The 57671-nt window shown below is 61.4% G+C and carries 47 protein-coding genes and 1 tRNA gene (2 of these 48 cut by a window edge); 32 read left to right on the top strand and 16 right to left on the bottom strand.

Annotation, left to right across the window (positions count from 1 at the left end; genetic code table 11):
* Window positions 1-263: the 5' portion of an AraC family transcriptional regulator gene (locus tag K8B33_RS06485; RefSeq protein WP_223424731.1), read on the bottom strand. It extends 721 nt beyond the left edge of the window; the window shows 263 of its 984 coding nt (coding positions 1-263); its start codon is at window positions 261-263; its stop codon lies off the left edge, out of view.
* Between the two features lie 160 nt (window positions 264-423).
* Here K8B33_RS06485 and K8B33_RS06480 point away from each other — a divergent pair, with 160 nt between their 5' ends.
* The 7 genes from K8B33_RS06480 to K8B33_RS06450 all read left to right on the top strand — a co-directional run bounded on the left by K8B33_RS06480 (window position 424) and on the right by K8B33_RS06450 (window position 6632).
* Window positions 424-1752, top strand: coding sequence for a flavin-containing monooxygenase (locus tag K8B33_RS06480; RefSeq protein WP_223424729.1), 1329 nt, complete (start codon window positions 424-426; stop codon window positions 1750-1752).
* A gap of 40 nt (window positions 1753-1792) precedes the next feature.
* Entirely contained in the window at window positions 1793-2743 is a 951-nt protein-coding gene (locus tag K8B33_RS06475) for a bile acid:sodium symporter family protein (RefSeq protein ID WP_223424727.1), read from the top strand.
* Window positions 2740-3681: an SDR family oxidoreductase gene (locus K8B33_RS06470; protein ID WP_223424725.1), complete on the top strand. Its 942-nt coding sequence runs from the start codon at window positions 2740-2742 to the stop codon at window positions 3679-3681. Before K8B33_RS06475 ends, K8B33_RS06470 begins: the two co-directional genes overlap by 4 nt.
* On the top strand, window positions 3678-4478 hold the full coding sequence (locus K8B33_RS06465) for an SDR family NAD(P)-dependent oxidoreductase (RefSeq protein ID WP_223424722.1): 801 nt from the start codon (window positions 3678-3680) through the stop codon (window positions 4476-4478). The genes K8B33_RS06470 and K8B33_RS06465 overlap by 4 nt, the downstream gene beginning before the upstream one ends.
* Window positions 4478-5200 carry a sulfite exporter TauE/SafE family protein gene (locus K8B33_RS06460; RefSeq protein ID WP_223424719.1) on the top strand — a complete coding sequence of 241 codons (723 nt, stop codon included), beginning with the start codon at window positions 4478-4480 and terminating at the stop codon, window positions 5198-5200. The genes K8B33_RS06465 and K8B33_RS06460 overlap by 1 nt, the downstream gene beginning before the upstream one ends.
* A 182-nt stretch (window positions 5201-5382) precedes the next feature.
* Window positions 5383-5982 carry a GNAT family N-acetyltransferase gene (locus tag K8B33_RS06455; RefSeq protein ID WP_223424716.1) on the top strand — a complete coding sequence of 200 codons (600 nt, stop codon included), beginning with the start codon at window positions 5383-5385 and terminating at the stop codon, window positions 5980-5982.
* A 62-nt stretch (window positions 5983-6044) separates the two neighbouring features.
* On the top strand, window positions 6045-6632 hold the full coding sequence (locus K8B33_RS06450) for a glutathione peroxidase (protein WP_223424714.1): 588 nt from the start codon (window positions 6045-6047) through the stop codon (window positions 6630-6632).
* Window positions 6633-6670: 38 nt separating this feature from the next.
* Here K8B33_RS06450 and K8B33_RS06445 read toward each other — a convergent pair whose 3' ends face one another.
* The gene (locus K8B33_RS06445; protein ID WP_223424711.1) at window positions 6671-7096 is read right to left on the bottom strand and encodes a DUF3617 domain-containing protein; all 426 of its coding nucleotides are present in this window, start codon (window positions 7094-7096) and stop codon (window positions 6671-6673) included.
* A 412-nt stretch (window positions 7097-7508) separates the two neighbouring features.
* On the opposite strand from K8B33_RS06445, the gene K8B33_RS06440 reads away from it, so the two are divergent.
* The 3 genes from K8B33_RS06440 (at window position 7509) to K8B33_RS06430 (ending at window position 12664) form a co-directional block, all read left to right on the top strand.
* Window positions 7509-8159: a response regulator gene (locus K8B33_RS06440; protein ID WP_223424708.1), complete on the top strand. Its 651-nt coding sequence runs from the start codon at window positions 7509-7511 to the stop codon at window positions 8157-8159.
* A gap of 5 nt (window positions 8160-8164) precedes the next feature.
* Entirely contained in the window at window positions 8165-10393 is a 2229-nt protein-coding gene (locus tag K8B33_RS06435; RefSeq protein ID WP_223424706.1) for an ATP-binding protein, read from the top strand.
* Window positions 10394-10465: 72 nt separating this feature from the next.
* Window positions 10466-12664, top strand: coding sequence for a sensor histidine kinase (locus tag K8B33_RS06430; protein ID WP_223424703.1), 2199 nt, complete (start codon window positions 10466-10468; stop codon window positions 12662-12664).
* A 15-nt stretch (window positions 12665-12679) separates the two neighbouring features.
* On the opposite strand, the gene K8B33_RS06425 is transcribed toward K8B33_RS06430, so the two are convergent.
* The gene (locus tag K8B33_RS06425) at window positions 12680-12916 is read right to left on the bottom strand and encodes a hypothetical protein (RefSeq protein WP_223424701.1); all 237 of its coding nucleotides are present in this window, start codon (window positions 12914-12916) and stop codon (window positions 12680-12682) included.
* Between the two features lie 201 nt (window positions 12917-13117).
* On the opposite strand from K8B33_RS06425, the gene K8B33_RS06420 reads away from it, so the two are divergent.
* Window positions 13118-13963: an ion transporter gene (locus tag K8B33_RS06420; protein WP_223424699.1), complete on the top strand. Its 846-nt coding sequence runs from the start codon at window positions 13118-13120 to the stop codon at window positions 13961-13963.
* A gap of 22 nt (window positions 13964-13985) precedes the next feature.
* On the opposite strand, the gene K8B33_RS06415 is transcribed toward K8B33_RS06420, so the two are convergent.
* Entirely contained in the window at window positions 13986-14387 is a 402-nt protein-coding gene (locus tag K8B33_RS06415; protein WP_223424697.1) for a hypothetical protein, read from the bottom strand.
* Window positions 14388-14611: 224 nt separating this feature from the next.
* Entirely contained in the window at window positions 14612-16000 is a 1389-nt protein-coding gene (gene mltF, locus K8B33_RS06410; protein ID WP_223424695.1) for a membrane-bound lytic murein transglycosylase MltF, read from the bottom strand.
* A gap of 225 nt (window positions 16001-16225) precedes the next feature.
* Between mltF and K8B33_RS06405 the strand changes: the two genes are divergently transcribed.
* Window positions 16226-16576 (top strand): Kazal-type serine protease inhibitor family protein, encoded by a 351-nt coding sequence (locus tag K8B33_RS06405; RefSeq protein WP_223424692.1) that lies wholly within the window; start codon window positions 16226-16228, stop codon window positions 16574-16576.
* Between the two features lie 18 nt (window positions 16577-16594).
* On the opposite strand, the gene K8B33_RS06400 is transcribed toward K8B33_RS06405, so the two are convergent.
* The 3 genes from K8B33_RS06400 to K8B33_RS06390 all read right to left on the bottom strand — a co-directional run bounded on the left by K8B33_RS06400 (window position 16595) and on the right by K8B33_RS06390 (window position 24644).
* Window positions 16595-17815: a PQQ-dependent sugar dehydrogenase gene (locus tag K8B33_RS06400; RefSeq protein WP_223424690.1), complete on the bottom strand. Its 1221-nt coding sequence runs from the start codon at window positions 17813-17815 to the stop codon at window positions 16595-16597.
* A gap of 143 nt (window positions 17816-17958) precedes the next feature.
* Window positions 17959-21090: a penicillin acylase family protein gene (locus tag K8B33_RS06395; RefSeq protein WP_223424688.1), complete on the bottom strand. Its 3132-nt coding sequence runs from the start codon at window positions 21088-21090 to the stop codon at window positions 17959-17961.
* A gap of 224 nt (window positions 21091-21314) precedes the next feature.
* Entirely contained in the window at window positions 21315-24644 is a 3330-nt protein-coding gene (locus K8B33_RS06390) for a carboxyl transferase domain-containing protein (RefSeq protein WP_223424686.1), read from the bottom strand.
* Window positions 24645-25022: 378 nt separating this feature from the next.
* On the opposite strand from K8B33_RS06390, the gene K8B33_RS06385 reads away from it, so the two are divergent.
* The 3 genes from K8B33_RS06385 to K8B33_RS06375 all read left to right on the top strand — a co-directional run bounded on the left by K8B33_RS06385 (window position 25023) and on the right by K8B33_RS06375 (window position 29157).
* Window positions 25023-26906 (top strand): S8 family serine peptidase, encoded by a 1884-nt coding sequence (locus K8B33_RS06385; protein WP_223424684.1) that lies wholly within the window; start codon window positions 25023-25025, stop codon window positions 26904-26906.
* A gap of 153 nt (window positions 26907-27059) precedes the next feature.
* On the top strand, window positions 27060-28088 hold the full coding sequence (locus tag K8B33_RS06380) for an AraC family transcriptional regulator (protein ID WP_223424681.1): 1029 nt from the start codon (window positions 27060-27062) through the stop codon (window positions 28086-28088).
* A 133-nt stretch (window positions 28089-28221) separates the two neighbouring features.
* Window positions 28222-29157, top strand: a complete 936-nt coding sequence (locus K8B33_RS06375; protein ID WP_223424678.1) for a fatty acid desaturase — start codon at window positions 28222-28224, stop codon at window positions 29155-29157.
* Between the two features lie 158 nt (window positions 29158-29315).
* Here the strand turns inward: K8B33_RS06375 and pyk are convergent, their stop codons facing one another.
* Window positions 29316-30767: a pyruvate kinase gene (gene pyk, locus K8B33_RS06370; protein WP_223424675.1), complete on the bottom strand. Its 1452-nt coding sequence runs from the start codon at window positions 30765-30767 to the stop codon at window positions 29316-29318.
* 233 nt (window positions 30768-31000) lie between these two features.
* On the opposite strand from pyk, the gene K8B33_RS06365 reads away from it, so the two are divergent.
* The 4 genes from K8B33_RS06365 to K8B33_RS06350 all read left to right on the top strand — a co-directional run bounded on the left by K8B33_RS06365 (window position 31001) and on the right by K8B33_RS06350 (window position 34211).
* On the top strand, window positions 31001-31897 hold the full coding sequence (locus K8B33_RS06365) for a glycosyltransferase family A protein (protein WP_223424673.1): 897 nt from the start codon (window positions 31001-31003) through the stop codon (window positions 31895-31897).
* 17 nt (window positions 31898-31914) lie between these two features.
* Window positions 31915-32820: a glycosyltransferase gene (locus tag K8B33_RS06360; protein WP_223424671.1), complete on the top strand. Its 906-nt coding sequence runs from the start codon at window positions 31915-31917 to the stop codon at window positions 32818-32820.
* Between the two features lie 67 nt (window positions 32821-32887).
* Window positions 32888-33493 (top strand): hypothetical protein, encoded by a 606-nt coding sequence (locus tag K8B33_RS06355; protein WP_223424668.1) that lies wholly within the window; start codon window positions 32888-32890, stop codon window positions 33491-33493.
* Between the two features lie 16 nt (window positions 33494-33509).
* The gene (locus tag K8B33_RS06350) at window positions 33510-34211 is read left to right on the top strand and encodes a sulfotransferase family 2 domain-containing protein (protein ID WP_223424666.1); all 702 of its coding nucleotides are present in this window, start codon (window positions 33510-33512) and stop codon (window positions 34209-34211) included.
* On the opposite strand, the gene K8B33_RS06345 is transcribed toward K8B33_RS06350, so the two are convergent.
* Window positions 34199-35023 (bottom strand): glycosyltransferase family 2 protein, encoded by an 825-nt coding sequence (locus K8B33_RS06345; RefSeq protein WP_223424664.1) that lies wholly within the window; start codon window positions 35021-35023, stop codon window positions 34199-34201. The two genes, K8B33_RS06350 and K8B33_RS06345, sit on opposite strands and share 13 nt — an antisense overlap.
* A gap of 217 nt (window positions 35024-35240) precedes the next feature.
* On the opposite strand from K8B33_RS06345, the gene K8B33_RS06340 reads away from it, so the two are divergent.
* The 7 genes from K8B33_RS06340 to K8B33_RS06310 all read left to right on the top strand — a co-directional run bounded on the left by K8B33_RS06340 (window position 35241) and on the right by K8B33_RS06310 (window position 41091).
* Window positions 35241-35317: transfer RNA gene (locus K8B33_RS06340), tRNA-Arg, on the top strand.
* Window positions 35318-35420: 103 nt separating this feature from the next.
* A complete protein-coding gene (locus K8B33_RS06335; RefSeq protein WP_223424661.1) occupies window positions 35421-36212 on the top strand; it encodes an SDR family oxidoreductase in 792 nt (263 codons plus the stop codon).
* Window positions 36213-36253: 41 nt separating this feature from the next.
* Entirely contained in the window at window positions 36254-36580 is a 327-nt protein-coding gene (locus K8B33_RS06330) for a DMT family transporter (RefSeq protein ID WP_223424659.1), read from the top strand.
* 229 nt (window positions 36581-36809) lie between these two features.
* Entirely contained in the window at window positions 36810-37505 is a 696-nt protein-coding gene (locus tag K8B33_RS06325; protein ID WP_223424657.1) for a response regulator transcription factor, read from the top strand.
* A gap of 184 nt (window positions 37506-37689) precedes the next feature.
* Window positions 37690-40284, top strand: coding sequence for a CHASE2 domain-containing protein (locus tag K8B33_RS06320; RefSeq protein ID WP_223424654.1), 2595 nt, complete (start codon window positions 37690-37692; stop codon window positions 40282-40284).
* 137 nt (window positions 40285-40421) lie between these two features.
* Window positions 40422-40886, top strand: coding sequence for a c-type cytochrome (locus K8B33_RS06315; protein WP_223424652.1), 465 nt, complete (start codon window positions 40422-40424; stop codon window positions 40884-40886).
* Between the two features lie 43 nt (window positions 40887-40929).
* Complete coding sequence (locus K8B33_RS06310; protein ID WP_223424650.1) at window positions 40930-41091, top strand: hypothetical protein; 162 nt, start codon at window positions 40930-40932, stop codon at window positions 41089-41091.
* A 92-nt stretch (window positions 41092-41183) separates the two neighbouring features.
* On the opposite strand, the gene rep is transcribed toward K8B33_RS06310, so the two are convergent.
* Together rep and K8B33_RS06300 are read right to left on the bottom strand one after the other, a co-directional pair.
* On the bottom strand, window positions 41184-43196 hold the full coding sequence (rep, locus tag K8B33_RS06305) for a DNA helicase Rep (RefSeq protein WP_223424648.1): 2013 nt from the start codon (window positions 43194-43196) through the stop codon (window positions 41184-41186).
* Between the two features lie 27 nt (window positions 43197-43223).
* The gene (locus tag K8B33_RS06300) at window positions 43224-45404 is read right to left on the bottom strand and encodes a molybdopterin-containing oxidoreductase family protein (RefSeq protein ID WP_223424645.1); all 2181 of its coding nucleotides are present in this window, start codon (window positions 45402-45404) and stop codon (window positions 43224-43226) included.
* A 183-nt stretch (window positions 45405-45587) separates the two neighbouring features.
* On the opposite strand from K8B33_RS06300, the gene K8B33_RS06295 reads away from it, so the two are divergent.
* From K8B33_RS06295 to K8B33_RS06270, 6 genes are all read left to right on the top strand, one after another.
* Entirely contained in the window at window positions 45588-46217 is a 630-nt protein-coding gene (locus K8B33_RS06295) for a TetR/AcrR family transcriptional regulator (protein WP_223424643.1), read from the top strand.
* 171 nt (window positions 46218-46388) lie between these two features.
* On the top strand, window positions 46389-47300 hold the full coding sequence (locus K8B33_RS06290; RefSeq protein WP_223424641.1) for an oxygenase MpaB family protein: 912 nt from the start codon (window positions 46389-46391) through the stop codon (window positions 47298-47300).
* The gene (locus K8B33_RS06285) at window positions 47297-49009 is read left to right on the top strand and encodes an AMP-binding protein (RefSeq protein ID WP_223424639.1); all 1713 of its coding nucleotides are present in this window, start codon (window positions 47297-47299) and stop codon (window positions 49007-49009) included. Before K8B33_RS06290 ends, K8B33_RS06285 begins: the two co-directional genes overlap by 4 nt.
* 71 nt (window positions 49010-49080) lie before the next feature.
* Window positions 49081-50733 (top strand): lipoprotein insertase outer membrane protein LolB, encoded by a 1653-nt coding sequence (locus tag K8B33_RS06280; RefSeq protein WP_223424636.1) that lies wholly within the window; start codon window positions 49081-49083, stop codon window positions 50731-50733.
* 11 nt (window positions 50734-50744) lie between these two features.
* Window positions 50745-51302 (top strand): FMN-binding protein, encoded by a 558-nt coding sequence (locus K8B33_RS06275; protein WP_223424634.1) that lies wholly within the window; start codon window positions 50745-50747, stop codon window positions 51300-51302.
* On the top strand, window positions 51302-52033 hold the full coding sequence (locus tag K8B33_RS06270) for a PepSY domain-containing protein (protein ID WP_223424631.1): 732 nt from the start codon (window positions 51302-51304) through the stop codon (window positions 52031-52033). The genes K8B33_RS06275 and K8B33_RS06270 overlap by 1 nt, the downstream gene beginning before the upstream one ends.
* 1 nt (window position 52034) lies before the next feature.
* Here K8B33_RS06270 and K8B33_RS06265 read toward each other — a convergent pair whose 3' ends face one another.
* The 4 genes in view from K8B33_RS06265 to K8B33_RS06250 are tightly spaced (at most 11 nt apart) and all read right to left on the bottom strand, a layout consistent with a single transcriptional unit that may run on beyond the window.
* Window positions 52035-54164, bottom strand: a complete 2130-nt coding sequence (locus K8B33_RS06265; RefSeq protein WP_223424628.1) for a DUF6160 family protein — start codon at window positions 54162-54164, stop codon at window positions 52035-52037.
* Window positions 54154-54798, bottom strand: a complete 645-nt coding sequence (locus K8B33_RS06260) for a hypothetical protein (RefSeq protein ID WP_223424625.1) — start codon at window positions 54796-54798, stop codon at window positions 54154-54156. Before K8B33_RS06260 ends, K8B33_RS06265 begins: the two co-directional genes overlap by 11 nt.
* A gap of 9 nt (window positions 54799-54807) precedes the next feature.
* A complete protein-coding gene (locus K8B33_RS06255; RefSeq protein ID WP_223424622.1) occupies window positions 54808-56103 on the bottom strand; it encodes a hypothetical protein in 1296 nt (431 codons plus the stop codon).
* An 11-nt stretch (window positions 56104-56114) separates the two neighbouring features.
* Window positions 56115-57671, bottom strand: partial view of a hypothetical protein gene (locus K8B33_RS06250; protein WP_223424619.1) — the 3' portion only. It continues 198 nt past the right edge of the window; the window shows 1557 of its 1755 coding nt (coding positions 199-1755); its start codon lies beyond the right edge, outside the window; the stop codon is at window positions 56115-56117.

Here is a 57671-nt window from a genome sequence, read left to right as displayed (position 1 = left end):
CTCATCACCATGAGGCCGGCGCTGTCCAGGTGGCCCACCTGGATTTCAAGTCCCAGCCGCAGACCGATCAGGGGATCATCCGTGCTCTGGCAGATGCTTTCCCAGAGGGCATCCTGGGCTGTCAGGGGTACCCGGTCCTGGCTCGGATCCAGACGTGAGAGCGCCTCTGCGGGCAGCCGCACGCCCAGCCGTTCGGCCGCTTGCACCACGGCCTGGCTGAAACGCAGGGTCACGGTGGGGTTGCTCGATGTGCTCTCCGGCATAGTGTCCCGCTTGCGGTGAGGTCTGTCTGTCTCTGTGTTTATTGGTCCGTGCTGCTGCCCGGGGGGTCCCGAATTAACCGGTCCGGGTCCCGATCGGGCCGGTACAGCATCGGCTTGATCACTTACGCTGGTGTGAAGAGCATAACAAGAAGGAGGCCCCATGTACGCTGTCATTGGCGCCGGGCCCATGGGCCTGGCAACTGCCCGGAATCTGGACAAATACGGTATCCCGTTCGTCGGCTTCGATCTGAACGCCGATGTCGGCGGCCTGTGGGATATTGATAACCCCCACAGCACCATGTACGAGACCGCGCATCTCATTTCATCCAAACGCATGACGGAATTTGCCGAATTCCCGATGAAGGATGAGGTGGCGCCCTATCCCCACCATGCCGAGCTGCGCGAGTATTTTCGCGACTATGCGAAGCACTTCGATCTGTACCGGCATTACGAATTCAACACCCGAGTGCTGGCGGTGGAGCGTGATGGCGCCGGGTGGCTGATCAGCACGCGCCAGGGGGATGAGGTCAGCACCCGCCGCTTTGATGGCCTGCTGATTGCCAATGGCACTTTGCATCACCCGAATATGCCGACCTTGCCGGGCGACTTCGCCGGCCGTCTGATGCATGCCAGTGAATACCGCTCACCGTCCGTATTTGATGGCAAGCGTGTGCTGGTGGTGGGTTGTGGCAATTCCGGTGCGGATATCGCGGTGGACGCGGTGCATCATGCCAGGAAGGTGGATCTGTCCGTGCGTCGGGGCTATTACTTTTTGCCGAAGTTTCTGTTGGGCAAACCCACGGACACCCTGGGCGGCAAGTTCAAGTTACCGCGTCGCGTCAAACAATGGCTGGACGGGCTGATGATCCGCGCCGTTATGGGAAAACCTTCCCAGTACGGCTTGCCTGATCCGGATTACCGCATGTACGAATCGCATCCGGTGATGAACTCCCTGATTCTCCATCATCTGGGCCATGGCGATATTCAGGCACGCCGGGATATCGCCGATATTCAGGGCCACACGGTGACCTTCACCGACGGCGAGCAGGCGGATTACGATCTGATCCTGATGGCCACGGGCTACAAGCTGCACTATCCCTTTATCGATCGGGAAGAACTGAACTGGCCCCGCGACGCTGGTGCGCCGCAGCTGTACCTGAACGTGTTTCATCCCGAACATGACAATCTGTTCATGATGGGCATGATCGAGGCGGCGGGCCTGGGCTGGGAAGGGCGCAACGAACAGGCGGAGCTGGTGGCGCTGTATATCCGGCAGCTGGCGGCGGGCGCGCCGTCGGCGCTCAAGCTCAAGGAAATCAAGCGCCGTGAGGCCGGCAATATTCTGGATGGGGGCTACGCCTATCTGAAGCTGGACCGCATGGCCTACTACGTGCACAAGGACTCCTATCGCAGCGCGGTGCACAAGCACATCAGTAGTCTGCAGGGAGATCTTGCTCCGGCGCCGACGCCGGCTGCCGGCGCGGCGTGAACGCTGCTCTGTTTCATCTACTTTAAAGCGAGCAGCCGCCATGTCCGGAGCTTTGCCGATACAGTTTGATCCCGCCAGCCTGGTGATGCTCAACGTCATCATGGCGCTGATGATGTTCGGGGTGTCCCTGACGCTGCGCGTTGAGGACTTCCGCCGTGTGCTGGTGGCGCCTGTGGCGCCGGTGGCCGGTTTGATCGCCCAGTTCCTGTTGTTGCCGGCCATTACCTGCCTGGCCACCTGGTGGTTCCGGGTAGAGCCGGAGCTGGCGCTGGGCATGATTCTGGTGGCGTCCTGCCCCGGTGGCACCTTCTCCAACATCATGACCTGGCTGGGCCGCGCCAATGTGGCGGTGTCTGTCAGCATGACGGCAGTCTCGAGCCTTGCCGCTACCGTGATGACGCCCTTCAACTTTGCCCTGTACGGCTACCTCAATCCCCACACCCGGGAAATCTTCACCAGCATCGCCATAGATCCCTTCAGCATCCTGTTGTTGGTGCTGCTGGTGCTTGCCGTGCCCATGTGCATTGGCATGTGGGTGGCGCGCCGTTTTCCCGGTCTTGCCGCGCGTAGTGAGAAGCCATTTCGCATCGCGGCGCTGGGGGTCTTTCTGGGGTTTGTTGCCATCGCCTTCAGCAACAATTTCGAACTTTTTGTGGCGCGCTTCCACACCTTTTTCTGGCTGGTGGTGGCGCACAACATGATGGCGCTGACACTGGGCAATCTTATGGGACGGGCCTGCCGCATGCCGGTGGGAGATCGTCGTGCCGTGACCATGGAGGTCGGCATCCAGAACTCCGGGCTGGGCCTGGTGATTCTGTTTACCTTTTTCCCGGAAGCCGGGGGCATGATGCTGATTACCGCCTTCTGGGGCGTGTGGCATCTGGTTTCCGGTTTGACGCTGGCAATGCTGTGGGCGCGCTCGAAAGACGGGCGTGCCGCACACGCCCTCGCTGAAGAACAGTCACACAAGTCACACAAGGGGGCGGCATGACAAACAAGGTAATTCTGATCACCGGCGCAGCCGGTTATGTGGGCAGCCTGCTTGGCGCCCGGCTTGCAGCGCATTATTCGGTGCTCGGCACGGACATTCGTCGCGGCGACGATGTGGGCTTCCCGATCCACGAGATGGACATTCGCGACCCGTCCCTGAAAGACCTGCTGGTGCGTGAGCATGTGACCCATGTCGTGCATCTGGCTTCGGTGCTGGACACCACCGGTAGCCGGGAAAAGGACTACGACATCGATGTCAACGGCACGCGCAATGTGCTGGACTGTTGTGTGCGTGCCGGCGTGCGCCATGTGACCGTGACCAGTTCCGGCGCGGCCTATGGGTACCATGCGGACAACCCGGACTGGCTGGATGAACAGGATGCCCTGCGCGGCAATCCGGAATTTCCCTATGCCGATCACAAGCGCCGCATCGAGAAAATGCTGAGTGAATACCGCGCGCGCTATCCCGGGCTGAAGCAGCTGATCTTTCGCCCTGGCACCATTCTCGGTGCCAACACGAAAAACCTGATCACCAATCTGTTTACGGCAAAAAAACTGCTGGCCATTCGCGGCAGTGATTCTCCTTTCGTATTCATCTGGGATCAGGATGTGATCGGCGCCATGGAATTCGGTTTGCGCGAAGACAAGACCGGCATCTTCAATATGGCGGGGGACGGCGCGCTGACCATTCATGAGATCGCCGCCTTGCTGGACAAGCCGGTGCGCGAGTTGCCCGCCGGATTGATCAAGGCAGTGCTGTGGATTGGCCGCTTCTTGCGTGTCGGCCGCTATGGTCCTGAGCAGATCAACTTTCTGCGTTATCGCCCGGTACTCAGCAATCGTCGCCTGAAGGAAGAGTTTGGCTACCTTCCGGAGAAATCCTCGGAAGATACCTTCCGTTTTTATATCGAACATGCCAGGGCAAGGGGGGATCTGTGAGCATTGTATCCGGCTGTGTGTTGATTACCGGTGCCGCCGGGGGACTGGGCTGGGAGATGGCGCGCGCGTTTCATCGCCGTGGTCATGCACTGGTGCTGGCGGACATCAACGGCGCGCAGCTCGATGGTCGCGCTGCCGAACTGGGCACACCGGAGCGCGTGGCCGTGCTGGCGGGTGATATCACCGATGCGGTGCACCAGCAGGCGCTGCTGGATCTGGCGCAGGCGCGCTTCAGTGGTGTGGCGGTGCTGGTGAATAACGCGGGCATCACACACCGCTCGCTGGCCGAGAAAACCGACCCTGCAGTGCTGCGCAAAGTCATGCAGATCGACTGGCAGGCACCGCTGGAACTGGCGCTGCGCGCCATGCCGCAGATCAGGCAGCATCGAGGCGCGTTGATCAATATCGGTTCCATGGCGGGCTGGATGCCGGTGCTGGGCCGCACGGCCTATTGCGCTGCCAAGGCCGCCCTGTCGCAGTCCTTTGAGGTGATGCGTTGTGAGCACCAGCGCCACGGCGTGCATGTGCTGATGGTCTACCCCAGCTTTATCGATACGCCAATCGAGCAGCATGCCCTGGGGCACGACGGCAAACCGGCACGGCATGCCCGTTCCATGGTGGGCAAGATGAAAAGCGCCGAGTGGATGGCGGAACGTATCGTCGTGGCCTGGGAAAAGCGCAAGAAGCGGGTCTACTCGGACAATCTTGCCGTGTTCGGTGCGCTGCTGTGGCGTGTGGCGCCGGATCTGTACCAGCGCATCATGATGAAGAAATTTGCCGTCGAGCTGGAGCAGTAATGGACCCCTGGCTCTGGCTTGCCTTGTTCATTCTGATTGCCTACACCATTGAAACCGTGACCGGGTTCGGCAGCATTGTCATCGCGCTGTCGCTGGGGGCAATTCTGTTGCCGATTCCGGCGCTGCTGCCGGTGCTGGTGCCGCTGAATATTCTCATGAGTGGCTACCTGAGCGTGCGCCATCGGCATGCCATTCACTGGCCAACACTGCTGCGTCTGATCTTGCCGTTGATGGCTGTCGGTACGCTGGCGGGTTATCTGTTGCGCCCCTACCTGGGTGCCGATCTGTTGCAGGGCCTGTTTGGCGTGCTGATCATCTGGTTTGCGGGCCGGGAGCTCTGGCGCATGGCCAACAACCATACGCCGCGCGCCCATCCGACGGGCCTCACTCGGGGATTGATGGTTGCTGCCGGTGTCACGCACGGTCTGTTCGCCTCCGGTGGCCCATTGCTGGTCTACGCGCTGACCGGGGTCCAGCTGGACAAGGCCCGCTTTCGGGCGACCCTGATTGCGGTCTGGTTTTCCCTCAACAGTTTGCTGACGCTGATCTTTCTTGTGGACGGCAGTCTGCTGGCGGCAGGCCCGCGGCTGCTGATGTACCTGCCGGTGCTGGTGGTGGGCGTGTGCCTGGGTGAGTGGCTGCATCATCGCGTCAACGAACAGCGTTTCCGGCAGTTGGTGTTTGTCATGTTGCTGGTGACGGGCGGGGCTTTGTTGTTCTGAGATTGTTGTTCTGAGATTGCTGCTCTGAGACGGTTCAGACCGGGGGCATGGGTTCACAGGGCCGATTGCCATGCTAATCTTGCGCCATTGCAACGTGATGCCGAGAGACGTGCCCGGGGACATGACCATGCCGCCGCAGACTTGCCTGCCGATAACCGCCACACACATGCCGGGCTGGCCCGATGCCCGCTGATGCGCCTGCAACGCTGCGTTGCGTGTCCGGTGATGCCATCCTGCCCTGGCTGGATGCACTGGCGCGGCTGCGCTTGCAGGTATTTCGTGAGTGGCCCTACCTGTATGACGGCGATGAAACCTACGAGCGCCGCTATCTGCAAACCTATGCGGATGCCTCCCGCAGCCTGATGGTGCTCGCTTTGAATGAGGGGCGTGTGGTCGGCGCTTCCAGTGGTCTGCCCATGGCCGAGGCCGAGCCCGCCTTTCAGGCGCCGTTTCGTGCGCGGGGCATTGATGTGGCGCAGGTGTTTTACTTCGGTGAATCCGTGCTCGACGCCGGTTTCCGTGGCCAGGGACTGGGGCACCGTTTTTTCGATGAGCGGGAGGCGTTTGCCCGACAGTCCGGATATGCCATTACCACCTTCTGTGCAGTGCAACGCCCTGCAGATCATCCGGCCCGGCCAGCGCACTATCGCCCGCTGGATGCCTTCTGGCAGGGGCGGGGGTATCGGCGGCAGGACGGCATGCTGACCCGTTTCAGCTGGCAGGATATCGGCGACGATGTTGAAACAGCCAAGCCCATGCAATTCTGGACACGCGGCCTGTAAGGGCATTCACGCTGCGCTGGCAGGCCTCGATGGATGCTTTGCGGTAATCAACGGAGGCGGACATGTTGCAGCGGTTAATCCTGTTATGCATCGCGCTGGCGGGCCTGGGGCCGACATGGCTGCTGGCCGGGCCTGAGCGTGCGGCCACAGCAGGGGAATGTCCGGCGGTGCTGCAGCATCAGTTCCAGCAACTCGATTCAGATCAGCGCATTGATCTGTGCGAATTTGCAGGGCGACCGGTGCTGGTGGTGAATACGGCCAGTTTCTGCGGTTATACCGGGCAGTTCTCGGGGCTGGAAGCGCTTTTCCAGCGTTACGGCGGCCAGCGCTACGGGGACGCCGGTCTGGCCATCGTCGGTGTGCCCTCCAACGACTTCAATCAGGAAGCCCGGGATGAGGCGGAAACAGCAGACATCTGCTACGCCAATTACGGTGTCACCTTTACCATGACAGCGCCGCAATCGGTGCGCGGCGCCGCTGCCCACCCATTATTCCGCGCGTTGGCACGGGAAAGCGGTGCGCCACCGCGCTGGAATTTCCACAAATACCTGATTGCGCCGGATGGTGCGGTGGTCGGCCAGTTTCCCAGCCAGATTCCACCGCAGGACGAGCGGATCACAGGGTTGATCGAAGCGCACATGCCGAAATAAACAGCCGTATTGCACCGGCGCTCGCCAGTTCGGTGCGTTCAGCAATCGCCCAGACGTTTGCCTTCGACGGTGGTCTGCACGGTCATTTCCCCCATGGGGGTCATCATCTTGCCATCTACGGTGCCTTCTACCCGGTTGCCCATGAATTTCATGCTGGCGTCCATGGTGGAGTGCATGCCCTCTTCGGCGGTACAGCGCATGCTGTAACGCATGCCGGAGCGGCTGATGGTCTTGTCGGTGATCTCGCATTCACCCATGTCTTCCGAGAACAGCTCTTTATTGGTGATGTCTTCCTGTGTGACGCACTCACGGTGGCTGTCCCGCTGTGACGGCATGGTCTGGCCGCCGGTACTGATGCGGGTGACATTGGTGTATTCCCACTCTCCCGGCTGCACGTTCGGCGTCTCTGCCGAGCTGGTGGCGCTCAATGCGAGCAGGCCGGACGCGAGGAGCGCCGCCGCCATAGTGGCCGCTAACCTGCGGGCCGCCGGAATTTCAGAGCATTGCGTGCTAACTGCGGATATTTCCTTCATCGGGCTGGGCTCCTGTTTCTTTCTCTGGTTAGACGGTCAGGTCTGACGATAGCGCTGGCGTGTCTGATCGGGAATGCCCCAAACGGGCTAGCCCGTCGGGCCGCATCGCTGCGGGTGTTCTGCGCCTGGGCTGCCTTCGCGCAGACTACAGAGGTTACCCCGTTTGGGGCATGGGGTAACCTGCAGCAAAACGTCATGATGTGAAGATGCTGATCCATTGAAAGCGAAAGCCCTTTCCGGGGGCGCACTTGAGGCATGGCGCTCAGGCGGCAACAATGGCACCGGGGGCCACGTTTGTTCAGGGCCTGATTAAAAAAATGATCATCACGCAGGGAATCTGCCCATGCAGAATGTATTGATCGTGGAAGATCATGAGGAAACACGCCAATGGCTGGCCGGTATCGTGAAGGATGCGTTTGCATCGCCGGGTATCCATGAGGCGGGCACGCTGGAGCAAGCGCGGGCGCTGTTGCAGCACAACCCGGTGGCGCTGGCGCTGGTGGATCTGAGTCTGCCGGACGGCAGTGGCATGCAATTGCTGCAACACCTGCAGGAGTGCAGCCCGGAAACCTATCTGGTGGTGACCACCATTTTTGATGACGACCGGCATCTGTTTGATGCGCTGCAGGCCGGCGCCAATGGGTACCTGCTCAAGGACCAGCCGCGCCAGGTGATGATCGACAGCCTGGCGGGCATTGCGACCGGCAAGCCGCCGCTGAGCCCGGCCATTTCCCGGCGCATCCTGCGGCATTTCCAGCAGGCACCCACCCGGACGGTGGAAAATCCGTTATCGGAGCGAGAGGTTGAAGTGCTGATGCTGCTGGCCAAAGGGATGGGACGCAGTGATATCGCCGAGTTGTTGAATGTGTCCGTCAATACCGCAGCCAGCCACATCAAATCCATCTATCGCAAACTCAATGTATCGGGCAGGGCGGAAGCGACACTTGAGGCGGTGAATATGGGTATTGTGCCGCAATCTCAGCCGCGGCGCTGACGGGTATGGCGCTTCCGACCACCGGTGAGCCGGGCGACAGCGTCCGGGCGGAATTCAGTCACGAAGGAGGTATGGCGGCGGGCGCGAACATTGCGCCGTTGCCAGCCATGCTGATCGGCGCGGCGCTGGCCCTGCTGCTGATACTGATGGCCTTGATGGCGGTGCTGAATCAGCCCTGGATGGGGGTCACGCTCGACGCTGATCCGGACAGTGGTTACTTGCATGTTGTCGCACTGCGTCCGGACAGCGCTGCAGAGGGCCTGCTGAAGCCGGGGGCGCGGATAACCGCACTGGAGAATCCCGTCTCCGGAGAACGTACCGACCTGCACGGCTTTGTGCCGGGAATCGAGCCGCCCAGCCTGCCGACCTATGCCGCGCACAATGCGTTACTTGCGCGCGAGGGGCGATTGGCCGCTGCACTGGAGGGTACCGCGGTGATCCTGGTGCAGGCGGATGGTAGCGCCGTCAGCATTCCCGTGGACAATGATCGGCCGTTGAGTGCCGTGCCGCTGGATTTCTGGCTGTTCAACCTGTTTGGCACAATAGCCTGGACTGTGAGCCTGGCGGTGTGGGCGGCCCGTCCCCGGCAGCTTCCGGCACGCCTGTTGGCCATGTCCGGTGCGGGGTTCTTTTTTGCCACCTTGTTCAACAGCGTCTACCTGTCGCGCGAACTGGCGCTGCCGGAGAGCGCCTTTCTGTTTCTCTCGCGCATGAACCATCTCGCCCTGGCGGTCATGCTGGTCTCCCTGCTGGCTCTGATGGCCTATTACCCGCGCCGGCTGACCCGGATTTCGCCTGCGGTGCCAATTGTATTCGGGCTGGTGTTCTATCAGCTCAACGAACAGATGCAGTGGGTCGAATGGCCGCTGCATGCCTATTACATGCCGATCATGGCGCTTTATCTGGTTGGCATTCTGGTCGCCATGCGGCAGTGGCATCTGTCCCGGGATCAACCGCTGGACCGTGCAGCGCTGAAGTGGCTGTTCCTGTCGATATTCGTCGTCATGGGGATGGGGCTGGCGATCTATTTTGTCCCTATCGCGTTCACCGGCGCTGCGTTCTTTCCGCAATCCGCCATGGTCGGGGTCGCCTCCATGTTGTACATCGGTTTTGCTTTCGGTGTGCTGCGTTACCGGCTGTTTGATCTGGAGCGATGGTGGTTCCGTATCTGGGTCTGGTTTTTCGGCGGCCTGGCGGTGGTCGCGTTTGATCTGTTGCTGATCGCCATGTTGGGCATGCAGCCTGTGGTGGCGTTGGGCGTCGCGGTGATTGCTGTCGGCTGGCTGTACTTTCCGCTACGCCAATGGGCCTGGCAGGCCATGTCCGGCCGCGCCAGCGCCTCGCCGGAGAACAGTCTGGTCGAAATGGTCGAATTGATTTCCAGCGCGGTGCCCACCGGTTCGACCGACCTGCACTGGCGCCAGTTGTTGCAACGGCTTTATGAGCCGGCGGGTGTGTTGATCACGCCGGAATTTCTGCCTGCGCCGCGCATCCTTGATAACGGCGCCGTCATGGAGGTGCCGTTGCTGAGTGGCAAGGGGGCGGTGGCGTTGACGTTTGCCGATCGCGGGCGGCGTTTGTTCGCGCCGGGTGATGTGGAGCATGCCGCGGGGTTGCTGACAGTGTCGCGGCGCGTAATGCGTGTGCGTCTTGCGGAAATCGAGGCGGCCCGGGCCGAGCGCGACCGGATCATGCGGGATCTGCATGATGACGTGGGCGGGCGTATTCTGAGCCTGTTGCGTAATGCGCCTGATGAAAAATATGAGGCGCTGGCGCGCAATGCGCTGCAGTCATTGCGCGAGACCATGCACGCACTGGACGAAAACGTCGTGTGTCGCCTGGATGACTGCATTGATGACTGGCATGCGGACTGTCTGGCCCGTTGTCGCGAAATGAATGTGCCCATGCAATGGCGACAGGTGGCAAAAATTGATGACATGACGGTCAGTATCCGGCATCACATCAATGTGCGGCGGATTCTTTCTGAAGCCCTTACCAACGCCTTCCGGCATGCGCGCCCCGATACGATAAGCGTGGAAATATCCGGTGATGAGGCGGTGCTCAGTATCGAAGTGATCAATAACGGACTGGGTGAGCACGAGGCAGAAAATAACGTGCTGGCCGGCCGCGGCCTGAATCATATGCGCACCCGCGCCGAGGAACTGGGTGGCCTGTTTTCCTTCCAGTTTTTTGAGGATGTGGCACGGGTGCGCGCCACGATCCCTTTAACGTGAGCACCTTTAAAGCAAGCACCGTTAAAACGAGCACCGTCAAGGTGAACGGGATGAGACTGACATGACGAACCGATGAAAAGCCATTTCGACTGGCTGGCGGCGTTGCCGCCGCGAAAATTGTTGCTGCTGTTGAGCGGTGTGGCGCTGCTGGTGACGCTGGCATGTTTCATGGTGGTGGCGACCACGCCCTCGTTGGGGCTGACGCTGGAAAAAACCGATGCGGCACTGGGTATCCGGGTGACCGCAGTGGCAGAGCACGGACCCAATGCAGGGCGTATCGCGCCGGGCACGGTGCTGATCGCGATGTCATCCGCCAAAGGGGATATCCCGCTGCGCCCCGACATTCTGATCGAAGATCCCGACCTGCTTGATTACGCGGCGTATAACCGCTTCCTTGCCGAGCAGCAGCAACTGCGTCGGGCTCTGGATCAGGGGCGTGTGACGGTGGTGGCCGACGACGGGCGGCGCATCGCGCTGGAAACGAGTCTGCCGTTGTGGACGCCGGCGATGACCTACACGGTTATCCATGCGCTGTACGGCTGGGTGGCGCTGCTGGTGGTGCTGGGCATCTGGGTGTATCGGCCGACGGATGTGGCGACGCGACTGTTTGCCCTCTCCGGTGTGGCGTTGTTTCTGACCACGTTGACGTTGGCGACTTATGGCGGGCGTGAGCTGGCACTGTATGGCAGCACCCTGGCGTTTCTGATGTCGGTAAACCATATTGCGGTGCTGATGGTCGCCGCCACACTGGCGACATTGTTCTGGGTATATCCGCGCAGGCTGGGCCCCCAGCCCGCCCCGATAATCGCAGTCAGCCTGGCCATACTGGCCTGGCTGGCGGATCAGTTTCAGGTAGGGCCGGGGCCGCAGTACACCATCTACGGGGTTATTCTGCTGGGCTTCGCGTGTGGTGTCACCATCATGGGCTTTCAGTGGCGTGCGACACGCGGGCGGCCGCTGGATCGCGCTGCGCTGAAGTGGTGTGTCCTGTCGATCTTTGTCGGCACATTTCTGCTGGTCGCCCTGATCATGTTTCCGCCCGCCGTGGGCGGTACGCGCATGGTGCCGCTGGCGATCAGCCTGTCGGCGGTGCTGGTGTTGTACCTCGGGCTGGCGGCCGGCCTGCGTCGCTACAGGTTGTTCCACCTGGAGCGCTGGTGGTTCGGTACCTGGCAATGGTTCCTGGGCGGGGTGCTGGTGTTGGTGCTGGACGGATTGCTGGTCTTCGTGATTGGCATGGCGGGCGCCTATGCACTGCTGTTGTCGTTGGCGATTGCCGGCTGGATCTACTTCCCCTTGCGCATGGGGTTGATGCACCTGCTGGGCCGTCGTGATGCACCGACGCTGGAAAATTCGTTGCCCCAGCTGGTGAACAATCTGTTTGCGGCGGACAGTGAGGCGAGTATCCATGCCGCCTGGCCCGGGCTGTTGCGCAGTACCTTCCGGCCACTGCATATGACCCAGCGTGCAGCAGTGGATGCCGCGCCGGACATTGCCGCCTCCGAGGATGGTGCGCGCCTGTACGTCAAGGCACTGCGCAGCGACAAGCCGGATCTGGTGCTGGAGTATCCGGATGATGGCGGGCGCTTGTTTACGCGCAATGATCTGCGCACGGCAACGCTGTTGCGCGAACTGACCGGGAAGGCCATCGATGCGGTGCAGGCGCGTGAACTTGGCGCGGATGCTGAACGGCAGCGCATCGCGCGGGATCTGCATGACGATGTCGGAGGGCGCATCCTCAGCCTGCTGCGCAACGCGCCGGATGCTTATCAGGAACAGCTGGCGCGTAATGCGCTGCAGTCCCTGCGGGAAGCGTTGCAGGCCCTGGACCAGGGTGCTGACCGCCGTATCAGCGATTGTCTTGAGGATTGGCAAGCCGATTGTCAGGCCCGCTGCCAGGAAATGGGGGTGCGACTGGACTGGCAACAAAAGGTGCGGGCCAACGGCGCCACGATGTCAGTGCGCCAGAGCATCAATATCGGCCGCATCCTGGCAGAGGGCCTGACCAATGCGTTCCGTCACGCCCGGCCGGCCGTCATCACCATCACCCTCTCCGGTGACGCTTCCGGGCTGTCTATTGCCATCGGTAACGATGGCGTTGGTGAGCGCGCAGCCGAACAGCACGTCCTGGCAGGGCGCGGTCTGCATCATATGCGCACCCGCGCCGAGGAGCTCGGCGGCACCTTCTTTTTCCATCTGGCAGGCGGATCAGCGCGCCTGAGCGCTACGGTGCCGCTTTCGGGTGCTGTGTCGAGCTCGGGCGCTTTGTGACAGCGTGCCCGGGCCTCAGCGCTTGAAGACGCGGTTGAGTGCGCGATCCACGGCGCGGTCGGCGGCCTCGTCGGTTTCCCTGGTCACACGCTGATCCGTGCGGCGCTGCTGGCGGTCACGCTGGCGATCCGCGCGCTCCTGGGCCTGGCTGCTGCCGGGCACAGCGGACCGCTCGTTATCCGTATCCTTGCCCTGCGCGTGACCCACGGCAGTCACGGCAAACAGGCAGATCATCAGTAGCAGACGTGTCATGGGAAGGCTCTCCAGGCTGATGGACGGGGCATCTGATGCGCGAGAATCCAGTTTCCCCCGTCGTGGCCCGGCTGCCTATCCCCTGGAAAGGGGATGACAAATCGCCTAAAAATGTATACTTCGCAGTGCCCGGTCCTGATGGCGGGACGGGCGCCGTTCGCTATACTGCGCCGCTGACGGCAAGCCACGAGGTATCGCATCATGAACACACTGGCACTGGGCAACCGGCGCACGCGCCTGGGGGAGTGGGTTGAATCCGCTGCTGTGCGTCATTTCATCACCGGCCTGATCATCCTCAACGCCATCGTTCTGGGGGTGGAGACCTCTGCGGGCGCCCGGGAGGCGGCAGGCGGGGTGTTGCAGTTGTTGAACCAGGGCATCCTCGCGGTATTTGTCGCGGAAATCCTGATCAAGCTTGTGGCATTCGGGCCGCGCTTCTTCCGTTCCGGCTGGAATGTGTTCGATTTCCTTATTGTGGCAATTTCCCTGGCGCCCACATCCGGGCCGCTGGCGATTCTGCGCAGCCTGCGGATTCTACGGGTATTGCGTTTGCTGTCTGCCGTGAAGCGCTTGCGCATGCTGGTGGAATCGCTGATGCACTCCCTGCCTGGCATTGGCTGGACTGCCGCGCTGTTGCTGATGATGTTTTATATCTTCGGGGTGATGGGCACCGAGCTGTTCGGACAGAGCTTCCCGGACTGGTTTGGCACGCTTGGCGCGAGCATCTACAGCCTGTTCCAGATCATGACGCTGGAGAGCTGGTCGATGGGCATTGCCCGGCCGGTGATGGAGATATATCCCTACGCCTGGATCTTCTTTGTTCCCTTTATCCTGATTTCCAGCTTCATGGTGCTGAACCTGTTTATTGCCATTATCGTCAGCGCTACGCAGGAAGTGCATGAGAGCGAGCAGCGCGCAGAGCGGGAGGCGGCCAACAGGATTGCCCACGACGAACGTCAGGAGATGCTTGAACTATTGCGTGCGGTGGACTTAAAGCTGGAGAAACTGAAAGCGCTGGAGGACAGCGGCAAAGACAATATCGGATAAAGGGGGGGCTGCCCAGCCGGACTCAGAGCTGCTGAGGCTGCTCTCGAAGCTCCTCGCGCAGCGTGTTCAGTGCCTGCTGCAGCAGCGCGATGCCGTTGTCGCCCAGATGGTGGGAGCAGGACAAGCGCCGCGCCATACGCAGCACAACACCATCACTGCTGCGGGCACTGATCAGCATGCCTTCAATGCGGTAGCCCACGACGTCGTCGGCCAGAAACAGGGAGGTCACAGTCTCGCCGTTCATGTCGATGGCAACGGCATGGCGGTCAAGCCAGTCATTGAGGATGGCCGCACTGTCACGCGCGTTACGGTAACGGCTGCCGTCCTCGGCAACCTGCCCGACGGTGCTGCCCGGGGCTGAACGGGGCAGGGCGCCTGGTGAGAGATTCCGCGAAGCGTCCTGTGACGAGTTGTAGTTGTGCATGGCAAGACCGCTGTCAGAGACGTGTGAACATCCGGTTCAGCATGCCTTATTCATAATGGCTTGTCGCTATTTCCCGTGTGGGAAATATGTAATGTTTTCCAGTATTAATATTTTCGAAAAGCAGCATTGAAATAACTTTCCTGAAGAGGTGCCGTAATGGTGCCATTATGCCGTTTTTATAGTGGCAATCTGCCATTACGGCCGCGGCACGACCTGTTCACTGTTCAGGGGGTGCCGCCTTCTTCGCGGAGGGTCAGCTGTTTGCCGAGAATGTCCTCATAATTGCGGATGCGGCGCAAGTAATGCACCGGCTCGCTGCCTCGCGCATAGCCATAACGCAGGTGGCGGTAATAGTCCGGTTGTGACAGGCGCGGCAGTACCTCTCGCAAGTCCAGCCAGCTGTCCGGATTTTTGCCCTTGTGTGCTGCCAGCGCCCGGGCGTCATGAATGTGGCCCATGCCGACGTTATAGGCCGCCAGTGCAATCCAGGTGCGATCCGGTTCCGTGATGCTCTCCGACAAGCGGGAACGCAGGTTGGCGAGATAGCGCGCACCGCCGTCAATGCTCTGTGCGGGGTCCAGCCGATTGTCGACGCCGAGTTCGCCGGCGGTGCGGAGGGTCAGCATCATCATGCCGCGTACCCCTGTCGGGCTGCGCGCCGTCGGGCTCCAGTGAGACTCCTGGTAAGCCTGGGCAGCCAGCAGGCGCCAATCGAAGCCATATTTTTCGCCCGCGTGTTCAAACAATGCCTGATATGCCGGCAGACGCTCGTCAATGCGCCGAATAAAACGCGCAGTATCCACGTAGTCGAATATTTCCACGTGGGCATAATACCGTGCAGCGATCAGCGTAATGCGCGCCGCGGCATTGGCCTCCTCATACCAGGCATGCAACGCCTGCCCGAGCTCGTCTGCTCCTTTGGGTAACAGCCAGGCCAGCTCTTCCGGTTCGTTGAGTGGGAACATGACACTCAGCTCGGGAAAATAACGGCGGTTGATGGCGACGATATTGGAGTCGGCAATGGTGCAATCGATTTGCTTCTCCCAGACTTTTTGCAGAATCAGCTCTGTGGAGAGAGACGGGTCGGCGTCCCAGGTCAGCTCGGGGTATTCGGTATCGCGGAGCTGCGTCAGTCGTTCCTCGTAGCTCGAACCGCCGATCACCTGCAGAGACAAGCCGACCAGGTCCTCGAGTGAGCGCGGTTGGGCGCCGGCGCGGTGGCAGACAACCTGCTGCTGCACTTCATAATAACCGGGGCCGAAACTGAAATTTTCCGTGCGGCTTTCCAGGCGTGTCAGCCCGGCGGCGGCCAGATGCGCGGTGCCCGCATCGAGTTCATTCTGGATCTCGGTGATGGTGTGGCGCAGACGGAACTCCACATCAACGCCGAGCGTGTTGGCAAAATCTTTCACCAGATCATGCTCGAAACCGATGGGCTGATCATCACGATCAATGAAATGGGTGGTGGGCGCATTGCGGGTCAGCACCACCAGCGTGCCGCTGTCCTTGATGGCCTGCAAGGCGGGACTCAGAGCGGGCTCCTTCTGGCAGCCGACAAGCCATGGCGCAAAGGCAACGGTTGTTGCCAGTGCCAACCCCTTGATGAAACGCATACGATCCCCCGTCTCTTTCTCTGCAGTGTTGCGATACCCGCATGTTTCGTGAGGACATCAGGCGTGGCGGCAGGCGAGGCTGAAGCCTCATTATGGTAGCCGCTTCGCAGTTTACTTGCTCAGACAGCGGGGGAATGTGAAGGGGCTTTCACGGGAGCAAATTTGTCGCGATGATGGTGTCCGAGACGACATCTGTGGAACAGGTATTGAACAGGAGCCCAAGCATTGAACAAGCAGCCATTGAACAAGCAAGCATTGAACAAGAGCGCCATGATGGGCAAAGCGATAGAGCGAGCGCGTCGCGCGAGCCTGTTTGCCGGGTTGCTTGCCGGCGCGGGGTTGCTGGTCGCGTGCCAGGGCAGCGATGTGATACTGCCCGATGGGGCTCGCGCATGCGGTGAGCGGCCGGATGTGCCACCGGAGCAGGTGGCCTGCCCGATGATTTACGATCCGGTATGCGGTCTTGATGCCGCTGCGGTGGAGGTGGGGCCTTTCGGCAACAGTTGCCAGGCCTGTGCGCAGCCTGCGGTGGTGTACTACACGCCGGGTGAGTGCGGTGAGGATCGCACCAGATAGCCAGCAATCAGCCCCTGATCAGGGGCTGATGCGCAGCAGCTTGCCGTTACTGCTGTCGGTCAGCAGGTAGATCAGCCCGTCCGGGCCGGTGCGCACATCGCGGAAGCGCAGGCCGGTTTCTTCCAGCAGGCGCTCTTCCTCCACCTCTCGGATGCCCCCCTCGCGGAGGTCGCCGGGCGCGGCGCTGTCAACGGTGCCTTCAAAACGCACCCGCGCAATGTGCTCGCCGGCCAGGGCGCCAACGAATATGTCGCCGCGCCAGTCCGGGAACGCCTCGCCATCGTAGAACGCCATGCCGGAAGGCGCGATGGATGGTGTCCAGTGCTTGAGCGGCGACACCAGGCCGTCTTTTTCATCGGGGCCGATATGCGCGCCGCTGTACTCGACACCGTGGGTGATGGTCGGCCAGCCATAGTTGAGGCCGGGGAAAATCAGGTTGATTTCGTCACCGCCTCTGGGGCCGTGCTCATGCTGCCACACCTCGCCAGTGTCCGGGTGCAGCGCCATGCCCTGCGCATTGCGATGGCCGTAGCTCCATATCGCATCCGCTTTCTGCGCATCGCCGACAAAGGGATTGTCGTCCGGGATGCTGCCATCGTCATGCAGCCGCAGGGTGACACCGACATGGTCTGACGGGTCCTGAGCACGGGCATCCTGACCGCGATCGCCGACGGTGACAAACAGGTAGCCTGCGCGATCAAACAACAGCTTGCCCGCGTGGTGGCGACCGCCCGTGGCGCAGGCGTCTGCCACAAAAATGTCCTGGAAGTCGTTAATGCCCTCATCGTTGAGCGTGCCGCGCCCAACGGCAGTGGTGGCGCCGCCCTGATCGCAGGCCTTGGCATAGCTGAGGTAAAGCATGCGGTTATTGTCAAAATCCGGATGCAAGGTGACCTCCATGAGGCCCCCCTGATTTTCTGCGACCACCGTCGGGACGCCAGACAGGGGCTTGCCCAGCAAGGTACCGCCGCGCATGCGACGCAACTGCCCGGAACGTTCCGTGATCAGCTTGTCGCCATTCGGCAAGAAAGCGATCGACCAGGGATGATCCAGCCCGGATGCAAGGACTTCGACAACGAAATCATGGTAGTCCGAGGTACGCCGGTGGTCTGGTGCATTGCTGGAGACTGCCCCGGTGACAGCCGTGGTCTTGTTATCGCCGCATCCGCTGAGTCCGCCCAGCAGTGTGGTGGCTGCGATGCCGCCCAGTGTCAGGACGAGGATGCCAAGCCGGTCCATGTTGCCACTCTCCCTTCAGTATTTGGCACGCAGTGTTCATCACATGCCTGATGAGGAAAGAATATCCGTAACAGTACCTCGACGGCTGTGACGCGGTGCGTTCACAGCCGTAATGATTGGTAAAAAGACGACGCAGAGGTTCCCTAGCGGCGTTCGCGGAATTCCACGATCTGCTGGAATGTCGGGCGATTCTGCCAATGTGTCAGGCGCAGGCTGGCGAGGCCGATGGCCCGATGCCCGATAGCATCGTTGTCCATGTTGACCGTCCAGTTGTCCATATTGCTGACGCCACCGAGATCGTCCATGGCATCAATCAGGCTCAGCATCAGCGCACTGCGACAATCCGCACTGCTCTCCGAGTCCGCACAGCGCAGGGCGCGGTAGCTGACCTCGCTCGTCCCGGCGGCCATGTCCAGGGTGCGACGCAGGTAGCCGTAATAGCCGGACTGATAGGCTGAGCCCATGTCCCCCGGTGCATTGTCCCGGCCGACCGGTGCCAGATTGCCGCCAGGGGTATTCTCCAGCGCGGTGACCTGGGGCAGCAGGCGCTCGATCATGCGGGTGTACCAGGCGTCCATCAGCGCCACGGCGTTCTCTTCGTCGTAACGCCCATCGTTGTTGCGGTCGCGACGGAAGGCGCCATTGGCGTTCCACTCGGCAAGCAGGTTAAGTGCGGTGTCGATGTCGCCGCTGACACTGCCCTGGCGCAGCAAGTTGATGGCGGCAGGCAGGATTTCCTGGCCACGCAGATCGACCACTGCAGCATCGCCCATGGCCTCGGTCAGGCGCGCGAGTGTGATATTGCCCTCGCTGACCAACTGCTCCAGACGCACATCCAGCATGTCGTTGCGGTGCACCAGCTGGTACGAGGCATTGTCATCCGCTGACCACCAGTCTTTGGCGGGCCGGTTGTTCCAGCTGGCCAGATAACCGCGCGCCGGATTGGTGTCGTTAGGCATGTCTTCCAGTGTCAGGAAGCCGGTCCAGTCGGCGCTGCCGTCACCCCAGGAGGGCAGTTCCGGATGCACGCCGCTGGCGCGACGGGGATACAGCCCGGTATGGATGAAGGAGATGTCATCCTTGTCGGCGTAGAACCAGTTGAAGCTGCCCGTGGTGGCGCTGAACACCTCACGGAAGCTCTGGGCATCAAACACGTCGTTGCGTGTGGCGCGCACGAATGGCAGCGCGGTATCCAGCTCGGCAAAGTAGGTGGTGCGCTGGCGCGCCAGCGCCACAGGTTGCCCGTTGACGGTAGCGAAGCCGAGTACCGGGCCATAGTCGTCACTGCGAATCACATTGCGTGTGACCTTGATGTTCTGGCCAACGCTGGTGGGGTCGTCCATGGGCACCGCAAGGTTCCACTTGGCCGCCCAGGTGTCGTTGATCACATCGAAGGGTTTGCACTGGCCCTTGAACAGATAGCCGCCCTGCGGGTCGCTGCTGCCGTTGGGGGTACACAGCCGCAGCACGCGCACGTCGGTGAGGTCGGAGTTGCCGGACGTGGCGCTCCAGGCAAAGTCGGGGCCGCGGCCGATCACCACGTAGGGGAGCCCGGTAAACGTCATGCCCCGGGTGTTCAGATCGCCACCGTGGACTGACATTTCCAGCAGCAGCTGTGGCACAAAATAGCTGGTCTGCGGGCCGAATACGGCGAGCGGGTGGCCGCTGGCGGTGTGCTCGCCATTGATCAGCAAGGCGTTGGACATGGTGTTGGGGAAGCCATCGCGTAGTCCATCGAGACTGGCCAGGGTGCCGATAACGCGTTCGCGGGTGAGCTCGCGTAGCTGCTCCGTGCTCAGACCATCACGGGCAGCGAGCGCGGCAGGCGCTTCCGGTGCATCCCGCAGGCCAAAACGCTCCAGTGTGGCGTCATACCAACTGCCGACGCTGGCGAGCATGCCGTCCCGGGGCGCGCTGTCGACGACTGCCAGTGACAACAGCCCGCGCAGCAGATTCAGCGTGCCATCAATGATGACATTGATAACGCCGGTGCCGGGCAGCGCCGGAATCGCGCCATCAGCGCCGGGGCACATGACCTGACCGGGACGTCCGCAGGGCTCGGTCAACAACGGATTCTGTGCCTGGAAACTGCCTTCATCGAACATCACGGCCGCCGGGAAGCGACCGGCGAAAGCGGGCTCCAGCGGGCAGGCGTTCTCGTCGATGGCCGCCGGCGATTGCGTGGCAAAGCGGCGCACTGTGGTGACAGAGGCTTCGGGATCGTTGGCGTGGCGCAGATCGCGCCACAGGTCACAGGCGACACGAGGGTCGTTGGTTTGTGCCAGCAACTCCTGAAGCAGCAGCACATTGCGGTGTTCAGCGCCGCCGCCGCCGGCGAAGATGCCCTGGATCAGGGTGGCAATGGCGACCACGTCTTCCCGTACGAAGGGCTCCAGATTGACGCCAAGACCCACGTACTCGATGGGGACTTCCAGCAGGCCCTGACGGGCCAGATCCACGTATTTGTTCAGACCCGCAACAAAGGCTTCGGCATCCACCAGGATTTGCGCGCCATCGTCGCCCAGCTTGCTGGCAACGCCGGCGATTTGCGACGAAAGGTCAATTTCCCGATAGGGGGCATTCCGGGCAATGTCATTGTCGAAGGAGAAATCAGCGGGGCCGAGGAATTTCGACAGCTGACCACGGCCAGCGCGGCGCAGCACATCCAGCAGGAACAGGCGATCTTCAGCGGTGACGTAACCCATGCCAAACAGGGCATCGGTGCGATGCTCGCCGTAGATATGTGGCACGCCGAAGTCATCGCGCTTGATATCAACACGGTAGTCACCTTCCGCAACGGTGAGCTCGCGTGTCCAGTTGCCGGCATCGGGCGCCAGCATCGGGGCATCCTTGAAATAATTGACCAGCTCATCGTCCGTCAGCCCGGCAGGGCTGAACGCCAGGTTCTCGTACATGTCGAGCTGATCATCGAAATGCGGTTCGCGGAACAGCGCAGGCAGCAGGCCCAGCTGGCTCAACCCGTCGTCGAGCAGGCCGCCAAGCAGGTCCCCCAGGCCGGGGACATCCTGCAGCAGATTGCTGACGCCGCCGTTGTCGTCCTGGCCGGGAGGCAGAATATTCATGACGGTGCCGTAATCGGCGAAAGGCTGTGTCACCGGTACCGGTGTGCGATTACCGGGGTTACCCGGATTGCCGGGGTCGCGGGGGTCTTCGCCGCCAGGGGTATTGCCCAGGTTACCGCCGGAGGAACCGCCGCAGGCGGCCAGCGAAATGGCTGCCGCGAGGGCAAACAGGGTTGTTGCGCGCTTGATCATCTGTCCTTCTCCATGAGCGCCATCTGTGGGCGCTTCCTTCTTGTGTCGTTATCCGGGGGAAGGTGCTTTATCGAGGGGATTTATCAGCACCATCGTGCAACTTTGGCACGCGGTGGGAGTGGTGTGACCAGGAAGACACAAAACGCTTAGAAATTACCCGGTTTGGATACAAAGCGGGCGGCGCCCGCTTGCGGCGTCAACTTGCCTGTTACCAGGCTATTTTTTTACCAAGTATCGATGAAGCGCTTGCGTTGCGCGCGCGGTCCGGCGGTCGGCGTGCTTTGCACACCGCGCAACAGCCAGTCCCGGGTGTGGACCGGGTCGATAACGTTATCGATTTCAAGGTGGCTGGCCATATTCAGCGCCTTGCCCTGGCGGTAGGCGGCACGCACCATCTTGTCGAACAGCTTCTGACGTTTGGCCGGGTCCTCGATGGCGGCCAACTCCCGGGCATAGCCCAGGCGCACCGCGCCCTCCAGCCCCATGGCACCGAACTCGCCACTGGGCCAGGCGATGGTGAACACCGGCGCGTGGAAGCTGCCGGCGGCCATGGCCTGCGCGCCCAGGCCGTAGCCCTTGCGCAGCACGACGGTGAACACCGGACTCGTCATGCCGGCGGCGGTGACAAACAAGCGCGACATATGCCGCACACTGGCCGTGCGCTCCGCGTCGGGGCCGACCATGAAGCCGGGGGTGTCACACAGGGAAATCAAAGGCAGATCAAAGGCGTCACACAACTGCATGAAGCGCGCTGCCTTGTCGGCGCCGTCGCTGTCGATGGCGCCGCCCAGGTGCATCGGGTTGTTGGCCATCAGGCCGAAGGGACGGCCTTCGATGCGTACCAGTGCGGTAATCATGCCCGGCGCAAAGTGCCGCCGCAGCTCCATCACGCTGCCGGTATCCGCCAGCGTATGGATCACCTGACGTATGTCGTAGACGCGCACCCGGTTTTCCGGAATCAGGTGCCGCAGGCTGCGCTGGTCGGCGCAGTCCCACTCCGCCGAGACGCCCTGGAAATAGCCCAGGTACTGTCGCGCTGCTGCGCTGGCGGCCTGTTCGTCGGGCACCACCAGATCAATGACGCCGTTGGCGGCCTGCACGCTGACCGGGCCGACCTGCTCAGGGCTGAAACGACCCAGCCCGCCGCCTTCGATCATGGCGGGGCCGGCCATGCCCAGCGTGGTGTTTTCCGTGGCGATAATCACATCACAGCACCCGGCCAGCGCCGCGTTGCCGGCAAAACACCGGCCGGACACCACGCTCACCAGCGGCACCAGTCCGTTGAGCCGCGCCAGGCCGAGAAACGTCATGTTGTCCAGCCCGGCGACGCCGGTGAAGTCGGTATCGCCGGGGCGACCGCCGCCGCCCTCCGCGTACAGCACCACGGGCAAGCGCCATTGCTCGGCCAGGGTCAGCGCCCGGTCGGTTTTCTTGTGGTTCATCATGCCCTGGGTGCCGGCAAACACGGTGTAGTCGTAGGCCAGCGCCATGCAGCGGCTGGCCTCGGTGCCGAACTGCCCGGCGTTGATGGTGCCGGTGCCGGTGATCAGGCCGTCCGCCGGGCTCATGGCGATCAGCTCTTCGGTGCTGCGCCGCCGCCGCTGCGCAGCCAGTGCCAGACCGCCGTACTCGTTGAAACTGCCCGGGTCCAGCAGGGCGTCGATGTTTTCCCGCGCGGTGCGCTGTGACGTCTTGCGGCGCCGCGCCACGGCGTCCGGGCGCTGTGCGTCCAGCAGCCCGGCTTGCCGGGCCAGCACTTCTGCCAGATCGTCACGGATCAGGTCCGGGTCGATGCGAGTGTCTGCTGCGCCGGTTGCGGTGGCATCCAGGTCAGCGTCCAGAACCAGCACGGTCTGCCCTTCGCTGATCAGATCACCAGGTTGGCCGTGGCATTCGACGATGCGACCGGCCTGCGCCGCCTTCAGCTCGAACTCCATCTTCATGGCATCCATCAATGCCAGGGTCTGACCGGCCGTTACGACGTCGCCGGGCGCGGCCAGCAGTGCGGTGAGCGTGCCGGATACGGGTGCTGCCACGGCAGCGCAGCCATCGGGTAACGGCACCTCCCGGCTTGGGGTGGAAGACGGTGCAGCAGACGCGTCGCTGTCGCTGAAATACAGCCGGGGGTGCGGTTGCGCCGGTGGCGCCAGCAGCGCTTCCAGCTGCGCGCCGATGAAACCGGTGTCGATATCGTTGGCCTGCACCTGCGGATGGCACAGCAGATTCTGTAGCAGGGGAATGCCGGTGGCGACGCCTTCGATGCGGCATTCGCACAGCGCGTGATAAGCGCGCCGCAGTAGCCCGGCATAGTCGCCTTGTGGCGCGTGCACGATCAACTTGGCCAGCAGGGTATCGAAGCGGGGGTTGGTGGTGTAGCCGGTATAGCCGCAACTGTCCACGCGAATGCCGGCGCCCGTGGGCGGCTCGAATGCGGTCAGTGTGCCGTGGGCCGGGCGCGTGCTGCCGTCGGCGGCCAGGGTTTCCATATTGATGCGCAGTTGCACCGCATGGCCGTTGGGCGTCGGTGCTTCGGTCAGTGCCAGTTCCGAGAGTGATGCGCCCTGCGCCACGCGCAGTTGCAGCTGCACCAGATCAAGCCCGGTCACCGCTTCGGTAACGGTGTGCTCCACTTGCAGGCGCGGATTGGTTTCAATAAAGAAAAAATCCAGCCCGCCGCGGGGCACCAGAAATTCCACCGTGCCGAGACCCCGATAGTGCAGTGACTGGCCGAGTTGCACGGCTGCATCCAGCATGCGCTGGCGCAGGCCAGGGTCGAGTCCGGGTGCTGGTGCGACTTCCACCAGCTTCTGATGTCGCCGTTGCAGGGAGCACTCGCGTTCGCCCAATGCCAGCACAGCACCCTGGCCGTCGCCGAGAATCTGCACTTCGATATGCCGGGCGTGGGGGATCATGGCTTCGACATACAGCGCGTCGCGCCCGAACGCGCCCTGCGCTTCGGCGGCACATCGGGCGTAGGCATTGGCAATCTCATCCGCTTGCATGACAGCGCGCATGCCGCGCCCGCCGCCACCGGCCAGTGCCTTGATCATCATGCCCTGAGGCTGTTGTTGCCCTTGTTGCAGGTTCGTGAAAAATGTCTGTGCCTGAGCAAGGCTGGTGGCGCTGTCGGTGCCCGGTACGACGGGCACCCCGGCAGCCTGTGCCTGCCGTCTTGCCGCAATCTTGTCGCCAAACGTATCCAGCACCGCCGCCGTCGGCCCGACAAAACACAGGCCCGCCGCTTCGCAGGCACGGGCGAAGTCGCCGCTTTCGCTGAGAAAACCGTAACCGGGATGGACCGCTGTGCAGCCTTGCGCCCGCGCCGCCTCGATCAAGGCCTGTATATCCAGATAGGCGGCCGGCCCCTGACCGGGCAGCGGCTCAGCGATGTCAGCGCGCCGTCGGTGCAGCGCCTGTGCGTCGTCGGTGCTGTACACCGCGACGGTACGCCAACCCAGTGCCTGTGCTGCACGACTGATACGGATCGCGATTTCGCCGCGATTGGCGATCAGCAGGCAGGGTGGACGGCTGTGATGGTCGGTGGTCGCGGACATGACAGTGCTCTTGTGGGTGGCTGTGCTGTGGGTAGTAACTGTGCTGGATAGTCGCTGTGTTGGATAGCAGCTGTGCTGGATAGTAACCCTGTGAATGCAAACGCTGAACTGAGCATTTCCGATGGCCCACCATGCAGCGGATGAATAACGGTAACAATCGCCGTCGGGATTGCATTGATTGTTCGCGTGACTTTCTTACGTGACTTCCTGCGTGATTGGGCAGAACGCGTGTGCGCTGTGTCACGGTTTTCGCTGCTAACTGTTTGTTCAAAAACAAAAAAATACACAGCTGCCACGGATGTGAACAACGTTGTGCGTCTAGGCTCTTCTCATACAGCCGCAAGGCATCAGCCATTCTGGTTTCGAGATGAGGGAGTGATGAAACAAACATCCATCAAACAGGGAATCATGTCAGGTGCGGCGGCCATGGCGCTGCTGCTGAGCACTGCAGCGACTCAGGCGGATCTGCCGGGATCACTCACGGAGACGGTGAGCGTCGTCACCGGACCCGTGACCAATCTGGCCAACGATCTGGTCGACAGTACCGGGTTGCTGCCTGGTGATCTCATTACTGACCAGTATATTGTCATGCTTGATCCGAACATCACCGGGCTGCTCGGCGCACTGGATCTGGATCAGGCGATTGCCACACTGCTGGCCACGGTTGGCGGTGGTGATGTGCTGCACACCTACGCGCATGCTCTGACAGGCATGGCGGTACAGATGACAGACCTGCAGGCGTCACTGCTGAGCGCATTGCCCGGCGTGCTGCATGTGGAACGTGATCAGGTCGTGCAGATAGTGGCGACGCAAAACGAGGCGACCTGGGGGCTGGATCGCATCGATCAACGCCACCTGCCGCTGGACAACATCTACGTCTATCCCGACAGCGCAGGTGCCGGCGTCAATGTCTACATTCTCGATACAGGGCTGCGCGCCACACACCAGGAATTTTCCGGCCGGGTTATTACCGGCCGCAACTTTGCCTCCAATGGCGGTGGTTTTCTGGGCCTGGGTGGCAGCACCGATCCAGACAATACCAATGACTGTAACGGGCATGGCACGCACGTCGCCAGCACCGCTGTCGGCAGCGTCTATGGCGTCGCCAAGTCAGCCAGCGTGGCGCCGGTACGGGTGCTGGATTGCGGCGGCAGTGGTGCCAACTCCGGCGTGATTGCCGGCGTGGACTGGGTCGCCGGCAACCACACCAAACCCGCCGTGGCCAATATGTCCCTGGGCGGCGGTAACTCGACGGCACTGGATGAGGCCGTGCGCAACGCGGTGGCGGCTGGTGTCACCTTCGTGGTCGCGGCGGGCAACAGCAATGCGAATGCCTGCACCGGCTCACCGAATCGTGTGGCTGAAGCATTGACGGTGGGTGCGACCGCAAATAATGACAGCCGCTCTTCGTTTTCGAACTTCGGCAGCTGTGTCGATGTTTTCGCCCCGGGCACCAACATTACGGCGGCCTGGTTCCAGAGTGACACGCAGTTACGCACCATCAGCGGCACATCAATGGCTGCGCCCCATGTGGCTGGCGCCGCAGCGCTTTATCTGGGCAAGGAAAGCAGCGCCACGCCGGATGAAGTCGGCACTGTGCTGTTGGCGGATGCCACGGTTGGTGTGTTGAGCAGCATCGGCAGTGGTTCGCCCAATCTGTTGCTCTACGTGGACCCGGCAGATAACGGCAACCCGGTCGATCGGCCACCGGTCGCTGCGTTTACGGTCGAGTGTGAGGCGCTGGTGTGTTCTTTTGATGCCAGCGGCAGCACGGACGATGTGGGTGTTGCGGCATGGGATTGGCAGTTTGGCGACGGCAACACGGCCAGCGGTGAGCAGGTGCAGCACACCTATGCTGCCAACGGTGATTACACCGTCTCCCTGACGGTCACCGATACCGCTAACCAGACCGCAGAGCGCAGTGAAACCGTTCGGGTCAACGACGGGCAGGGACCGGATTGTCCGGACTGCACGAGCCGCACTGGAACGCTGAATAACGGGCAGCAGGCGACGCATCAGTTTGACTTCGGTGGGGGGGTTGTCACGGGTATCTTGCTGAGCCCGGCGGGCGCCTCATTCGATGTGTTTCTGGAAAGCCGCAGCTGCTTTCTGTTACTGGGCTGCAGCTGGAGTACCGTGGCCACAGGTCAGGGCACTGCAGCGGAAAAGCAGATCAGTACCCGTGTTTCCGGCGGCACCTATCGCTGGCGGGTGCGGGCCACAACGGGGAGCGGTGCTTATGAGCTGCTGACGAATCCCTGACATAGTGATGCGCGATGTTTGAATGCTCTGCCTTGTACGACATTTCGCTCTGGCGGCCTTCGGGTCGCCTTTTTTTTGGCTCCCCGCGCAATATCTGTCATGTTCAGCGTGTCAATCCGGCAGGATAAGTCATGCCTTCAAACGGAGAATACTGTGCCCCCACCCGCTGCTGCACCGGATCTTGCGCTGACATACTGCCGCATGATTGCCCAGACGCTGGCGCTGGACGAGGCGGGACTGGTGGCGTTGGTGGCGGGCACCGGTGTGGATGTGCCGACGCTGCAGGACAGTGACGGCTATATCGATTGGCACGGCGCGGCACGACTGATGCGGAATGCCCGGCAGTTGGCGGCCAGCGGCGATATCGCCCTGCAAACCGGGTTGCGTGCGCTGCCGGCCATGCACGGGCCAATGGGCGTGGCCGCCATGGCCAGCCCGACATTGCGTGATGCCATGGCGGTATTCGCCCGCTACAACAATACCCGCACCGGGATATTCACTGCCGAACTGATGGAAAGTGAGGACTCGCTGACAATGCAGCTGCACTTTGCCTACCCGATGGATGAGGCGGTCCAGTTTCTGACCGAGTCGGCGCTGGCCTCAGCCTTCGCTTGCCACAGCATGTTGCTGGGCAGGCCGTTAAGTGGCGGGGTGGTGCAGTTCAACTATCCGGCGCCGGACTATGCCGAGGCGTTCTACAGCGCCTTCGCGGGTAACCAGGTGCGCTTTGATGCTCCTGCCCCGGCGCTGTGCCTGCCGGCCCGCTACGGTGACGAGCCCCTGGCATCCCATGACCGGGACATGATGTGGCTGGCCAGCCAGCAGTGTGAGGCGCGCCAGGAAGCCCTGCGCCGGCGTGGCCGGTATTGTGATGAGGTGCTTGCCCTGCTGACCCGGGAGCCAGCGGTGGCGGGGATGTTGCCGGGGCTGGTGGAGACGGCAGCGGCGCTGAATATCAGCCCGCGCACACTGATCCGGCGCCTGAAAGAGGAGGGTACCCGCTTCCAGCAACTGCGGGATCAGGCGCTGAGCCGGCAGGCCACTCGGTTGCTGGGGTTGCCCCAGTACACGGTGGCGGCGGTGGCTGAGGCCCTGGGATATACCGACGTGGCGAGTTTTCGGCGGGCCTTTCGGCGGTGGTTCGGCACCTCGCCTGCCGCCTTTCGCGGGCGTGATGTCTGAGCCGCGGCTCCTGAATCCGCGTATCGGCGCACTTGACACTTATTATCCCCCTGATGGCATCTTCGGCACTTACTTTCCCCGCGTGCCGGGTAAACACTGTGTTCAGTTTCTCTTTGTACGGTGGGCACAGACCATGACCTCTGATACGGCTTCAAAGACTCCCGTTTCGACCTGCCTGCCTGGCCAGGATGACGCACGCCTGCTGGCGCGCCTGAAAGTGTCGCCGGTGCTGGCCTGGCCCACGGTGCTGTTACTGGTGGGTGGGCTCGGCACGCTGGTGCTCAGCTGGTACAGCGCGATTAACGGCATATGGCCCATGTGGCTGGCGATGCTGGTGAATGGCGTGGCGGGCTACGTGTTATTCACCCCCTCCCATGAGGCGATTCACCGTTGTGCGTCGAACAGGATGTGGCTGAACGACCTGATTCTCGCGCTGGCCACGTTTGTGGCGGTGCCGTTCGGGCGCGGCAAGCTGTTTCGGCTGATGCACATGCGCCATCACCGCTTCGCCAATGAGGAAAAAGACCCGGATCACTGGCTGGCCAGCGATCTGCGCACGCTGCCGCTGTGGGGGTTCTGGCCGTTTCTGTACCTGTACCGCTACTTCCGCGACCCCGGGGCCCTGCCCGGCCTGACACCGACGGAGATCCGGCGCGAGCTGCTGGTGGCGGGTGTGCTCCTCACTGGCCTGTTTGTCTGGCAGCCCTACTACATGTTGATGCTGTGGTTGATCCCCAGCTATCTGTCCTATTTCCTGATGTGCCTGGTCTTCATGGTGTTGCCGCATTACCCGCATACCGGGCGGCAGGACGAGGACCCGCACCGCACGGCGTTGATGCGCATGGGGCAGGAATGGTGGCTGACGCCGGTGCTCATGTACCAGAACTACCATCTGGTACACCATCTGTACCCGACCATTCCGTTCTACCGGTACGGCAAGGCCTGGGCGGCGTGCCAGCAGCGGCATCTGGCGAAATCCGGCAGCATGATCATCGGGCCGTTCGGGCTGGGTCCGCGGGACAATACGGCGGGCGTGCCTGACTCACAAAAAGACACATATCTCAAATAGAGACTGCCCGGGGAGCGCTTGATAATGAAGATCATGATTCCGGGACTGCCGGGCTTATTGTTTAGATTGTTGACTGCCTTACAACTATAGTGGCCCTCCCTCGGGTCACTTTTTTTTGCAGCTGCTTTTACCGCTGGTTTCGCGGTAGCGCTCTTTTCTCAGCGCACGTCCTCGCCGGCTGTCACGATCTTCAGTGTGTTGGTGCCGCCATGGGCGCGGTCATAATCCCCCTTGGTAATCAGAATCCGGTCGCCGGCCTCCACGAGCCCCAGCGCCAGGAGTTGTGAGACGGCTTCCCCGTTGATGCGCGAGTTCGGCACTGACTCACTGTCAAAGGCCATGGTTTCCACGCCCCGGTAGATGGATACCCGGCGCTGCGTGCGCGGGTGTGGGGTAAAGGCAAAAATCGGCATCCCCGAGCGGATACGCGACATCAGCTTCGGTGTGGCGCCGGTCTCGGTCATGGTAATGATCGCCTTGACGCCGCTGAGGTGATTGGCCACATACATGGCCGCCATGGCAATGGACTCATCAATAGCGCTGAGTGTTTCCGGTTGGCGCTGGCTGGCGAAGCCGCGCTGCTGCCAGGAGCGTTCTGCGCCAAGAATGATCCGGTGCATGGCGGCCACGGTGACCACCGGGTAATCGCCAACGGCGGTTTCGCCAGAGAGCATGACGGCATCGGTGCCGTCGAGCACCGCATTGGCCACATCCGAGACTTCTGCTCGCGTCGGCTGCGGGCTGCTGATCATCGATTCCATCATCTGGGTGGCAGTGATGACGAAGCGATCCAGCGCCCGCGCCCGTTGAATGATCTGCTTCTGTACGCCCACCAACTCGGCATCGCCGATTTCCACAGCCAGATCGCCCCGGGCCACCATGACACCGTCGGAGGCCAGGATGATGGCATCCAGCGTGGCCTCGTCGGCCACTGCCTCGGCGCGCTCGATCTTGGCGATGATGCCGCCTTCGCCACCGGCTTCTCGATAGCGTTGCCTTGCCCGGGTGACATCCTCGGCATTGCGGGGGAGCGACAGCGCGAGGTAATCCAGGTCCATATCGGCGGCCAGGGTGATATCGGCCAGATCCTTGACGGTCAGCGCGGCAGCGGTCAAGCCGCCACCCTTGCGGTTGATGCCCTTGTTATTGCTGAGCACACCACCGGTGATCACCTCGCAATCAATGCGGCTGCCACGAATCTCGCGAATCTGCAGTGCGATAAGGCCGTCGTTGAGCAGCAGGGTATCGCCCACATCACAATCATCAGCCAGTTGCGGATAGTCCACGCCCACCTGAGTGATGTCGCCAGCGTCCTTGTCCAGTGCGGTGTCCAGGCAGAAGCGCGCGCCGGGGCTCAGCTGGATGCTGCCAGCACTAAAGCGCGCGATACGGATCTTAGGGCCCTGCAGGTCGCCCAGCAGGGCGACAATGCGCTGCTCAGCCCGCGCGGCCTCACGGATGTGTGCCGCGACCTGCTGATGATCAGCGGCGCTGCCGTGGGAGAAATTCAGCCGGAACACGTTGACGCCAGCGGCGATCAACTGTCGCAGCGTCTCGGGTTGAGCGGAGGCGGGGCCAACCGTGGCGACGATCTTGGTACGTCTGAACATGGGACGTCCTGTTGTAGTGGGTGACGTCACCATGATGCGGCAAACCGGTGCGATAGATAAGTCTTCAGGGGATGCGGTTGGCGTGACGGCATGCACGCCCGGTGCACGGCCTCAAAGGCCCGGCGATTATGGCATTGAAGCGCCTATTCAGGTAAGTTTGCCGCTATTCAGGGTGCGCCACGCGCGCCGCCAGCGCGCGCTTCATGCCGCACAGGTCATGCCGCAGGGTTACCGTGACAACTGACAAACTGAAACTCGCATTTTACAAGGCTGCCGCCAGTGGCCTGCTGCCGGCGCGATGGTTCGAGCCAGACCTGCCGCCGTTGCAGGCCCGCGCTGCAAAAACGGGCAGGTTGCACCTTGAGGTGGTGAGCCATTGTTGGCGCTACAGTCATTTCCTGATCTATCAACTCAGCTCTCTGGTGCTGTTCCCGCCTCAGGACATGGATGTCACCATGACGGTCTTCTATTGCCCGGAGGACACGGAGACGGAGTCGCTGCTCCGCTTTTTCGCCGAACAGCAGGTGCAGGGTGTGCACTGGAACTGGCAGCCCTTGCCGCGGCAGCAGCTGTTCCGGCGCAGTATCGGGCGTAACCGGGCCGCATTGGCGACCACTGCTGACTGGGTCTGGTTTACGGATTGCGACCTGATGTTCCGGGAAAATTGCCTGGATACACTCTCCCGGCGTCTTCAGGGCCGACAGGATGCGCTGTTCTACCCCGATGAAGAGCGTTGCTCCGATCTGCTGGAAGCGGAGAACCCGATGCTGGGCAGCGGCCGGCACATCCCGGCGGTACTGGATATTGATGACGCTATCTTTACCAGCCAGTTCCCCACGCGTGCCACCGGACCGTTGCAGATCGCGCATGGTGATGTATGCCGCGCGGTGGGCTACTGCCGCAATATCGGTATCTATCAAAAGCCGGTGGAACGTTTCGCCAAATGCCACGAGGACAGAGCCTTTCGTTGGCTGCTCGGAACCCGGGGGACGCCTCTTGCAGTGCCCGGTGTCTATCGTATTCGTCATATACAGAAGGGCCGTTACAGCGGATCCGAAACACATAACCAGCTGCGCACACGTATTCGCGCACTGCAAAGCCGACGGCGGGATCGCCGCGGCGCTTCATGATTGGCGGAGGCAGCACTGTGTTGTTTTGCATTTTTTCCTTTAATCGCGGGCGCTATCTGCAGAACTGCGTCAACAGCATAGAGCGCTGCGCTCCCGGCGCAGATATCGCGATTTTTGACGATAATAGCGATGATGCCGACACGGCTACGCTGTTGGCCGATCTGGCAAAGCGCTACACGGTTGTTCAGCCGGAGCAGGACAGCTACCGACGCCTGGGCGGTCTGTACGGCAACATGCAGAAAGCGCTGGTGTTCGCGCAAGAGCGTGGCGCTGATATGGTGTGCTATCTGCAAGACGATACGCAGATGGTCAGGCCGCTATCCGAACAGGATGAACAGCAACTGGCGGCGCTCTTCTCTGAAAATGAAAACACAGGCTTTGTTCATCCCTGTTTTTTGCGCGGCCGAAATCGGGTCCGTGATGAACGGTATATGCGTTATGAAGAGAGTGTCGGCGTTTACTACCGGCAGGGCGCCCGACAAAGCGCGGGCACCCATTTCTCTGCATTGCTGATCATGCAGCCGGCGCGGCTGCTGGCAAGAGGGTGGTCTTTCCTTGAATCAGAGCCCCGCAATGATGAACAGGCCGCCAGATTGTTTGGCCCCATGCCTTACCTGCATGTGCCGTTTGCCATGTGGCTGCCCGAAGTGCCGACCTATCGTGGCAAGCGAAAAACATGGGCATTGAAGATTGCGGAGCGGCAGAGAAACTCCGGCTACTTCCCGTTCCGCATCCTGGATGCCGCAGAAACGGCAGCGCTTGAAGCGCGGCCTCATGAGCGGCCTCCGTTTGCTGAGGACGCACTTCAATGTGTCGAGAGTGATCCGCCGAAGCCGTGGGCCTATCACCCCATGCAGGATAGTCGCTGGCTGCAAAAGCTCAGCAGTGTCGAGAATGCGTTGCGTCGCTGGCTGAGATTCTGATCAGGGGATCTGTGGTTGGCATTCAGGGGAAAGAGTCTTCCTGGGGGGTGATTCAATGAGAGTATTTGTGCTGACAACCGGGCGCGCTGGCTCAACAACGTTTGCGCGTGCCAGCCAACATATTGACGGCATGACAGCGGGTCATGAAACCCGTGCCCGATATCTCACGGGGCGGCTCGATTATCCTGATAATCATATAGAAGCGGATAATCGACTGGTCTGGTTTCTGGGCGGCCTGGACCGACTGTTTGATGACGCCGATACGCACTACGTTTACTTGACCCGGGATCCTGACGCGACAGCGCTAAGCTATCGCGAGCGTTGGCATATCAGGGTATCCATTGTGCGAGCGTTCTACCATGGCATGTTGATGCAGCGTGAAAAGCCTGCGCCGGATCAGGCATTGCTGGCATGCCGGAGATTCATTGATGCCGTTGACGATAATGTCCGGTTTTTCCTCAAGGGGAGGTCAAACTGGTCGCTGGTTCGGCTTGAGAATATCGAGGAAGATTTTCTGGCCTTTATGCGGGATGCGGGTCTCCATGGCGACATGACGGCCATTCGCGCCGAGCTTGGCGCAAAGCGCAACGTAAGCAAGCGAGATAAGAAGAAGGGCACGGGGCTGCGCCGTCTGCTGACACGTTTCTCGTCCAGTAAAATAGACCTTCCGTAATTGACGGGGCCATACCATGATTGTATGCCATAAATATAAGTTCATCTTTCTCAAGACCAACAAGACCGCCGGCACATCCGTTGAGGTAGCGCTTTCAAGATTCTGTAGCGAAGACGATATTGTGACGCATCTCAGTGAGGAGGAGGAGCGTGAGCGTGTCGCGTCTGGCGGTGTGCCATCCAGCCTTTATCTGGCGCCCTGGACAGCATATCACCCCGGGGACTGGTGGCGACGTCTGGTCAAGGGGCGATACAAGCATACCTATTACAATCATATTCCTGCGCAAAAGCTCAAGGCGCGGCTTGATCCGGAAATCTGGGACAGCTATCTGAAGTTCTGTGTTGTCCGAAACCCCTGGGACAGAGTCATCTCTCAGTATTTCTGGCGTTACCGGGATATCGCGGAGGAGCGTCGCCCGTCCCTGGATAAATTCCTGGATTCAACGCATGCCCGGTCATTGGTGCGCAAAGGGTATGAGCTTTACACGATCGGTGGCAAGGTCGTTGTCGACAGAATCTGCCGGTATGAGCATCTTGAAGAAGATCTGGAGGCTTTGCGCCAGGAGCTCGGGTTGCCGGAGCCGATTCTGCTGCCCCGGACAAAATCCGTGTACCGCAGCGATCGTCGCCACTATCGTGACGTGCTGACGAGCGCCCAGCGCGAGAAAATTGGAGAAATGTTCAAGGCGGAGATCATGCTGAACGGTTACGAATACTGATCCAGCTGGCTGATGCCATGCTCCGTGCGAATAACGCCATTGCGTGCATTGTCCAGACGTAGCTGCTTGTTCTCCCTGACCTTCTCCGGGTCCTTGTAGCCTCGGGGATGGTCGAGATGAATGACGATGGCGTTGTAGCGCACATGCTTCGGGCGTATGCCGGCATTGATCAGCCGCACGCCGAATTCCCGGTCCAGTCCGCCCCAGGGCATCCGCTCGTCAAAACCGTTAACGCGCAAAACGTCCTCGCGCCAGGCGGAGCCGTTAGAGCCCTTGAAGTTGCAGGCGGTTGGCGTCAATCGGTTCAGGATGCGCGCTTGCCCGGGGGATGCAGTCAGCTTGGTGTTCTTGTAGCTGGCTTTCAGTCCGTGGGTCTTGAGCCATTTCAGGTCGAAGCAGCGGCCGCTGAGGATGTCGGCTTTGCTGATGGCTTCACTCGTGCTCATGGGCAGCTTGTGATAGCCCCCCGACAGGTAATGGCCGGGTTTCGCTTCGGTGGCATGGACTGCCAGAAAGTCAGCGCGTGGAATGCAGTCGCCGTCGGTAAACACCAGGTAGGGGCCGGTTGCCTGCAAGATCGACTTGTTGAGGATGCGGCATTTGCGGAAGCCCTTGTCTTCCTGCCAGACATGCTTGATGTCCAGATCCGTTTCGGCCTGAATGCGGTGGATCACCTCAAGCGTGCGCTGGTCTGAACCATCATCGCCGATGATGATCTCGAAATCGGGGTGTGATTGCACGCTGTAGCCCCAGAGCACCTTCTCGAGCCACTCTGGCGCATTGTAGGTGGTCATGATTACCGAGATCTTCATGTGCTGGTGCTCCCGCCGGCGTCTGGCTCTGGCCGCGCCATGTCCGCATATCCCCGGTCGTTGGCGCTGCTTGGCCAGGGTATGGCTTGATCAGGGCATGGTGTGATCAGGGCATGGATAATAGTCGCATATGTGCCGCTTTGCCACGGTCTGGCCCGGCGGAGCCCGTGGCGTGGACTCCGGCGCCCTGAGCGATTATCATGCCGCTCTTGACGACGCACCCGTAGCTCAGCTGGATAGAGTACTGCCCTCCGAAGGCAGGGGTCACTGGTTCGAATCCAGTCGGGTGCACCATACAGAAAGGCTATCTCCCTGCGGAGATGGCCTTTTTTTTGGCAGGCAGCTAGTGTAACGGACGCTTGTAACGCTTCATCAACAACACGACGAGGAGCCCCTCATGACCGTTGGCACCCGCATTCGCCCCCCTGCTGAACTGTTTGATCTCACTGGCCGCGTGGCCCTCGTTACCGGCGCCAGCCGTGGTATCGGCGAGGCTGTAGCCCGCACGCTGGCAAGCGCCGGTGCCACGGTCATCGTCTCATCCCGGAAGGCAGATGCCTGCGACGCGGTGGTGGCAGCCATCCATGAGGCTGGCGGCAAGGCCGAAACCATCGCCTGCCATATCGGTGAGATGGACCAGATTCAGACACTTTTCGCCACCATCCGCGAGCGTCACGGGCGCCTGGATATCCTGGTCAACAATGCAGCAGCGAATCCCTATTTCGGCCATATCCTGGATACCGACCTCACCGCATTCCAGAAGACAGTGGATGTGAATATTCGCGGCTACTTCTTCATGTCCGTGGAGGGTGGCAAGCTGATGCGTGAGAACGGTGGCGGTGCCATTGTTAACGTGGCGTCCGTGAACGGAATTATTCCCGGGCCGATGCAGGGTATCTATTCGATCACCAAGGCGGCAGTGATCTCCATGACCAAGGCCTTTGCGCGCGAGTGCGGCGAAACCGGTATTCGCGTGAATGCGTTACTGCCCGGTGCCACGGACACGAAATTTGCCAGCGCGCTGGTCAAGAACGACGCTATCCTGAAATCCCTGCTGACCCATGTGCCGATGAATCGCGTGGCGGATCCGTCCGAGATGGCGGGCGCGGTCCTTTATCTGGTCAGCGATGCGAGCAGTTACACGACAGGCACCTGCATGCAGGTAGACGGCGGGTATCTGACGGCCTGAATTTTTTGCGGTGACACCACTGTGCCTTTGGGGGCTGAGCAATGACGATATATTGGCTGGTCCTGTTTCTGGCGGTATTTGTGGAGATTGGCTGGGCGTTGAGCCTGAAGTGGGTGGGCACGTCGCCAGGCCTGCTGTCCGTGGCCACGGTAACGGTACTGACGGTGCTGAACATGGTGATGTTGTCATTTGCCATGCGCGGTATCGCTGTGGGTACGGCCTATGCTGTCTGGACCGGGCTCGGTGCAGTGGGCATCACGCTGTGCGCTGTCTGGCTTTATCATGATCCGGTGACGCCGCTGCGCTTCCTGTTTATCGCGCTGATTATCAGTGGTGTGGTCGGGCTGAAAGTGACGGCAGCCAGTTGACGCTTTTACAAGCTTTTAAGCACTTGCGGCACCGGCTTGGTTAACGTTAGCAGTCCGGATTGTCAGTAATCCGATTGACAGGTTTCAGGTGTCGACGGTGGGGGTTTAACCGCAGGCACGCATGCCAACTAACGGGTGGAGCCAGGGGGGCGTCGGCTGTTGTAATGGACGATATGTCCAGCAATGGTACGGCCAACGCTTTCTCCGCCTGTGCAAGGAGGAACGACGTTTGCGTATCGCTTATCTGGAAGATGACAACGCCCAGGCGGACATGGTCAAGCACATGCTGGCTGAAGCCGGGCATTCCTGCATGCATTGCACCAACGGTCGTGAATTCATGGTGCTGATGCGTCGCGAAACATTTGATTTGTTGTTGCTCGACTGGGAAGTGCCGGACATGAGTGGGCACGACGTGCTCAATGAGTTGCGCGCCAACGGCAATCCCGTACCCGTGCTGTTCGCCACCCAGCGGGACGACGAGGCATCCATTGTCGGTGCACTCAGCCATGGCGCGGATGATTATATGGTCAAGCCGGTGCGCCAGGCGGAACTGCTGGCCCGTATCACCGCCCTCGGGCGTCGCGCCGGGGTGGGTGAAGTGGTGCCCCAGGGCATTCAGGAAGTGGGGCCCTGGACCATCGACCGGGGCCGTCGGGTGATCACCCTGGATGGCGAGCCGGTGAAGCTGACGGACAAGGATTTCGAGTTGGCCAGCTATCTGTTCCAGAACGTGGGCAAGCTGATGTCCCGGGCGCATTTGCTGGAAAAGGTCTGGGGCATCATGTCCGCGATCGAGTCCCGTACCGTGGATGTGCACATCAGCCGCATTCGCCGCAGCCTGGAAATTCGCCCCGAACGGGGTTACCGCATCAAGACCATCTACCAGCATGGCTATCGCCTGGAGTCCATCGAGGGCAGCGAGTGAGCCCGTCCAGCCTCGTTTTATCATCTTCGCTTTGCGTGGCGGGCCGCTGATGCGGCACAGTAGCGGTCTGTGATTCCCGACGAGACTGCTGCATGGCCCGCGAAACGCTCTTTTCAGCCCCCTTGCCTGGCGCCGGAATGGACCGCTGCCCGGCCGGGGCTGCGCCGATGATCCGGGGTGACCTGTGAGCAAGCTGATTCGCCGGGAAAGTGGCAGACGCTACTACATCGAGCACGCCGCCGTATTGCTGGCAGTGGCCGCAGTGTGCGCGGTGCTGCTGCACACCGGCGCGCTGATGTCCCTGAGCCGGCACATTTATGACCGTATGCTGCCGCTGCTGCCCGAAGAGGACATGCAGGACCTGGCGATCGTTGCCATCGACGAGAAGAGCCTGCAGCAAGTGGGGCGCTGGCCCTGGGACCGCAGCGTTCATGCGCGTCTGGTGGAGCAGCTGAATGTCTACGGCGCCCGCGCGGTGGTGCTGGATCTGATCTTTGCCGAGCCGGACCGCGTGCGGCCGGACTCTGACGCTGCGCTGGTACAGGCGATTGCCGATCACGGGCGGGTATTCCTGCCGGTACATGTCAGCGATAACGGCGGCGATCTCATCGAGGTCATGCCGCACACGCCCTTTGCCCAGGCGGCGGCGGGCATGGGCCATGTGGATGTCGAGCTGGACAATGATGGCGTGGTGCGCGGTCTTTATATGCGCAGCGGCATCGGGCAGCCCTGGTGGCCACACCTCTCCCTGGTCCTGCTCAATGATCTGTCTGCCCGCAGCGTGGTGCGCTTTCCGGCAGCCCGCAATGGCAACAATGAAACCCTGAGCAAAGTGCAGCAGTACTACCGTCTGGTGCCGTTCACCAATGTGCGTGACACCGTGCCACGCTTCTCGGCCGTGGATGTGCTGCATGGCGATGTGGCGCCGGAGGCGCTGGAGGGGCGCATCGTCTTTCTCGGGGCAACTGCCCAGGGGCTCGGTGATCTCCTGCCGACGCCGCTGGCCGGGCGTGGCGGTTTGATGCCCGGTGTGGAAATGAATGCCAGCGTGTTTACGGCATTGCGCCACGACACCCTTATTCGCACCCTGCCCACCACCTGGATCTGGGGCCTGACTCTGGTGCTGGCGCTGGCGGGCCCGATGATCCTGCCGCTTGTGGCGCCGCGCTGGTCGATTCCTGTGGTGCTGGCCGTACTACTGGGCACGTTGCTGCTGAGCCTGGGGATGCTGCACTGGCTGCGTCTGTGGTTCCCGGTGGGCCCGGCCCTGGTGGGCGCGGTGCTGGGCTATCCGCTGTGGACCTGGCGCAGGCTGGAATATTCCCTGGGCTACATGCGCGCCGCGCTGCGGCGGCTGTCGGCCCACGATGATCTCAACCGACGTCTGCTGGACCCGGCTTCGACGCGGCGCTTCCTGCAATGGGCGGAGCAGGTGCTGCCGATAGCGGCCTGGCGTCTTTCCCGCCGTTCCGGCGGCGATGTCGAGCAGGGTGGGGCACCGGTGTCCTCCCACGCCTGGCATGGCGACCGCGCCAGGTACTACGAGCTGACCAGTGAAGGCCAGCAATATGAGCTGGCCGTGGTCTGGCAGGACAATGAGCCGACACCGGCCCGGGAACAGTGGCTGCGGGCGATGGTGGCCCGCTGTAACGTGCCGGCTGAAAACCATGAACAGTACTACGACGTGGTAGAGAGCCACATCGAGCGGGTGCGGGCACAGGAGCTGCGCCAGCAGGCACTGACCCGATTCTTCGAGGCGAGCCTGGCGCAGTTGCGCGACGGCGTGGTGATCAGTGACGCCTGCGGCTGCCTGTTGTTCGTCAATGCGCAGGCCTCGGAATGGCTGGGGCTGCCCACCCGGGAAATGGACGACATCAGCCTGCTGCAACTCGGCAGAGAACTGGTGCTGAGCGAAGATACCGACTGGCAGCAGTTGCTGGACGAGGCCATCGCCAGTGGCCGCAGCCAGGTCGAGTGCCGGAACCGCCGGGGTGAGGAGCTGTATCTGGACATACTGCGCATTCGTGCGGGCCACCAGCCCGGCGAAGTGCTGATCCTGACGCTCAAGGACATCTCTGAAGTGAAGCAGGCCATGCGTGCACGCACCGAGATGCTGGACTTCCTGTCCCATGACCTGCGTAGCCCGATGATCTCTCTGCTGGCGCTGGCCGAGCGCTACAGTCACCAGCAACAGGATGAGGGGGTGCAGGAGCTGCTCGCACAGACGCGCTACTATGCCCGTCGCAGCCTCAACATTGCCGAACAGTTTCTGCAGCTCGCCCGGGCCGAGTCCTCCGAGGAGGTCGAAACCACCATGGTCGACATGCTGCCGGTGGTGGAAAGTGCCATGGAGAACGTGGTGCATCAGGCCCAGCAGCGCGATATGCGGCTGCGTTTCGACTACCTGCCTGACGATGAGGTCTGGGTCAACGGCAACCACGAGCTGCTGGAGCGCGCCGTACTGAATCTGCTGACCAACGCCATCAAGTACAGCGAGCCGGGCGGCTCGGTGGATGTGCGGCTGTACTGCGACAAGGGCAAAGTATGCTGCGAAGTGCGGGACCAGGGCGTGGGTATTGAGCAGGAATTCCTGCCGCACCTGTTCAAACGCTTCAGCCGGGCCCGGAATGCCGGCGGTGCCCGTACCCACGGTGCGGGCCTGGGGCTGCGCTTCGTGAAGGTGGTGGCGGAGCGGCACAGTGGCGATATTCAGGCCCAGAGCCAGCCCGGGGAGGGGAGCCGGTTCACGCTCCGCTTGCCCCGGGTAGAGGTAGAGTAACGTCCAGTTCCCGTTATCAGCTGTTACTATATGCGTCCCCGGGCATTTAACCCCGCGGAAGGAATGGGTATAATCCCGCCCCGCCGGGTTTGGCATAGCGTTTGCCGGGCCGCCCTACGCCGAGATGAGGTGTCATCGTGAACAAGTTTGTAGTCATCAGCCTTGCTGTACTCGCCACCCTGCTCGCCGGTGTGACCCACGGCGCGCGCTCCACGCAGGAAATTTCGCCCCATGGTCTGGGTGACCGCTCTGTGTTCAGTGAGCGTGCAATCGAAGAGCGTTTGCGCCCGGTGGGCCGTGTTTGTGTCGAGGGGCAGGATTGTGGCACCGCCGCAGAGGCCACGGAAGTCGCCTCCGGGCCGCGCAGTGGTGAGGCGGTATACAACACAGCCTGTGCCGCCTGCCACACCTCTGGTGCTGCCGGTGCGCCGGTGAAAGGTGACCAGTCAGCCTGGGCGCCGCGCATCAGCAAAGGCATGGACACACTGGCACAACATACCATCGACGGGTTTGGCGCCATGCCAGCCATGGGTATGTGCATGGATTGCTCTGAAGACGAGGTTCGTGCCGCAGTGAAATACCTGGTCGATGCAAGCCGTTAAGCGCTGCTTGCCCGTCGCGGGCAAGTCAGGCTGGCGCAGCGCTATGGTGATAGCTGCCATGGCGCTGGTGCTGGCGGCGTGTGGTGAACCTGAGCCACCGCAGCCGCAGATCGAGGCGATACCTGAAGGGGGCGTGCGCCAGGAGCCACCCCCGATGGTGGAACCGGCTGACGCACCGCCGCCGCTGGAAGAGCCTACCGAATAGCGATCCGGGCAGGTTTACGGAACACGTGCATTCAGAGCACGCCCGTCCAGAGCACGCCCATCCAGAGCACGTCCAGCCAGAGCACGAACAGTTCAGTCCAGCAGCGCACGTAGCCCCGCAATGCTGGCTTCCGCCATCTCATCCGCTTTTTCCTGGTCTGGCTTGAAGCCCTGGCCGACAAATTCCAGATCGTCCTGGGGCATTTCCTCGAAGAAGCGGCTGGGTGTGGTGTCCACCTTTTCCCCGAACTGCTTGCGACTCATGGCATAGCTCAGGGTGAGATTGCGCTTGGCGCGGGTGATGCCGACGTACATCAGGCGGCGCTCTTCGACGATGGAATCTTCTTCGATGCTGGTGCGGTGCGGCAGCAATTCTTCCTCGACGCCCATCACGTAGACATGGGGATATTCCAGCCCCTTGGCGGCGTGCAGGGTCATCAGTTGCACCTTGTCGGAATCATCTTCTTCGTCCTGCTGTTCCAGCATGTCGATCAGCACCAGCTTGGCGATCACCGTTTCCAGATCGGTGGGCTCGTCATCATCCTTGTCGAGCATGCGCTGAATACTGGCTACCAGCGTCCAGACGTTCTCGATGCGCTTTTCTGCCACGCGCGGGCTGGCGGACTGCTGGTGCAGCCAGCCTTCATAGTCCATATCGGTAATCAGCTCGCGCACAGCCTGAATGCTGTTTTCGCGGAAACACAACTCGCGCTTGCGATCCAGCCACTGCTTGAATTCCCGTAGCCGCTCGGCCGCCTTGGGCGCCATCAGCTCACCGATGCCCATGTCGTCGCAGACGTGATACAGCCCCTGATTGCGCTGCGCCGCCCAGCCGGCCAGTTTCTCCAGCGTTGCCGGGCCGATTTCCCGGCGTGGCGTGTTGATGATGCGCAGAAAGGCATTGTCGTCATCGGGATTGACCAACAGACGCAGGTAGCACATCAGGTCCTTGATCTCGGCGCGGGAAAAGAAGCTCTTGCCGCCGGACACCTTGTAGGGAATCTGCAGCGACTGCAGCTTGGTTTCAATCAGGCGCGACTGGAAATTACCGCGATAGAGAATGGCAAAATCCTTCCACTTCAGGCCGCGCTGCAAGCGCTGATGAAACAGGTCCGAGGCAATCCACTCGGTTTCCGCATCTTCATCGCGCATGGCCACGACCCGGATAGGGTCGCCGTAGCCGTGATCCGACCACAGGGTTTTTTCAAACACATGGGGGTTGTTGCTGATCACCGCGTTGGCCGCTTTCAGAATGCGGCCCGTGGAGCGGTAATTCTGTTCCAGCTTGACCACCTCGAGCTGCGGCCAGTCTGTTTGCAGCTGGGCCAGGTTTTCCGGCTTGGCCCCGCGCCAGGCGTAGATCGACTGATCGTCATCGCCCACCACGGTAAAGCGGCCTTCCGGTTCTACCAGCAGGCGCACCAGTTCGTACTGGGCGCTGTTCGTGTCCTGGTATTCATCCACCAGCATGTAGCGAATGCGGTTGCGCCATTTTTCCAGAATGCGCGGCTGCTCCCGGAACAGCACCACCGGCAGCATGATCAGATCATCAAAATCCACCGCGTTGCAGGCGCGCAACATGCGGTTGTAGCGGCCGTAGGCAATGCCGGCGCGCATGTCCTCATCGGTTTCGGCGTGACTGACCGCGTCCTCCGGCATCACCAGTTCGTTCTTCCAATGGGAGATTTTCGCGTGGATGGCGTCGGCCGCCTGGACATCCCGCTCGCTGTCACCCCGGTGCAGCAGTTCCTTCAAGAGTTCACGGCTGTCGGTCTGGTCGAGAATGGAAAAGCCGCGGCGCAAACCGCTGGCGGCCTGTTCCTGCTTGATGATGCGCAGGCCCAGATTGTGGAACGTCGAGACGATCAGGCCCCGGGTTTCCGCGCGGGATGCCAGTGTGGCAACCCGCTCCTTCATTTCCCGCGCGGCCTTGTTGGTGAAGGTCACCGCCGCGATATGCCGTGCTGCGATCTCATGATGCTGGATCAGCCAGGCGATCTTCTGCGTGATCACGCTGGTCTTGCCCGACCCGGCACCGGCGAGCACCAGCAGTGGGCCGTGAGTGTGGGCAACAGCTTCACGTTGACGGGGATTGAGGTTGTTCACAGAGGGCTCCGACGCGAGGAGCGCACACTATACCAGTGCAGACACCCGGACCGGTATGCCGGTCATGAATGCCTGGTTGCTGAGCACCTCATAGCTGCCGGGCCCGCTGGGCAGCAGTACATTGACGTTGGTACCCGGGTGCTGATGGGCCAGCGACAACCCCGGTGTCTGCTGGTTGCCCCAGCCGTGCACCATGGCCACCACGCCCGGGCGCAGGGTCTCGTCCGCATGCACGCTGGCCTGCAAGGCGCCGGCGTCGCTGCGCACAGTGATCGGTGCCCCGGCCGTCAGCCCCAGCCGGGCGATGTCGTCCGGCGCCATATGCAGCGGGTTGTCCTGCTGACCCGCACGTTTGAGCTGGGGCACATTCTGATACCAGCTGTTGTGCATGTAATGGGTGCGCAGGTTGATCAACTGCAGGGTGGATGACGGCGGCTGCGTCGCGTCCTGCTGCAGCGCGGCGAAGATATGCCGGGCCTGATCCAGTGCATCGCTGAACAATGGCGGGCAGCAGTCCACACGCCGGTCTTCCGTTTGCAACCAGTCGCTGTAGAAGCGGCCTGGCGTATGGCGTGGCAGCACCGCGCTGTGGTGCTCGGCGGCTTGCAACTGTGCGACAGACAGCCCGGCACGGCCGAGCATGCGATCCAGCCGCTGGAACAGGGGCAGTTCTTCGCCTGCGTTGGCCTGGTCAAACAGCGATGGCAACCCCATGGCTTGCAGTAAGCGATGCAAAATCCACCACTCTTCACGGCGTTCAGCCGCCGGCGGCACCACGGCATCGGTGTACTGGGCGTAGGGCTGATATTGCATGCCCAGCCCGCAGATATTGATATCGCGCCGTTCCAGCATGTCGGCGCAGGGCAGCACATAATCGGCCAGCTCTGCGGTGGCGTTACGGAACAGGTCCAGCACCACGATCAGTTCCAGCTTGCCGAAGGCCCGGCGCAAATGCGTTTCGCCCGCGACGGACAACAGCGGGTTGCCCGCCAGCACGATCAGCGCCCGTATCGGTTGCGCGTCCTGCTCGATCATTTGCGGCAGCAAATTGGCGGGGAGCAGGCCGCGAATATGCCGCAGAGGCCCGTATTCCTCCGGGAACGTGCCCTCGCGAAAAAACACCTGTGACGTGTCCGCGCGCCCGGCCTTGGCCGCAGGATAGAAGCCCGCAGCATAGTAGTTGCCACCAGGGCGATCCAGATTGCCGGTGACGAAGGACAGCATTTGCAGCAGCCAGTAACACAGTGTGCCCTGGCGGCCCATGTTCACGCCGGTGGACATGTGCGCGCAGGCGGACGGCGCCTCGCCAAACTCCCGGGCGATGCGCCGAATCTGTGCGGCCTCCAGGCCGGTCACCTGTGCCACGGTATCGGCATCCCACGGCGCAATAAAATCACGCAGCCCTTCGATATGTTTTCCATGCTCGCGGATCGTTTCTTCATCAAACAGCCCGGCGCGGTCCAGTTCATGCAACAGCGCCGCCATCAGATAGAGATCGGTATCCGGTTTGACCGGCAGCCAGTCGCCGGTCGCCGGTGTGACCGCTTCGATACGGCGCGGATTGACGAACCAGACTTTGGCGCCGCGTTTTACCGCCGCACGAAACTTTGCCATCGGGTCCGCGATGGAAATGAAGCTCATGTGCGAGACGCGGGGGTTCTCGCCAAAGATCAGCGCATAGTCGGTATTTTCAAGATCGGGAACGGGATGCAAGGTGCTGGTGCCGAAAACCGCTTCCGCGCCGGCAAACTTGTTCGAACAATCCTGCGTTGCGGAACTGAACATGCGTTGGCAGCCGATCTGCCGGAAAAAATGATCCAGGGCCTCGCTGCCCAACGCATTGAACGCCATCGGGTTGCCGATATAACCGGCCACCGCCGTGCTCCCGTGCTGTCGGGTGATATCTTGCAGGCGTGCCGCGATATCGTCGATGGCGCCGTCCCAGGAGACGGTCGTGAAAGGGCTGCCGCTATGGCGTGACGCATCGGCCGCGCGTTTGAGCGGCGCATCAAGTCGGTCAGGGTCATTGTGAATGGCGGTGTAATAGAGCCCTTTATGACAGGCGAAGCCCGCCGTCACCGGGTGTGTGCGATCAGGTTTCAGGCGTGTGACGCGCCCGCCGCTGACTTCGGCGGTCAATGCGCAGGACGGCTCGCAGACGCGGCAAAACGTGGCAGTGGTGTGGGTTTCTGTGGTGGGTGCAGACATCGTTCCCCCGGGGCTGACCTGTTGCAACACCCTCAATCATGCCTGAGCGTCCGGGCCAACCCGATACACAAAAAACAGAATGTTGTATGGTTTGTCCGCACGGCCAGCGTGAAGGCGTTTAGTATTTACGGCAGCGCGGACGTAGCGATATGGAAGTATGCAGGACCCTGCAGGAGCCCCTGGATGAGTGAAAAGCAACACAGCCCGCCGCTGGCGCTCAGTACGGATCTGCCGGTGGCCAGCGGTGACGCGAAGCACGAACGCATTCTGGATGCCGGGCTGTCACTGTTCATCGAATCCGGCATGCGCCGCACCACCATGGAAGATGTTGCGCTGAGCGCGGGCATCGGGCGGGCGACGGTATACCGGCGTTTCGGCGACAAGGATCAGCTGATCCAGGCGGTCATCCTGCGTGAATGCCAGCGCCACCTCAGCCTGATCGAAAAGCAGTTGCAGGCATTCACGTCGCCGCTGGATGCCCTGCTGGAAGCGTTTGTGCTGGCGACACGGGGCGCCTTCGGCCACCCGTTGCTGGCGCGGCTGCTGGAGGCCGAGCCGGAATATATCCTGCCCTACCTGACCCGCAGCCTGCCCCAGGTGATGACGTTCAGCCGACTTTATCTGGCCATGCAGATACGCAAGGGACAGAAGGCGGGCGCCCTCAGTGACCGGCCGGCGGAGCAGAGCGCTGAAATGCTGTTGCGCCTGATGCAGTCGCTGGTGCTGAGCCCCGACGGCGTGATTTCCCCCGCCAACGAAAAGACGGTGCGTGACTTCACCGAGACCTACCTGCGGCCGCTGCTGGCGCCCTGACCGCCTGACTCCCCGCCGAGGTTGGCCATCAACGCTCGCCGCAGACTGACCGGGGCGCCACATATCTGGTGTTTTCAGCCGTAAACGGCAATTCGAAATCTGTATGACGGGCTTGTGTGTCCCGGCAATGAGACATATTTTAATATTTATCTCATCGTCAGGAGCAGAATCATGTCCGCCGAGACCACTCTTCCCGAACACCCCGCCGCTGCTGCGCAGGCGTCATCCCCGCAGCCCCTGGGCCCGGATTCCTATATGTGGCGTGATTTCGGCTCCTGGCGCTACCTCCTGATGCTGCCCCAGGCGTTTGTCCTGCAAGTCGCCCACCCTGTGATCGATGCCGGGGTCGGTGAGCATTCGGTGTATCGCACCGATCCCTGGGGGCGGGCGCAGCGGTCCACGAAGATGCTCTGGCCGGTGGTGTACTCACGCCCGGACGAAGCCATTCGCAAGGGCAAGGTGCTGCGCGAGCTGCACCGCGAAATCAGGGGCGTGGACAAAAACGGCAAACGCTACTTTGCGCTGGACCCGGAGGCCTACGGGTGGGTACACGGTACCGGGTATGACGCCGGCATCCGCCTGCATGAACTGTTCGGCACGCCGCCGACGCCGGAACAGCGCAAAGTGATGTTCCAGGAGTGGCGCCAGATGGGTCTGTTACTGGGGGTGCGCGAACAGGATCTGCCGGCGACCGAAGCAGAGTACCGGGTGTACTTCGAGAACATGATCACGCAACGCCTGGAGATGGGTGATGTGGTCAAGGATCTCCTCAGTGACAGCTATTACTTCGATCAGCCACCTCCGCCGATCAGGTGGTTGCCGGATGTCGTCTGGCGCCTGTCGCTGCAGGTCACGGGGCGCATCCTGCGCATGAACACCTATGGCTCGCTGCCGCCGCTCTTTCGCGAGCATTTCAATATTCCCTGGACGGACAAGGACGAGCGTCGCTTTCGTCGCTGGTGCCGCATCTGTCGTGTCGTCCATCGCCTGACGCCGAAAAGAATGCGCTATATCCCGCTGGCGCGGCAGGCCATGCGTGACGCACGGCATCATCCCGAAGCTTACACATGGAGCAGAGCATGACGGCGAAAGTAGCAGTGACCCTGCGCCCGGATTATCCCTGGCTGAAAACCTACAAGGCGATGGGGCTGGACTGGGATCACGTCCCCGACGTGCCGAACAGGACCTTGTCGGATTATGTGCGCAGTCACGGTGAACAGTTCCCCGAGCGTGAAGCGCTGGTCTTTCTCGGGCGCGGTATCACCTATCGCGAGCTGGACCAGCTTGCAGATCGTATGGCCGGCCTGTTGATCGCGCTGGGGTGCCGCAAAGGTGACGTGCTGGGACTGCATTTGCCGAACACACCGCAGTATGTGGTGGCGTTCACGGCGGCAGCGCGTCTGGGCATGGTCTGCACCAGTGTGTCGCCATTGATGACACCCTCCGAGGTGATTCATCAGGGCAATGATGCCCGCATTGATGTGCTGCTGACGCTGCAGCCCTTGTGGGAACAAGTGGTGACCCATGCGGCCAGTAAAATCCGTTCACTGCGTGCGGTACTGGTCAGCAATCCCGGCGATATGATCGGTGGCGAGATCGCCGCCATCGAAGAAATGTGCGGTGACGTAAAGGTGTTTTCACTGATGGATCACCTGGCAACCGTAGAGGAGGCGACATCCGCATTACAGCATGCCGCGAAAAACGCAGTGCAGACAGACATGGACGATGTGCTCTATCTGCAATACACCGGTGGCACCACAGGCGCACCGAAAGGCGCTCGGCTGACGTCACGCAATCTGTTCACCAACAACGTTCAGGCCGATGTGTTTTACGGCTATCGGCTGGGCCAGGAAATCGTCGCCTCCGCGTTTCCGCTTTTCCACATCGGTGGCGCGGCGGTGCTGTTCAATGCGCTGCGCACCGCCGCGACGTTTCTGCTGATCCCCGATCCGCGCAACATTGATCACGTCGTCAGCGAAATGCAGCGGCGCATGCCCACCATCATTGCCGCTGTGCCGGCGTTATACCAGATGCTTTGTCAGCATGCCGGCTTCCGGTCGCTGGACTTCAGCGGCATGCATACTGCTGTATCGGGTGCGGCGCCTTTTGCGCGGGAAGAAGTCGCACGGCTGGCGGACATTATCGGTGCCGACAAGTTTTGCGAAGTCTACGGCATGACGGAAACCAGTCCGGTGCAGACACTCAATCCGGCGACACGGTTCAAGCCCGGCAGCGTCGGGGTGCCGGTGCCGGGAACCCTGGTGCGCATTGTCGACGCGGAGGACGGCGTAACACCGATGCCTGTGGGGGAGCCGGGCGAGGTCATCGTGACCGGGCCGCAGGTCATGCAGGGGTATCTGGCGATGCCGGAAGCCACCGCCGAAGCATTACGCGAGCATGACGGCATGTGGTGGATGCACACCGGTGACATCGGTGTCATGGATGACGAAGGCTATGTGACGATTTTCGATCGCAGCAAGGACATGCTGATTGTGGGCGGCTTCAAGGTGTTCTCGGTGGAAGTGGAGAACAAGGTGCAGGCCCTGCCATGGGTGGCGATGTGCGCGGTCGTGGGGCGCGCAGACGCCAATCGCCCGGGTAACGATATCGTGCAGCTTTATGTGCAGATGATGCCGGACCAAATACAGGACGAAGCGGCCCGCCGCGAGGAGCTGGACGCTTACTGTCGGGCGCAGATGTCGCCGTACAAGGTGCCCCGGGAGATTTTCTTTATCGAGGCAATACCGCTGACATCCGTGGGCAAGATTGACAAGAAGGCGCTGCGACAATGACATTGCCGATCAGGACATCAATTACAACAACACACAGAGCAGCACACAGAGCGACATGCAGAACAGTACGCATGTCATGGACCGGACTGTTGTCCGCTGTGCTGCTGACATCACTTTTTTTCCTGCAAGGCTGCGGCGCATTGCGCGCCCCGGACTTCGAGGTGGCAGACGCGGAGAACCTGGAAGAGTGGCAGATTGAAGGTCGGCTGCGCCTGCGCGGCGAGCAGGGGCGAGAAGACACCTGGTTCACCTTTACCCAGATCAACGGCAGTTTCGATCTGGCACTGTTGCCGGACGCCCCGGTGAGTGAACCGGGCGCGGTGCTGCGTGCCGAGGATATGCATGGCACGGCATTGCAACTGATGGCGCGCGACCAGGAGGCCCGTGCGCTGGGCGAGTCGATTCGCGAGCAATTGCCAGTGCATCATCTGGCCTACTGGCTGCGTGGTTTACCGGCGACACCGGGCGCGGAAATGACCCATGACGCACCGGGTCATATCCGTGCGATGCGTGATGCCGGCTGGGATATCCAGTACCGGGATCTGATGCGGGTGAATAACTATATGCTGCCGGAACGCATGCGCATGACCCGTGACGGTCTGCGTGTGGATATTGATCTGGTACGCGCCGAAACCGGCTATCTGTCGAGCCCTTGCCCCAGGGACTTTTTGCCAGAGGGTGTCGCAACGCGCGACGCAGAGGTATCGGGCGATGCCGGCAATGCGGACCGCGACCGCGTGGCTGAGCTGGTGCCGCCGGACGGTTCCGCGCCGATGCCACGCTGGGTTGACCGCCACGCATTCTGCGCCCAGTTGTACAAGGTCCACGGCAAGATCCCCGACCCGCGCGTTGGCCTGTATGGTCCGGATTCCATGATGTGGCGCCTGCAGGCCCCCATGGCGCCCGGCGGCCTGGGCGCGGGCCGTGCCTTGTTGTTGCAGAACGCCCATCCGTGGGTGACCCGGGGCGTGGATGAGCATTCCGTCGTGCGGGATGATCCGCTGGGGCGCGCGCGGCGCACATTCCAGCATGTCTTTACCATCGTGTACGGCAGCATGCCCCAGGTGATGGGGTCGGCCAATCAGGTGCATGCCATCCACGAATCCATCGAGGGCGACATGCCCTATGATGCCGGCGCTTTCAAGCAGGGTACGGAATACCGGGCCAACGAAATCAACGCCATGATCTGGGTACATGCCACCCTGTGGGAAACCCTGGCCAAAATGTACGAGCAGATCAAAGGCACGCTGACGGACGAGGAAAAAGAGCAGTTCTATCAGGAGAGCAAACTGTTCGCCATGGTGTTTGGTATTCCCGAGGATGCCTTGCCGCGCACCTGGCCGGAGTTTTTGGCCTACAACGAGGCCATGTGGCGCAGTGAGCAGCTGACGGTCACCGATGCAACACAACAACTGCGGAAAGATCTGTTCCGGGCGCAGTCTGTATGGCTGATCGGTCCCATGTGGGCGCAACGTATTTCGACGGCAGCCAATCTGCCAGAAGAAGTGCGGGAAAAATACGAGATCAAATACGGCGCCTGGCAGAAGACCCATTATTTCTGGATCAAGAACAGCGCACGCGTTGCCTCGTTCGTCTTGCCGGGCCGCCTGGAGAACAACCCGTTCCATCATGAGGCGCATGCCCGTCTCGAGGGCGAGCGTCCCGGCTTTTATCAACGCTGGATGATACGCACGCTCATGGGCCAGGAGCGGCTGGTCAACTGATGGCGCAGCCCATGCCGGACAGGCTTCGCGTTACAGGGAAATCATTTTTCCCGGTAACACTGTTGCTCGGTAGCGTCTGTCTGCTGCTCGCTGTTGCGGTGAACGGCTATAGCGGCCATATCCGTTACATGAGCAATGACGATTTCCTGGCGTTTGCTTTCGATGAGCGGACGCCGCACTTGCAGTTTCTGCTGCTGGACCAGACCTTGCGCGAGGAAGCCGAGCAGATTCTCGAACGCCGTATGGGCGGCGCCCGGCAACGCTACTGGCGAGACGGCGAGCGTACGGCCTGGATCATGGAAGAAATCGGTAAGGAGTACCCGATTACCATGGGGCTTGTGGTGGGCCCGGATGGCATCGAGCATGTGCGCATTCTGGTCTATCGCGAACCCCGGGGCGGTGAAGTGCATGAACGCTTCTTTACCCGGCAGTTCGAGGGCGCGATGCTGACCAACGGCAACCGGCTGGACCGACCGATCGACAACATTACCGGCGCTACGCTGTCGGTGGATGCGGTAAGCCGGGTGGCGCGGCTGGTGCTCCGTCTGCATGACGAGGCATTGCGCTGATGGCGTCGTCGCAGCGCGGTCGCTGGATGCGTTGGCATCGCTGGCTGGGGCTGTTGTTGCTGTTGCCGATTCTGTTTCTGGTCATTACCGGCGTGCTGATCAGCGTCAGCGAAGTGCGAGGCTGGCAGCATGAGCCGGTACAGGCGCGTCTGCTATCGGCACTCTATGGCGTGCCCCCCGATGTGCCGGTAGCCGGGTACCGTGTTGGCGATCACTGGCTGACGCAGCAGGGCGGCCGTCTGCGCTTTAATGCCGAGGTGGTTACGCGTTGTGCCGACACGCTGGTGGGTGCGGTGCGCTACCAGAGTCTGGTTGCTGCACTGTGTGGCGAAACGTTGATCTTGCTGGGCGATGACGCTGCGCTGATTGAGATGATGAGCGGTGCGCCAGCGCAGGGGCGGCGTCTGGGAACGGATGAGGCCGGACACTTGTTGGTGGCGACCCGCGCCGGGCTGCATGAATTCGATGCTCTCGCCGGAGCATGGCGTGAACGCTCCCCGGATGACGTCGAATGGGCTCAGGAAGCATCGCTACCCGATGCCTTGCGCGAACAGCTGGCGCAGGGTGCGCCTTTGCCCGGCATCAGCCGCGAGCGGGTGGTGCTGGATCTGCACAGTGGTCGCCTTTTCGGTCGCGCCGGTGTCTGGGCGGTGAATGCTGCCGCCATACTGATGGGGCTGCTGGCCTTGAGCGGCGCCTGGACCTGGTTGGGGCGAGTGCGCAAACGGTAAGTTACTGTGCCACGCGTACCATGATTTCGCTGTGCCAGGTGCCACCGGGCATGGCGATGCGGCCGTAGTGGTTATCGCCAAAACCCAGGTCGCCAACCAGCGGATTGCCGGGGCCGCCGCCGAAGTTCACGTCTTCGCCCAGAAGTAACTGATTTCTGATGGTCAGGCTGGGCCTGCCATCGTCATGCTGGTCAGCGGATTTGACGACCACATGGCCATCGCGCCAGCCCAGCGAGCCTTCCACGTTAAAGAGACGGAATGCGGCCTGCGGCATTGACGCTTCCGCCAGTGTCAGGAAGGCGTCACCGTTCAGCTCGAAAAAGCCCTCGAATCCCACGGAGGCCAGATCAACGATGTTGCCACCGATCTCGGTGGCCACACTTTCCGGGTACAGCACAAAACGGTAGCGGTTGGTATCAAGGTTGAACTGCATCAGGGCCACATTGGAGGTTTTCCCGGGGCCAAGGTCTTCCAGGTGGCCGCCGCCGAGCATGCCGCGAATGAAATACTGCGCGCGGGTATCGGAGGTGAGCATGATGCCACTGCGCATGTCACTGAACACCGGATCTTCGTCGCCGATGCGCAGATGGAGATCCCGGGTTTGCCACAGCATGTCGTAGTTGAGCAACCCTACAGCCACACGGGAGTTCTCGTCGGTGTTGGCCAGCAGCAGGTGGGAGTTGTTGTACCAGTGCTGTGAGGCGTTCTCGCGCTCTGCAGTGTTGTCGCTATGTGCGGCATCCCAGAAGCCGGGCGAGGTAATCATCAGTGTGGTGTCGAGTTTAAGGCCTTCAGTGCTGCCGTTCAGGCCGCGAGGGTACAGGATGATATCGGCGTCGAGCTGGCCGAAGGTCAGGCCCAGGCCGAAATCATAATGGCTCTCGGTATTGCTACTCGGGTTCACCACGCTCAGGCGGTTGCTGTAACCATGCAGGTGACCATCACGCAGCAAGAGGGCGAAGCCTGCGTCCCCTGCGGGCACGCGGGTGTTGTAGAACTGGCCGCCGTTGGCTGTGCAGTGTGACGACGTGGGCATCCCCCCGGTGATGCTGCTGCCGAAGCACAGCCCGCCCGGTCCATGGTTGTTTTGCAGCACGTCCAGGATCACATCCATGCCGAACATGGTGCCGGTGGCATTCGGGTGGCCGTCACCCAGTCGCCGCCAGTCGCCCAGGCGCAGCAGCGTGCCATGGGTGTCGTCGGCATGGCCCAGCTGAACGTTGAAGTCGCTGGCAAAATCCCAGCCAGCGCGGAACGTCAGCCCCTGGGAGCGATCCTGGTCATGGTAGTAAAAGTTCGCGTCCTCGGCATAGCCGACGCCGCCGGACATCAGCTGGAAGGAGGCATTGTCCAGCCCCCCGATCCATCCCGCGCGCAGAATCGGGCTGCGCTCCTCCCGGTCAAATCCCCTGCCGCTGGCGTCGGGGTTTTCCTTGTACATCAGATCAAACTCGAGATGTGTCCAGGTGTGGTCGGCCTTGATCAGCAAACCATCCTGGTCGATACCGACCACGCCGAACCCGGGAGCATGGCCGTCGTTGACGCCGGTGCTGAAACGATTCTCGAAGGTAAGATTGCCCAGGCTAAACTCCGGCGTACCGGGATCGCCCTGGCGAATGATCAGATCGCCATACAGGCTGAAGTCGAGTTGGGCGCGGGCATCCTCGCTGGTGCTGAACACACCATGATTGACCATGTTGAAGTGGCCCTCGGACCAGACGCCCAGCTGGCCCAGCGAATGGTCGCTGTAATCATAGGTGTCGGTATCCAGCGTCATGGCACCGATACCATAAAAACCGGGCTGCCATTCGTAGACAATGCCGACCATCGGCACGCCGTCCTGGTTGGTGCCCAGATCCAGAATCAGGGACGCCTGCATCGGCCCGCCATCACCCATCCAGACCACATCGCGGAACAGGGTGTCGGCACCCCTGTTATCGGTCGCCGCCGCGCCGCCGTCAGTTTCCCAGCGGATTTCCTGTGCGCCAATGCCGTTTGTGCTCTCGAATTCCAGCGCAATACCGTCGCGACCGTTCACGGCGGCGAGCGCGCTGTCGTCCAGCTCGGTCATGGCCAGCGCCGAAGCGGGTACCAACAGGCAGAGCAGCGCGGCATAGCGGTCAGAAGCCATAGATCAGCGCCCTCCCGTCGAAGCGGACCTGATGGTTGGCGTTGGGGCCGCTACTGTCGCTGATACGAAAGGCGTTGGCGACACCGGTCTGGTTTTCCAGGAGATAACCGGGGACGCCCGCCTCATCCTGCTCTACCGACATGCGCCCGACGTTCATGAAGGTCTGCATATCCAGATACTGGCCCGGACCCTTGTTGTCCGGGTAGCTCATATCGATATAGGCCAGGCCGCCGGGGTCGCAGTGCTCGACCATGCACTGGCCATCAATGCGTTTGAAGCGGTCTTCGTCATGGTAAGCGGTATTGGCGGTGGGCAGGGTGTTGGCCTCCAGCCGAATACCATCCAGCTGGAGATAGCCGTAGAACTCCTTCATTACCAGCCAGTAGCCTTCGTGGCCGGCGAACTCCAGTGCCAGGCGGCAAGGGTTGTAGCTACCCGGGCTGTAGCAGTGCGCCAGCCCCTCGTGCAGGTCGTTCTTCAACTCGATGTTGTTGTGCAGCTTGAGAGAAAGCTCAATGGCGTTCTGGCCGCTGATATCGCCCATCTCGGCTTCAGTAAGCGGCTGCAGCGACTCCGCCCAGGCTGACGAGCCGAGCGCGGTGAAAAAAAAGAGAAAAGCATGGCGCCATTTCATGATCTTCTCCTAGCAGAAAGTGCTGCTTCCGTAGCAGTTCTGGGACGGATGCAGCTGGAATTCAGGGTTGGATATCAAATGCCCCGGCGCACCGAGCAGGCTGATGGCCTGAGTCAAGCTGATGTTGCCCAGGTTCAATTGATCATTCCGTACATCCAGCAGCCGCGCGCTTGGCGCATTCATCCACCAACCGGTATTTGCTGGCACGGCGTAACCGCTGTTGCAGCGCGACGTTGCCATGTTATTGGTGGCGCATGCGTCAAAAGCGCTGCCGAAAGTGCCGGCATCGATGAAGTCTTCGCGAGGCGTTTGCTTGCTGTATCGCGGATACGAAACAGGTTCGCGCTGGAAGGAAAGGAAGAAGTCACTGGTGCTTTCAAAGGCCAGGCCATGAATGCTGCGGGCATCGGTGAGCAGAGACGCAAAGACATCCAGATCCAGGATCCCCAGCAAGTTGATGGTCAGCTCGGCTGACCTGAGTCCCAGCGTCTGCATTCTGGTGCCCGCAATATCGACAAATACAGAGTCCTGTTGTGCATTGCCGCAGCTTCCCTCCAGGCCGGGGCTGACTCGACCTGTGCAGCCCCAGGCATCAAGAGGTATGCGCGGAGCCAAACAGGTGCTTCCAATGGTAATGCCCGCGCATACGGCGGCCTGCACTCGCATGGTTAACGACAGGTCCGTGCCCAGAAAACCACTGACACTGTTCAGGCCCGAGTGGCAACCCACGACACCAGTGCCGATGCTCGCCCCCGGGGTGCATTGGCTGGCGAAGCCGGTATTTTCTTCATTGATCTGGCCCTGATAGTAGCGGCGCCCGGTGCTCATGAAGCCGTCCACCATGGCGGCGCCAATCTTGATGCCGACCACTTCCCGATGCGGGGTACCATCATTTTTTATGGCCAGTTCAATATAGGGGCGGTCCAGTATCATGGGGCTTTGCGGGTCGCCGGCCTGGTATCCGTTTCGCCCCATCATGCTGACATAGTCGATATCGATGTCGCAGCCGGCATGACCAGACAGGTGGTCGTTGATGCCACCGCAACCCAGCTGCAGCTTGGACATGTTGAGGTTCATCTGCATCTCGCCGTCCATGCCGATGCGGTAGAAATTGAAAGGTGTGGAGTAATCATTGGGGCCTGCCAACTCATCTCCCCGAATCATGTCGGCGACAAACAGTCCCTGCCCCTGGACGCCACGGAGCTCGCTGTCATCCAGCTCGAGCAGCGCGGCAGCCGGGTTGAATGCAGCCAGGGGCAGCAGGGCTGCGAAAATTCTGGATAGGTAAGCCTTGTTCTGGGCCATGATTTTTCTCGTTATAGATTGCCGGCGCCGTAGCTCGTGAATTTCATATAGTTCACCTGTAGTCCTTCTATGCGAGCATCCCCAAGATTGACCACGTCTGTCCGGATGACGGGGATGCCCGCGCCGGGCGCTCGACTGGCGACGCCGAATATCACGGAAGGATCCTGCTTTCCTGAATGCGCGAACCGGCTACCGGCATCAATGCTGTAGCTGCCGCCATAGCCGCAGCGATAGGGATCACCATTTGTGGCTGAGCAGGTGTCTGTCCGCGTGTAGTAACGGCCGTTGTCGGTACGACTGGAAACATTGATGCCGCGGGGCGCAAACTCGCCGCAGCCTGTGCCGCCTGGGCAGCTGTACTGGCTGTTGCCCGGTCGCACATCGACCGCCGTGATCATGTAGGCCATGGCGTCAAAATCGTCACAGCCCTCACACTTCCGGAAGAAGATGCCGCTGTTGGTGTCGTTATAGACATTGCGGTTCGGGTGAGATTGATTGCTGCCAATACCATGAATATTCGGGCAGCCGATGCCTCGACAGGGATGCCAGTCACCCCAGCGGGAATAGCCATGGGTGGTGTTGTACTGGGCCAGCCAGTCATCGGCGTTGGCAAAACCATCGTACAATGACGCCAGGTTATAGGTGTTCATGACGTAGTTTTCATAGGCCCCTGCATTGGGGCTGCCCAGATTGTGAAGGTAAGCAAGACGGGCTGTGATATGTCCGGCTGCTGCTGCGCCAGCGGGACCTCCGGGCGTGGCAAGATTTTCCGGTACCGCATAGGAATAAAAATGCCGTTGCGCATTGTTCAATGCGTCATAGGGACTTTCTGAGGGGTCCCGAAGAAACGGGATCTCCAGAATGAAATTGCCAGGCGAACCCGGGACGGGGCCTAGCGTGAGCGCTTGATAGAACGACTGTCCGAGCGGAATAAAGGCTTCCACATTCCTGAAGTGCAGGCCTTCCGATTCGTCAAACCTCACCGGCTGCCCGATCTCGTCGTTGCCTGCGCCCTGTTGCGCAACCGAAAAACGAAAATCACCTTGCAGATGGCTATGGTACATCATGGCGAATGTTTCATTGCCCGGCTGGGTATGCTGGAACATACGGAATACAGAACCGGCGGCATTGCCCTGAATCAGAGTCTGGGATTTCAGGAAATCACCATGACCTGCTGCTAGCGTTTCATTCGGCCCGGTACGGCCTGCTTCAATTTCGCCCCAGAAGGCAAAGTTGTAATCCGGCTGAAGAGTGGGCGCCACGTATTCATAGAGTGTGATATCGGGATTGTTCGGATCGGCATTGACTTCATCTCCCGCGTAGGTGAACCCGTGTGGCGACCAGGCACGTAGTACATAGGGGTTGTCGTAGGCGGCGAAGTTGACAATCTGGCCGCCCAGCGGGCAGGCCAGTCCGCCTGCTGTGCAAGGCGCACCGAACGCGCCGTCGCCAGCCCAGTGGAAGCCGACGTCATCGTTCTGACCGCTGCCGCCGACGGGCACAGCGGTAATGCTCAGGCCGTACCAGCGCATATCGGCACGATCAAAGGTGGTGCCGCCGAGTGGCGC

It is taken from the genome of Alcanivorax limicola (assembly GCF_019931215.1).
GTDB classification, from domain to species: domain Bacteria; phylum Pseudomonadota; class Gammaproteobacteria; order Pseudomonadales; family Alcanivoracaceae; genus Isoalcanivorax; species Isoalcanivorax limicola.
The sequence above is the reverse complement of the archived record's forward strand: the minus strand, read 5'-3'. Positions and strand labels throughout refer to the sequence as shown.

Coding starts and splice junctions, on each gene's coding strand:
- K8B33_RS06480 (WP_223424729.1), top strand. CDS start 424: ATGTACGCTGTCATTGGCGCCGGGCCCATGGGCCTGGCAACTGCCCGG.
- K8B33_RS06475 (WP_223424727.1), top strand. CDS start 1,793: ATGTCCGGAGCTTTGCCGATACAGTTTGATCCCGCCAGCCTGGTGATG.
- K8B33_RS06470 (WP_223424725.1), top strand. CDS start 2,740: ATGACAAACAAGGTAATTCTGATCACCGGCGCAGCCGGTTATGTGGGC.
- K8B33_RS06460 (WP_223424719.1), top strand. CDS start 4,478: ATGGACCCCTGGCTCTGGCTTGCCTTGTTCATTCTGATTGCCTACACC.
- K8B33_RS06455 (WP_223424716.1), top strand. CDS start 5,383: ATGCCCGCTGATGCGCCTGCAACGCTGCGTTGCGTGTCCGGTGATGCC.
- K8B33_RS06450 (WP_223424714.1), top strand. CDS start 6,045: ATGTTGCAGCGGTTAATCCTGTTATGCATCGCGCTGGCGGGCCTGGGG.
- K8B33_RS06445 (WP_223424711.1), bottom strand. CDS start 7,096: ATGGCGGCGGCGCTCCTCGCGTCCGGCCTGCTCGCATTGAGCGCCACC.
- K8B33_RS06440 (WP_223424708.1), top strand. CDS start 7,509: ATGCAGAATGTATTGATCGTGGAAGATCATGAGGAAACACGCCAATGG.
- K8B33_RS06435 (WP_223424706.1), top strand. CDS start 8,165: ATGGCGCTTCCGACCACCGGTGAGCCGGGCGACAGCGTCCGGGCGGAA.
- K8B33_RS06430 (WP_223424703.1), top strand. CDS start 10,466: ATGAAAAGCCATTTCGACTGGCTGGCGGCGTTGCCGCCGCGAAAATTG.
- K8B33_RS06425 (WP_223424701.1), bottom strand. CDS start 12,916: ATGACACGTCTGCTACTGATGATCTGCCTGTTTGCCGTGACTGCCGTG.
- K8B33_RS06420 (WP_223424699.1), top strand. CDS start 13,118: ATGAACACACTGGCACTGGGCAACCGGCGCACGCGCCTGGGGGAGTGG.
- K8B33_RS06415 (WP_223424697.1), bottom strand. CDS start 14,387: ATGCACAACTACAACTCGTCACAGGACGCTTCGCGGAATCTCTCACCA.
- mltF (WP_223424695.1), bottom strand. CDS start 16,000: ATGCGTTTCATCAAGGGGTTGGCACTGGCAACAACCGTTGCCTTTGCG.
- K8B33_RS06400 (WP_223424690.1), bottom strand. CDS start 17,815: ATGGACCGGCTTGGCATCCTCGTCCTGACACTGGGCGGCATCGCAGCC.
- K8B33_RS06395 (WP_223424688.1), bottom strand. CDS start 21,090: ATGATCAAGCGCGCAACAACCCTGTTTGCCCTCGCGGCAGCCATTTCG.
- K8B33_RS06390 (WP_223424686.1), bottom strand. CDS start 24,644: ATGTCCGCGACCACCGACCATCACAGCCGTCCACCCTGCCTGCTGATC.
- K8B33_RS06385 (WP_223424684.1), top strand. CDS start 25,023: ATGAAACAAACATCCATCAAACAGGGAATCATGTCAGGTGCGGCGGCC.
- K8B33_RS06375 (WP_223424678.1), top strand. CDS start 28,222: ATGACCTCTGATACGGCTTCAAAGACTCCCGTTTCGACCTGCCTGCCT.
- pyk (WP_223424675.1), bottom strand. CDS start 30,767: ATGTTCAGACGTACCAAGATCGTCGCCACGGTTGGCCCCGCCTCCGCT.
- K8B33_RS06350 (WP_223424666.1), top strand. CDS start 33,510: ATGATTGTATGCCATAAATATAAGTTCATCTTTCTCAAGACCAACAAG.
- K8B33_RS06345 (WP_223424664.1), bottom strand. CDS start 35,023: ATGAAGATCTCGGTAATCATGACCACCTACAATGCGCCAGAGTGGCTC.
- K8B33_RS06335 (WP_223424661.1), top strand. CDS start 35,421: ATGACCGTTGGCACCCGCATTCGCCCCCCTGCTGAACTGTTTGATCTC.
- K8B33_RS06330 (WP_223424659.1), top strand. CDS start 36,254: ATGACGATATATTGGCTGGTCCTGTTTCTGGCGGTATTTGTGGAGATT.
- K8B33_RS06310 (WP_223424650.1), top strand. CDS start 40,930: ATGGTGATAGCTGCCATGGCGCTGGTGCTGGCGGCGTGTGGTGAACCT.
- K8B33_RS06300 (WP_223424645.1), bottom strand. CDS start 45,404: ATGTCTGCACCCACCACAGAAACCCACACCACTGCCACGTTTTGCCGC.
- K8B33_RS06295 (WP_223424643.1), top strand. CDS start 45,588: ATGAGTGAAAAGCAACACAGCCCGCCGCTGGCGCTCAGTACGGATCTG.
- K8B33_RS06290 (WP_223424641.1), top strand. CDS start 46,389: ATGTCCGCCGAGACCACTCTTCCCGAACACCCCGCCGCTGCTGCGCAG.
- K8B33_RS06285 (WP_223424639.1), top strand. CDS start 47,297: ATGACGGCGAAAGTAGCAGTGACCCTGCGCCCGGATTATCCCTGGCTG.
- K8B33_RS06280 (WP_223424636.1), top strand. CDS start 49,081: ATGTCATGGACCGGACTGTTGTCCGCTGTGCTGCTGACATCACTTTTT.
- K8B33_RS06275 (WP_223424634.1), top strand. CDS start 50,745: ATGCCGGACAGGCTTCGCGTTACAGGGAAATCATTTTTCCCGGTAACA.
- K8B33_RS06270 (WP_223424631.1), top strand. CDS start 51,302: ATGGCGTCGTCGCAGCGCGGTCGCTGGATGCGTTGGCATCGCTGGCTG.
- K8B33_RS06265 (WP_223424628.1), bottom strand. CDS start 54,164: ATGGCTTCTGACCGCTATGCCGCGCTGCTCTGCCTGTTGGTACCCGCT.
- K8B33_RS06260 (WP_223424625.1), bottom strand. CDS start 54,798: ATGAAATGGCGCCATGCTTTTCTCTTTTTTTTCACCGCGCTCGGCTCG.
- K8B33_RS06255 (WP_223424622.1), bottom strand. CDS start 56,103: ATGGCCCAGAACAAGGCTTACCTATCCAGAATTTTCGCAGCCCTGCTG.